Here is a 55,577-nt window from a genome sequence, read left to right as displayed (position 1 = left end):
CGCAGCGTCATAGCGTATACTGTGGCTGTCGCAAGGGAGGACAGCAAGATGATGACAGTGAACGAAGTGAGCAAGCGGACCGGAGTGAGCATCCGGACCCTGCAATATTACGATAAAATCGGTCTGCTGCGTGCGGCGGGCCGTACCGAAGCAGGCTATCGGCTGTATGACGATGCCGCGCTGGAACGTTTGCAGCAGATCTTATTGTTCCGGGAACTGGAATTTCCACTGAAGGACATCCAGAAAATCGTGGAGAATCCTGCTTTTGACCGGCAGAAAGCACTGGAACAGCAGATTACACTTCTGACATTGAAAAAGCAGCATCTTGAAGATCTGATCGGCCTTGCGCAGAAAATTCGAACCACAGGAGGAAAGGTTATGGACTTTACCGCATTTGATACGCAGAAGATCAAAAAGTATACCGAGCAGGCCAAAAAGGAATGGGGCGAAACGCCGGAATACAAAGAGTTTGAGAAAAAAACTGCCCATAAGACCGAGAAAGAAGTCAAGGACATGAGCAGTCAACTGATGGACATCGTGGCGGCATTCGGCGGGATGCAGGGCAAAGACCCAGCGGACCCTGAAGTGCAGGCACAGGTGAAGAAGCTGCAGGAGTTTATCACAGAGCACTACTACAACTGTTCCAAGGTGATCTTGAATCAGCTGGGGCAGATGTATGGGGCAGGCGGAGCATTTACGGAAAACATCAATGCTGCCGGCGGTGCCGGTGCCGCAGAATTTGCGCAGAAAGCCATTGAGATTTATTGCAAGTGAGCCCAAAAACGCTTTGCGTGATTCAGTCACAGAAATCATAAATAGGAAATGTTATCATATAGACACAAGAAACACACCGATAACATTCCGATGGAGGATTTCGATATGAAGGCAAAGTTTTACATCTGCAATCACTGCGGCAACCTCGTCACTACTATCCATAACGCAGGCGTTCCGCTGGTCTGCTGCGGGGAGAAAATGAAAGAGCTGGTTCCCAATACGGTGGAAGCCAGCGGCGAGAAGCATCTGCCGGTGGCAGAGCTTTCCGGCAGTCGTCTCACGGTCACAGTGGGCGCGGTGGAGCACCCCATGGCGGATGTTCACTATATTCAGTGGATCTTCGTGGAGACTGAGAACGGCGGGCAGATCCGCTATCTGAATCCGGGGCAGGCTCCCAGCACTGTTTTTGAACTGGGAAGTGAAAAGCCGGTGGCTGTTTACGCATACTGCAACCTGCATGGGCTCTGGATGACGAAACTCTGATACAATCAATGCAAACAGGGAGTGATTTGATGTCACTCCCTGTTTTTTGATGAGAACTTTATGCGGTTCTTTTGGTTCGGAACTGTGTATAAATGGGATGGATAAAATGAGCAGGCACACTATATGCGTTTGTTAAACGCTGACAGCGTTCAATTTTTTGCGTGGAATCGTGAAAATGAGACCTGTGAAAAACGTAGAAAAACGGACTATTTGCTGAACGGAGATGCACCGCATAACAACCATCTGAGGGAAAGACTGACGTTTCTTGCACAGGAATTAGAAAAGATTACGGCGGACCTCCCGGTATGGGGATAGGAAAAAGCAGAATCCTCTTTTTCAATGCCCAAAAGCGTGGTAGAATAGGTAAAAGATTCAGTGTCTGAAAAACGGAGCGCGCAACAATGAAGATTCTGGTCAGCGCCTGCCTGCTGGGCGAAAACTGCAAATACAGCGGCGGAAACAATTACAATCAGGTGGTTTGCGATTTTGCGCGGGGGCATCAGGTGGTTCCGGTCTGCCCGGAGGTTTTGGGCGGCTTGCCCACACCGCGGTGCCCGGCGGAAATCGTGCAGGGCGTTGTCACGAACAAAGAGGGCATCAATGTGGACCGGGAGTTCCGAGCGGGTGCAGCGAAAGCCCTTGCCATTGCAAAAGAAAATGGGGTGGAGCTCGCCATCCTGCAATCCCGCAGTCCCAGCTGCGGCGTGAAGGAAATCTACGACGGAACGTTTTCCGGGACAAAAATCTCCGGACGGGGTGTTTTTGCCAAGATGCTGATGGACGAAGGCATCCGTGTTCTGGATGCCGGGGAATTGCCTAAAATTATCTTGAAAAATGAGGACGGAAAATGTCAATCAGACTGATTTGCAGCGATATTGACGGTACGCTGCTGCAATACGGCAGGAAAGAGCTGGAAGGCGAGATCCTTGAACAGATACGGGAGCTGCATCGGCGCGGTATTTTGTTCTGCCCGGCATCCGGCCGGCAGTATACCAGCCTGCGCAAGCTCTTTGCACCGGTGGCAGACTGCTGTGTGTTTCTTTGTGAGAACGGCGGCGTGATCTATAAAGACGAACAGTGCATCGCCAAGAACCCGATGCCCCGTGCACTGGCCGAAGAAATTGCCAATGACCTGTGGACCCGCAGCGATGGGCAGGGCGAAGTGATGCTTTCCGGCCAGAATACTGCCTACCTGATGGAGCGGGGCATGGGAATGCTCCAGCGCATCCAGTTCATCGGGAACAACTATCAGATCATTCATGCCCCGTCTGAGGTGCCGGAGGAGATCACAAAAGTATCGGTGTATCTGCACGAAGGCGTAGAATCTTACACGGAACGGTTTGTCCCACGATGGAAAGAGGCGAACTGCGCTGTGGCAGGGCCGTACTGGATCGACACCACCTTTGCCAACAAGGGCATCGGTGTGCGCAGCATCTGCAGGACACTGGGCATTGACCCTGCGGATGTCATGGCTTTTGGCGACAATTATAACGATGTGTCGATGCTGGACATTGTGGGTGTGCCCTACATTATGGATGGTGCCGCCGCACCGCTGCGGGAAAAGTACCCGAACCATACACCCCGCCCAGAGGATGTGCTGCGGGAGTTCTTGAAGCAGAGCTGAATTTTGCACGCATGTGTGCAAAATTCAAAATGATACGATATAAGGAAATATTTTGACATGACGAAAGTGCTTTTTATCTGCCACGGCAACATTTGCCGCAGCCCAATGGCCGAATTTGTAATGAAAGACTTGGTGGCCAAAGCCGGGCTTTCTGATAAATTTGAAATCGCATCCGCGGCCACCAGCACCGAGGAGATCGGCAACCCGGTCTATCCGCCCGCCCGGCGGAAGCTGGCCGAGCACGGCATCTCCTGCGCGGGCAAGACGGCCCGGCAGATGACCCGGCGGGATTACGAAACCTACGATTATCTGATCGCCATGGATCACAACAACCTGCGCAATATGGCGCGCTTTGTGGGCGGCGACCCGGAGCATAAAGTGTCTCTGCTGATGGATCACACCCGCCGCCCCGGCGATGTGGCCGACCCATGGTATACCGGGGACTTTGAAGCTACCTGGCAGGATGTGCTGGAAGGCTGCACGGCTCTGCTGGAAGAACTGCGCTGACAGGAGAATTTTATGACAGAGCGTTATTGTGAGGGTGAACGGTTTGCTGACCTGTCGTTCACCGAGGAGGCTTTTGAGGATTGCGACTTTACCGACTGCGTGTTTGTGGATTGCTCCTTTACAAAATGCGGGCTGGACCATACCACGCTGAATGAGTGCAAATTCGTGCGGTGTGAGATCACCGGGCTGCGGAGCGTGTCTTCCTCGGTGCAGTCGCTGGATTTTGAGGACTGCCGCCTGAATGAAATCGAGTGGGCACCGCTGATGTCCAATGGTGTCTTCCCAGACCCCATTCACACGCTGAAAGAGTGCAGTCTGAAATATAACACCTTCACCGAAATGAACTTCAACCGCTTCAACTTTTCAGACGGAAACGAGATCGTTGGCTCTATGTTTGCCAAATGCGAGATGCAGTTGGCGAATTTCAAGGGCGTGGAACTTCACGAAACGGAATTCTACCAGTGTGACCTGCGCAAGGCGGATTTCCGGGATGCCGCCGGTTATAAGGTGGACATTCTGGGCAGCCGCCTGAAGGATGCGAAATTTTCGCTGCCGGAAGCGGTGAATCTGCTGGCAGATTTGAAGATCAAGCTGTCGTAAGAAGGAGAAAAAATGCGTCAACTCATCATTGCCCGAAAAGATCTGCAGATGTCTCCCGGTAAGCTGGCGGCGCAGTGCTGCCATGCTTCGCTGGCATTCCTCACCGACCCCATCGGTATGGGACAGGGCGTGGAACCCATCGAGAAAGACGGAGAAATTACCGGCTATCGGGCAGAAATCATGTTGGAGAAAGCAACCTATGAAGAATGGTTCGATGGCTCTTTTACCAAAACTATCTGCGGGGCAAAGAACCGCAATCAACTGCTGAAAGCAAAGACCATTGCCGAAGAACTGGGCCTTGTGGAAAACAAAGACTTCTTCCTTATCCGGGATGCCTGCCACACCGAGCTGGAGCCGGAAGAATTTGATGAAAACGGAGAAGGCATGACCCTGACCTGCATCGGTTTCCGCCCGCTGCCGGATGAAATTGCACATCAGATCAGCCATAAATTTCATTTGTATTGATTCCTGATTTACGGAATACGAAAGAAAGTCCCGGCCATTCTCCTGTGATTTGCAGGAAAATGGTCGGGATAGAACTCCTTTATTTTATAAGCATTTTCCGCAATCGCTGCAGCCGTTGCAGATCAACTTGCTGCCGCAGGTCTCGCAGTTTGCGCGGAAATGAGGCACATAGAGATCTTCCTGCGGGATGGGGTAGCCCCAGTCGTCCACGAGGTCAAAATGAATGGGCCTGCCCTGAAAATTCATGCCGGATTTATAAGCCATTCGGCTTTGCAGCTGCTTGCTGGGCAGGTGGTAGCGCCTGCCGTCTTTGATGAACACAGTGCCAGTCTCGATAAAGCAGAAGGTCACGTTGGCATCCACGCATTCCTGCCGGAGAGACTTGACCCAATCAAAATTGCAGGGGCGGGCACCATCATAGTTTTCGCCGCCGCAGATAACCTGCTCGATCTGCCCGGCGGTAAGGTACTGCCGGATACTCACCGGTCCGATGAAGGGTGCGCACATAATGCCCTTGTGCTTGAAGGGCAGGTCAAACAGAATGGGAATGCGCTCATCGGCGCGGCGCTGATTTTCACAGGTGACGTTGAAAAAGATGTTGTCCCATCCGCTGCCCCAGTCCGGCGGCAGGCACTCCCGTACCCGCTGCGGCCGTTTGGTGAGCAGAAAAAACACCACATCGCTGCGCTGGCGCATGATGTCCCACGCCTCAGCCCGCCACGGGTCGGCTTCTTCCAAGAAGAAATCCGAGGTCATGCAGACCCGGATTTGCTCACCACTCTGGATTTTGTAGTGTCCGGTGCGGTCTTTCTGGAGCGGATAGGAAAAGCCGCTTTTCGTTTTGTAGATCTCGGCTCCGTTCTGGTCCCGCATCCGGTCGAGAAAATACATGTAACAGTTCTGGCAGCCCTCGCTGCACTTGACGCAGCCGTGCCATGGATTCCAGATGTCGTGCAGGAAGCTCACCTTCTTTCTGTACCTATTATTATAATAGCTGCGCGGACAGGAAACAAGAGCACCCCTTGCGCCGCCCCATCGGATGTGATAGGATGAAGAAAACCATGTGAGGGAGGGACCACCATGCCGTTTCTGATGATCCGTAACGACATCACCAAAGTAGCGGCGGATGCCATTGTCAACCCGGCCAACCGGAACCTTTTGCAGGGCAGCGGCACCAGCCGTGCCATCTATCAGGCGGCAGGGGAGCAGGAGCTGACCGCCGCCTGCGAAGCCATCGGCCGTTGCGATTTGGGCAGAGCCGTGTGTACTCCGGCATTCGGGCTGCCCGCAAAGTATATCTTCCATGCGGTCTGCCCGGCATGGCACGGTGGATTTTTTGGCGAAGCAAAACAACTGGCTGGTGCGTACTATTCTGCACTGGAATTAGCCGCAGAATACCACTGCGAGAGCGTGGCTTTTCCGCTGCTGTCCAGCGGAAACTATGGCTACCCCAAAGAACAGGCCTTCCGCATTGCGGTGGACACCATCACGCAGTACGTTATGGAGCACGACCTGACCGTGTATCTGGTGCTCTACGACCGGCACTCGCTGGCGGTGAGCCGGAAGCTGTTCGCCTCGGTGGAGGAGTACATTGACGACCACTATGTAGCACAGAACGATGAAAGCTACGGATTTGACCGTCGGCGCAGAGAATACGTGGAACGCTGGGAAGATGCTGCGCTTGCCGACCGGGAGTATCCTGCGCAAGAGTGCGCACCGCCGGTCTTTGCGACTGTGCTGAGGCAGCAGAGTGCCCCCATGGCAGCCCGCAGTCTGGAAAGCCTGATGGACAACCTTGGCGAGAGCTTCACCACCCGGCTGCTGCGGCTCATTGACGAGCGGGGGCTGAAAGACTCCACCGTGTACAAGCAGTCCAACATCTCCCGGCAGCATTTCTCCAAAATTCAGTGCAATCGCGAGTACAACCCTAAAAAGAAAACCGTGCTGGCCTTTGCGGTGGGCCTGCACCTGTCCGAAGATGAAACCATCGACCTGCTCAAAAGCGCAGGCTATGCCTTCTCCGATGGCTCCAAGCGGGACTGGATCGTGCGGTACTGTCTGGAACACAAAATCTATAACATCAATCAGGTCAATACGCTATTGTTTGAATACGATCAGGAACAGCTGGGTGCGTGATTTGTCGCCTGCCCGTTGACCTTTTGCCCTCCGGTTTGTGGTATCCTTTTGCCAACGAAAGCGATACACCACAAAACGGAGGGCATTGTTGTGAAGAAAAATCTTACCGAGCTTGTTTTCATTCTGGACCGCAGCGGTTCCATGGGCGGGCTGGAGCAGGATACCATCGGCGCAGAGTGGAAAGAACAAATCGAAGTTGATTTCCAGAAGCGGCATCACGGGTAAGGGAGGAAACAGCCATGTTAGGAGCAATCTTGGGTGACATCGTGGGCAGTCCCTATGAATTTGACCACAACAATTACAAGCACAAGGATTTTCCGCTGCTGAGCGAGAAATCGCACTTCACCGATGATACGGTCATGACCGTTGCGGTGGCACGGGGATTGATTGCAGGTAAAGGCATCCCGGAGAGAACATTTGAAGAAACAAAGAGCGAGATGCGCATGTGGGGAGAAACATACCCTCATGCCGGTTACGGCGGGATGTTCCGCCGGTGGCTGCACGCAGAAAATCCGAATCCCTATGGCAGTTTCGGTAACGGCTCGGCTATGCGGGTGTCGGCAGCGGGCTGGCTGTTCGATACGCTGGACAAAACGCTGGAAATGGCAAAAGTGACCGCTGAAGTCACCCACAACCACCCGGAGGGCATCAAAGGCGCGCAGGCCACGGCGGCAGCGATTTTTCTGGCCCGTACCGGCCACAGCAAACCGGAAATCAAACAATATGTGGAGCAGACCTTCGGCTACGATTTGAGCCGTACCTGCGATGAAATTCGGCCGACCTATCATCATGTGGAGACCTGTCAAGAAACTGTGCCGGAAGCAATCATTGCTTTTCTGGAAAGCGTCAGTTTTGAGGATGCACTTCGCAATGCGGTCTCTCTGGGCGGCGACAGCGACACCCTTGCCTGCATCACCGGCGGCATTGCCGAAGCTTTTTACGGGATGCCGCAGGAACTGCGGGACGAGACTTTGAAACGTCTGCCGGAGGATATCCGGGAAGGATATGAGCTGTTTCGGTGGAACATCGGCCAGAGATGAGACATTCGGAGAATCAAGGAGCAGATACAACACACTCGTGATGTGAAGTATCTGCTCCTTGGTTTTTAATAAGACTCGATGAAGGGCGTCTTGCATCGGCCTGAAAAATCCGATATACTGAACCCAGAGAGTATATCGAATTTTTTGGAAAAAGGAGAGAACGGTATGGAACATCTTTATGAAAAGGCACTGGAAAGTGCGGAATATATCAAGACGCACACGAAAAAGCGCCCGAAGATCGCGGTGGTGCTGGGCTCCGGCCTTGGCAAGCTGACCGCGGACTTTACGGACACGGAAGAACTGTCCTACAAGGATATCCCCAACTTCCCGGTATCCACGGTGGCAGGACACAAAGGCGCATTGTTGGCTGGCAAGCTGGGGGACACGGAAGTCTACGCCATGGAAGGCCGCTTCCATTTCTATGAGGGCTACTCCATGAAGGAAGTCTGCTACCCGTTCTATGTGTTCAAGCTGTTGGACGTGGAAAAGGTGGTGTTGACCAACGCCTGCGGCGGCATCAACCGGGAGTTTGCGCCGGGCACCCTGATGCTCATTACCGACTTCATCAACATGATGGGTACGAACCCCCTCATTGGCCCCAACGATGAGCGCTTCGGCCCCCGCTTCCCGGATATGACCGAACCTTACAGTCTGGAACTGCGGAACCTTGCCAAGCAGACCGCCGATGAACTGGGCATTGCCTACAAGGAGGGCGTTTACATGGGCTTTATGGGCCCCTGCTATGAAACGGCGGCTGAAATTCGCGCCTTTGCGGGGATGGGAGCCGATGCCGTGGGCATGAGCACCGTGCCGGAAACCATGGTCTGCAACTACATGGGAATGAAGGTACTGGCCGTCAGCTGCATCACTAACATGGCCACCGGCATCCAGACGGTCAAGCATAGCCACGCCCGCGTGCTGGAGATCGCAAATCAGGCAGGCGATACCCTGTGCCGATGGCTGGGTGCGGTGATTCAGAGAATGGAGTAAAAAAGATGTGCTCTGTGTCAACGAGGTGGAAGCCTGCGCCCTTGCCGGAACCGAGACCTTTGAAGCGGACGCTGTTTTGACCCTGCTGCACGAAAAATACCCGCAGACCCGTCTGCTTCTGACAGCCGGGAGTGCGGGCAGCTACTATCTGGATGCAGAGCGGCGGCTGTTTGTCCCCTGCGAAAAGGTGCAGGCCGTGGATACTACAGCTGCCGGGGACACTTACAGCGGCTATTTTCTGGCGGGCCTTTGCAGCGGCAGTTCAGTAGAGGACGCCATGCGGCTTGCTACCAAAGCAGCCGGAATTGCCGTGCAGCGCAAAGGTGCAGCGGCATCCATCCCGGAAATCAAAGAGTTGAAATGAATGATACAGAAGGCCATGTGGATATTCTGGTCTGCATGGCGGGCACCGGCGGCACGGGTTTTGGCACAGCAAGTTATCTGCGCAGCCGCAACCCGAATCTGCAAGTGGTTCTGGTGCAGCCCCATCCGGACTCCCGCCTGACCCCGGAGCACCCGGATGCGCAGATCATAGATGGCGTTTTGCCGGCGTATGATGTGCCGGAAAGCGCACTTTCCGACTATCTGCGGCCAGACTGGAGCGATGCGTGCATCAATGTCCGCACCGAGGAAGCCTACGAAACGGCCCATGAGGTGCTGCGGGCGGAAGGACTGTTTCTGGGCACATCGGCAGCAGCGGCTTTGCACGCAGCGGTGCAGGTGGGCCGCAGACCGGAGAATCAGGGAAAGAACATCGTGGTCATCGTCCCGGACAACGGCATGAAATATCTGTCTACGCCGATGTACCGGCAGAAATGATAAAAACACGATGATACGACTTAATTTTAAAAAGATTGCATAGGATTTTATAAAAGTATTATTCTTTTATGAATTTTAGCACTCTTCTATTGACACTGCTAATGAACGGTGCTATAACAGTGGCGTGCTCAGGAGGAAGGGCAAAAGGAGAGCCGCTAGGCTCCCCGGAAAGCCCTTCTGAATGGACGCTTCAGATTTTTTGCCCCGACCCGAACGCCGGGATTGGAGGAATGATTTATGCTTATGCCGACTGTTTTCCATGAAAACCTGTTCGATGATTTCTTCGATCCGTTCTGGAATGACGCTGCACTGGAACGTATGATGAACCGTGAGGCTCGTGGTGCCTTTGGTAAGCGTGGTGCAAACATGATGAAGACCGATGTCAAACAGACGGACAATGGCTACGAAGTAGCTGTTGACCTGCCGGGCTGCAAGAAGGAAGACGTTCAGATGGATCTGAACGACGGCTACCTGACCATTCAGGCAGTGCGCAGCCACAGCAACGACGAAAAGGATAAGAAGGGCCGCTATCTGCGGCGCGAATCCTTCTCCGGCACCTGCGCGCGCAGTTTCTACGTGGGCGATGTGAAGAAGGAAGACATCCACGCAAAGTTCGAGGATGGCGTCCTGCACGTCGAGCTGCCTGCTCCTCAGCAGACGAAGGCTTTGCCTGAGAACCCGAATCTGATTGCAATCGAGTAAAACGCCGGTCGTGTGCGCCAAGGCACAACGCACATAAAGTGGCCCCGGAGAGCTGTAACAAGCCCTCCGGGGCCATTTTTGTTTCCCGACATCTTTTCCGCAGCGGCAAGGCGTGGTAGAATAAGGGCAGAACCAATCCACAGGTGAGAAAATCGAACTTCAGAGAGAGGAGATATTTCTATGCAGTCTGATGAGCTGAAACGCCGGATCTCGGCAGGCAGAGGAGATGCTTTGGCCGATCTGGTTTTGAAAAATGCCAGAATCGTCAATGTGTTTACCGATGAGATCGACACCGCTGACATTGCCATCAGCGGAAACCGGATCATGGGTGTGGGTGCGTATCACGGCCAGAAAGAAGTTGATCTGCACGACAAATATGTCTGCCCGGGCCTGATCGATGGGCATATCCACATCGAAAGCTCCATGCTCTGTGGTCCGGCTTTCGAGCAGGCAGTGCTGCCCCACGGTACCACTGCGGTGGTCACAGACCCACACGAGATCTCGAACGTTGCGGGGCTTGAAGGCTTGGACTTCATGCTGGAAACGACAAAAAATCTGACCCTTTCGGTTTATTTCATGCTGCCCTCCTGTGTTCCGGCCACGGATCTGGATGAATCCGGTGCGGTGCTGAACGCAGAACAGCTCCGTCCTTACTATGGCAGTCCCCGCGTGCTGGGGCTTGCGGAGCTGATGAATGCCTACGGGACGGTGCGCTGTGACCCGAAGATCCTGCAGAAGATCCGCGACTGTACCGAAGCGGGAAAGATCGTGGATGGCCATGCGCCGCTCTTGAGCGATAAGGACCTGAATGCTTATATTACGGCAGGCGTTCAGTCCGATCACGAGTGCTCCAACATTGAGGAAGCCATGGAAAAATTCCGGCTCGGACAATATATCATGATCCGGGAAGGAACGGCTGCCAAAAATATGGAGGCCCTGATGCCGCTGTTCCGGGAGCCCTATTGCAGCCGTTGTATGCTGGTGACGGATGATAAGCACCCCGGTGACCTGCTGGACAGCGGCCACATCGATTCCAACATCCGTAAAGCGATCCGGCTGGGCGCGGACCCAGCAGTGGCCGTCAAAATGGCAACGCTGGTTCCGGCACAGTATTTTGGATTAAAGCAGCACGGTGCCGTGGCACCGGGGTATGTTGCCGACCTCATTGTAGTATCGGATTTGGAATCCTTTACGGTCGAACAGGTTTACAAGAATGGCACGCTGGTGGCCGAGCACGGAAAAACGCTGAAACCCGCACCGCTTGACATCGACCATGCGCGCTTTGCACGCGTCATGAACTCGTTCGATTTGGATGAGATCACACTGGAGGATTTGGAACTTCGGGAAAGCGGAGAGCAGGAGCGTGTCATCTGCCTGAACCGGGGCGAGCTGCTTACGGAGGAAAAAATCATCCCGTTCCAACGGCATCCGGGCAAAGCTCCCGGTGTGGACCCGAAACACAACATCGTAAAACTGGCCGTTTTTGAGCGGCATCATCACTCCGGCCATGTGGGCATTGGCTTTTTAGGAAACTTCAGCCTGAAATGCGGAGCTGTTGCATCGAGCATCGCACATGATTCCCATAACCTGATCGTGGCAGGGGACAACGATGCCGACATGATGCTGGCCGGCAACATCGTGCGGAAAAACAAAGGCGGACTTGCGTTTGTGGCAGATGGACAGGTCGTGGCAGAACTTGCGCTTCCGGTGGCCGGATTGATGAGCACCGAAAGCGCAGAGAGCGTTGCGGCGAAAATGCAGGCGCTGAACGATGCCCTCAAGGCACATGGTGTAGCGGAAGATATCGGCATCTTTATGACCCTCGCCTTCGTCAGCCTTCCGGTCATTCCAAAACTCAGACTGAATACATACGGCATCATCGATGTAGCGCAGCAGAAAGTCGTTCCGGCTGTTTTTTAATAGGCGATAACAAAAATACTGCTGGAGATCGACCTGAATGGTCCGTCTCCGGCAACAGAACAGTTCGTTCCTACTCTTAGAAGCGAGCCGCATCAAGAGAAAAATTGACGGAAATTCTTATTTGATAAATCGGGATTTTGGAGGTTATTATGGCTTTTGATTTTAAAAAAGAGTATAAAGAATTCTATATGCCGAAGAACAAACCAGAGATTGTAAATGTACCTAAGGCAAATTATATTGCAGTTAGAGGAAAAGGCAATCCAAATGAAGAAGGCGGAGCATATCAACAAGCAATCAGTGTTCTATATGCTGTTGCATACACATTAAAAATGAGTTACAAGACTGATTATAAAATTGAAGGATTTTTTGAATATGTTGTTCCGCCATTGGAAGGTTTTTGGTGGCAGGATGATGTCGAGAGTGTAGATTATACAAATAAGTCTGCTTTCAGCTGGATTTCTGTTATCCGTTTGCCTGATTTCATTTCTAAAGCTGATTTTGACTGGGCGGTAGAAACAGCAACGAAAAAGAAGAAACTTGATTGTTCGTCAGCAGAGTATCTTACGATTGATGAGGGATTATGCGTTCAAATTATGCATATAGGTTCTTTTGATAATGAGCCAGCAACTGTTGCTCTTATGGATACTTATCTAGAACAAAATGGATATGTTAATGATATTAACAAAGATAGGTTGCACCACGAGATTTATATGTCTGATGCAAGAAAGGTTGCCCCAGAAAAATGGAAAACTGTAATTAGACATCCAATTAAGAAAGCGCAAAGTTCGCGTTTATCAAGGTGAACATTTAAGTATTAAAAACGGGAGTGAAAACAAATGATGACCATTGCACAGATTATGGAAAAGATGATTGCCTTTTCCGAAGGGAATATCCATGACATCACGCACCTGAGCTGCGTGTGGACCTATGCCAAAACCATTGGTGAGCTGGAGGGGCTGGACGCAGACACGCAGTTTATTCTGGAGGTGGCGGCCATCACCCACGATATCGCCTGCCCGCTCTGCCGCAAAAAGTACGGCAACACCAATGGTAAATATCAGGAGCAGGAGGGTGCCCCGCTGGTGCGGGAGTTCTTGGCGGATACCGGCATGACGGCAGAACAGATCGACCGTGTGGCCTATCTGGTAGGGCACCACCATAGCCCGGCGCAGATCGACGGCATTGACTATCAAATTCTGATTGAGGCAGATTATATCGTCAATGCGTCCGAAAGCGGGTACGGCCAGCAGGCAATCCGAACCTTTATGGAACATACGATGAAAACGGCAGCAGGTATCCGGCTGACGAAAACAGTGTTTGGAGTGTAAAAATGATTCAGAAGCATTGCTTTGAATGCGGCACGGCATTGATTGAAAAAGAACTGGAAGAAGAGGACATTGTGCCTTATTGCCCGAAATCCGTCCCAACAGCCTTGCAGCGGAATTTTTGAATGCGTATCTGGACGAAGTGGGGAATAAGCCGATGGAGATGTGATTCGTGGCTGTGCTGCGGGAATTTTGACGGAGAGTATGGAAAAAAGTTGGTTCGGCCTGTTTCGGTTGACTTTTTTATAAAGAATCGGTATATTGATACTATATAGTATCAATAAGTATCAACTGCGAGGTGGACAGAATGGATGGGGCACAGTTTGCCAAAATGCTTTCAGATAAGCATTTGTTTGAACTCAATCGGATGGAATACAAGTACTCGACTGTCAGCGTCAAAGAATTTGCCGAATTGCTGCGGCAAAACTTTGCGCAGCCTCTGCCGTTGACTGATTTTTCTGGAAATAAGCTGTTTTACCTGCCGAACCTCGCGCAAATTTCAACAAATGGTATGAAGCAGTTGCTCTCTGTCCCTGTCAGTGGACAAAACTTCGGTTTGTCGGCGATGACCGAGGAAATTTATGCGACTTTTCAAATTGAAAGTATCCGCTCGACCCGCAGCAGTATCCGTTATATCCTCGATGGTTATGCCCCTCGTGATGAACAAGAAGCCCGCATCTATGGTATGAAGCGCGGACTGGAGTTTATCGCGAATCGTCAGAATAGGATCACCGAGGAGAATCTGCATTACCTGTATCAGATCAGCACAGGGGATTATCTCCCGGATGAAGATCGATTACTGCCAAACCACTTTTATCGGCATGGCGAGGTTTTTATTGTGGGCGGTGAAGAACCCAGACCGGGACTTCCGGCAGAGCGGCTTCCCGGTGCCATGAAATGGCTTGTCGATTTTGCGAATGCCAATGACGGCATCAATGAGCTGCATAAGGCTGCCATTCTGCACTTTGCTTTTGCATACTACCACCCCTATTTTGACGGGAATGGACGCACTGCACGGCTATTCCACCTCTGGTATCTTGTTCAGCAGGGCTATCCTGCGGCACTATTCACGCCGTTTTCCCGATACATCGCTGAAAACAAGGACGCATATTACAAAGCCTACGAATGCGTGGAGAGAAATGCTCTGATTTCCGGCTATACGGATGTGACTCCCTTTCTGTTCTACTTCTGCAATGAGGTCTATAACCGCCTGCAGGTGGATGCAGTCCCGCCGAAAACTGATCTTGAGGTATATCAAACTGCTCTTGCGGAAGGAAAAATCACAGAAAAAGAACGGCTGCTCTGGGAGTATGTTCTGTCTGCTTATGGTGCAGAGGAGTTTACCACAAAGCAGCTGGAAAAGGATTTCCAAAACGCTGCGTATGCAACCATTCGGACGTTTGTGATGAAATTCCATGAGATGGGGCTGCTCACTGCAAGAAAAGCAGGAAACAGGGTGTTCTATCGTGTCGGTGGGACTTCTGACGGTCGGCCATTATAATGAATCCAAAAGGAGAGCGTTATGAAAACGATTCGTGTTGTGGCCGCTGTGATTTGCGACTCCATGCAGGAAAAGCGCAAAATCTACGCTACCGCCCGCGGTTATGGCGACTATAAAGGCCAGTGGGAGTTTCCGGGCGGCAAAATCGAGCCGGGCGAAACCCCGCAGAAGGCTCTGAAGCGGGAAATCGAAGAAGAACTGGACACGGAAATCACCGTGGAGGAGTTAATTGGGACAATCGAGTACGATTATCCGGCGTTTCATCTTTCCATGGACTGCTTCTGGTGTGAAGTGGTTTCCGGCGATCTTGTTCTGAAAGAAGCGGAAGCTGCGCGGTGGCTGACGAAGACTAACTATTAAAAGTCAAGCCCTAAAATGAAAAAATCCGCCAACCATCCGCTGCCCATGACAAACATCATTCAAATGCTGGCCTTGGAGTAGCGAGGGTGACGGAGAGAACAGCAAAGCAAGCCCAGCCAACCCTCGCAAAAACAGAATAGCATTTGAATGCTTCGGTTTGTCAAGGGTTCGCTGCGCCAGCTAAGTTGTTCTTAGGTTTAACTCAGGCTCTGGAGAAAATCAAGTGACGGCAAGATATGCTTTACCGGACTTCTGCAAAGCGTAAATCAGTCGTACGAGTTTCTTTGTGGCATGAGATAGGGCAACATTGTAGTGCTTGCCTTCAGCTTGCTTTTTGGTAAGGTATTCAGTAAAAACAGGATTCCAGTAGCAGACGTATTTGGTTGCAGTGTAAAGAGCGTATCGAAGATAACGAGAGCCACGCTTTTCCATGTGTGCATAGCAGTTTGTGAGTTTTCCTGACTGGTATGTGGAGGGAGAACATCCAGCATAAGCCAAAACTTTGTCAGGAGAGTTAAAATTCGAAAAATCCCCTACCTCTGCAAGAATCATCGCAGCAGAATGAAATCCCATTCCGGGAATCGAAAGGATCGGCGGTTTCAATTCATCCATGATTTTCCGAATGGCATCTTCAATTTCATTGATTTCGGAGGTAAGTTCTTGAATGAGCTTAATGGTGTGCTTTAATTCCAAAGACTTAGCAGGCATAACAGAACCAATGGATGTTCTGGCTGCATCTCGGATATGAGTAGCTTTATCTTTTCGGTAATGGCCTCTGGATGTTTTCACGAGAATATTAGCTAATCTGGTCAGATGAGCTTCTGAAATCTGCTTTGCACCGGGATACTCACTGAGAAGTGCGTAGATTGAAGTGCCGTGGATAGACGAAACAAGCTGTTCCAATTCCGGAAACAGGATTGTAACCAATCTGGACACCGACTGCTTTAGTTTAGCGCGTTCCTGAACTTTATCAAATCGGTATCTCGTGAGTGACTTTAGTTCTTCGTTGTGATATGCTGTATCTGTGTAGGACTTGAGGTCTACATCGGACAACAGCATAGTTGCAATCGTTTTTGCATCCACACGATCGGTTTTAGTTTTGCGAAGACTGAGGCTCTTTCGATACAGGTTGGTATGCAAGGGATTCATGACATAGACGGGCAGATCATTGTCAAGAAGAAACCCACGGATGTTGTAGCTATAATGTCCGGTAGCCTCAAGCCCTACTTTTATTTTGTCTGATTTTTGAGAACAGTCTTGGATTGTTTGTAGCAGACTTTTGAAACCATCCATGTTGTTGGGAATGGTAAAGCAATCGACAAGGGTCGTTCCTTCCGAATCGAGAATGCAACAGTCATGCTTATCTTTGGCAACATCAATTCCGACACAGACCATTTTATACCTCCGTTATATTATTCAATGCTGCTTAGGACCACAGACTTCTTTGCTCTTGTAACCTCGTTCTAAATAAACCGTCTGGCGGTATCTAACTGATTAACATTTCAACAAAGAAGCTGTGGTTGGAGCCTTCGTCAAACCGTCTTTGCGGTAGGAGGTGTTCACCAATCCACAGCATCCCATACAGTGTAGCATACCGCTGGAGAGCGGTCTATAAATACTACTCTTTTATAATACGAGGAGGAGTTTGATTCCGTTCCGTGGCTCCCGGCGGATCAGACTATTTTGGATGTTATCAGAAGTTCAATGCAGCCAGTGAAACCACTCCATACCAGCGAATATGACAACGAACCTCTGCAGAGATGCTGAGGATTCCCGGAATGAAAGATGAACTGGGCCGTCCCATGATGCTGTTGGTGAAAGCCGCTATTCCGAAAAAATCGTAAAACAGAGGCCTCCGAATCTTTTCCTAATAAGAAAGAGATTCGGAGGCCTTTATTGGTTGATTTAGCTAACAGTCGTGTCGAAAGACATCCCGTCTGAGGGCAAAGCGAAGGTTTTGCTTTTCGGGCGGGATTTTTTTGCTTTTTGGGACTGTTGTATACAATATACGGACTAAGAGGGTGGGTGACTTGGACTACGAGTCCATAAACTTTTGCTCGAAAGTACGATACACTATTGTCACGGCAGCGGCCCACCTCCGAAAGGGAGCGGGAGCCGCAGCCGGGCGGACCTTGAAAATTGAATATGCAGCTTCAGGTACTTCCAGATAATGATACTTCCGTAATTCGCGGCCCGGTCATAAAGAAGACGGGGTGGCCGAGAGGCCAATGGAGTGGTGCAAATCCAACGCCTGATTGTTTCCCTTTCTCAGGGGTGCCGGGGGTAAATTAAGAGAAACCATACAAAACCTTTTCCAAACGCCGTTCGAGGGTAACCACGGACGGCGTTTTTATATATCAGCGAAAAGGAGTACGCAAATGAATCGCAAGACCACAAAAAAGGTGGATGAATCCACCCTGACAACTTTGTGCGCCGTCTGCCGAGGGGCATTTTTGGACGCAAAGGGCGTCCGGCTTCGCAGAGCCGACCCCAGGCAGCTCGTCAAGGATGTCTGCACGTATTGCCAGACACGATATGGGTTTGACTACTACGTTCAGCCCATTGTCCGTAAATCGAAAATGACCGGAAAGGAGAACCGACGTGAAACTGAGCCAGCTTAAAATTGACCCGGAGTTCCAAAGCAAAATTCCGCCGCTGCAGTTTGAGGAAGAACAGCAGCTTGAGCAGAACATCATTGCCGAGGGTCGTCTTCTGAATCCCATCATCACATGGAATGGCTACATTCTGGATGGGCACACCCGCTACCGCATCCTGAAAACCGTAAAGGAGGAGAAATTATGATGAATTCAAATTTAAACCTCAGTGCTTTGCCTGAATGCAAGTTTGCCTATCAGATGGTGAACAGTGCGCTGCTGATCCCGTGTATTGAATATCAGCGTATGCTACGGATGGAGAAGGTTTCGCAGATCGCGGAAAACTTCTCGGAGTACATCGCGAACGAGCCGAAGGTCAGCTACCGGGATGGGCGCTTCTACATCTTTGATGGGCAGAACACGGTAGAAGCACGTCGAACCTGCAACGGTGGTATGGAATTGCCCATCCGCTGCAAAGTCTTCTGCGGCCTTACCAAAGAAGACGAAGCAACGCTGTTTGCGATTCAGACCGGCAATGCTACCTGCCTGACGGCGGGCGAACGCCTTCGTGCAAATCTGGTGGCCGAAAACCCGGATGCACTTTACTTTGTGGGGATCACGTCGAATGCCGGTGTGGAATTTGCCTACATTGATCGTTGCAACTGTTACCACTCGGACGGAAAAGAAGAAAAAACAGCCCACCCATGTGCTGGTGGATTCCAACCCGGCCTTTGAAGAACCGTCCATGATTCTTCTGGAGCAGATCTTCACGATCGATAAATCCCGCATCGAACGCTTTATGGGCTATGCCAGCAAGGCTGAAATGCTCCGCATTGATATGGCTTTGCTGGTCAGCCTGGCGTTGAACCTTCTCGCCGGGAGCCGCAGCGAATAGCGGACAACCCGTGATCCGTAAGAATGAGGTGATGGCGATGTGACCGGAGGTGAGTGAGCCATGCGAAAGAGTGCCCCCATTGAAGTGGTGGTGCATTACCCCAAAACCGAGGAAGGCTGGGAAGAGTTGGGCAAGCGTGTCGCAACCGCCCACGCCAACGATGTGATCGAAAAAATCGAGCGGCTGAACTGCCCCACATGGCAGAAGCTGGAACTGTATCAGGCGGTCATTGATACCACCAAGGGCACCTATAAGCCCAAGGAACACCAGAAACCCGGCTGGCATAAGTGGAGAAGCGCGCCCGGCGGGTGGAGTCGAAGGTGTCCACGGCTTTCATCAGGCCAATGGTGCCCAAAGAACTGCTGTATCCGGCGCCTTTGCTGCATAAAAACGATGATACGACTGATTTCCGAAAAGATTGCATGAAATCTTATCAAAGTATTATTCTTTTGTGAATTTTAGCACTCTGTACTTGACAGTGCTAAAAATATGTGCTATAACTAGGCCGTGCTCAGGGGAGAGGGGCATGAGGGAGCCGCAAGGCTCCCGGGAAGACTCCGCTCCTGATGCACATCTCATAAATTTTTTACCCGACCCGAACGCCGGGATTGGAGGAATGATTTATGTTTATGCCGACTATTTTCCATGAAAACCTGTTCGATGATTTCTTTGACCCGTTCTGGAACGATGGTGCGCTGGAGCGTGCGATGAACCGTGAAGAGCGTGAGACCTTCGGCAAGCGCGGTGCAAACATGATGAAGACCGATGTGAAGCAGACCGCCGACGGCAGCTATGACGTTGCCGTTGACCTGCCCGGCTGCAAGAAGGAAGACGTTCAGATGGAGCTGAACGACGGCTACCTGACCATTCAGGCCGTCCGCAGCCACAGCAATGACGAGAAGGATAAAGAGGGCCGCTACCTGCGCCGCGAGACCTTCTCTGGCACCTGCGCCCGCAGCTTCTATGTGGGCGACGCCGTGAAGAAGGAGGACATCCACGCAAAGTTCGAGGATGGCATCCTGCACGTCACGCTGCCCGCATCTCAGCAGCAGAAGGCTCTGCCTGTGAACCCGAACCTGATCGAAATTGAATAACTGTTATGTACCGGTGTAAAATACCGGTGCATAGGACTTGCCCCCGGAGAGCTGCCCAAAGGCTCTCCGGGGGCTTTTTGCGTTCCGGCATCTTTTCGGCAGGGAAAAGCATGGTGTGATCCGGATGGCATAGGGCAGGGGGTCAGGCCCGGCTCCTTCATCGCCCGCATTCCCCACGGTATTCTCAGATACTTCATATCAAAACCTCCATTCCATCTTTACGATCTGCATTTTCATCCCATGGTCGCCGACTTTGGCGAGAAGACGAAAGAATCCGCTGCCGCTCTTGACAAAGAGTGGTTTTGTACTATGATTGTTATACATACAACGATGCAGATACATCTTTTTGAGATAAGACCCGGAGGCTGTCTATGGATATTACCGATGAAAAATGAGAAGAACTTCCGCCCGGACCGGATATTCTCTTATTTCCGGGCCGAGTGGCTCCCGCTGGCCTTCGTGACCCTGTCGGGCCTCATCTATAACATCGGCCTGCTGGCCACCCCGTGGTTCGAGGGCCGTCTGGCCCAGTGCCTGGCGGACATCCTGAGCGGCAGCGAAACAGCGGCCCAAATGGCGCTGCTGGTTCTGGCCTATATCCTCGTCACCCTGTTGGTGCAGGCGTCGCGGTTCATCAAGCGCTTTTATGTCCGCCGCTTTGCCAACAACATCAACCGCCGGATGAAGGGCATCCTCTACGCCAATCTGGTGCGCCAGAGCCGGGCTTCGCTGGAAAAAGAGGGCGCCGGTGAGCTGATGACCAAGGCCATCTCCGATGTGGACGACTGCGTGGAAGGTATGCGCAAGTTCACCACCGAAGTCTTCGATACCGGCGTGGCGCTGGCGGGTCATGTGGTCATGCTGCTGGTGTACGACTGGCGGCTGGCTCTGCTGAGCCTGCTGTTCACGCCCTTCTCCTACGTCTGCGCGGCATGGATGAAAAAGCCGGTCCAGCAGGCCGGTGCGGCCTACAAAAAGGCGGCGGGCGCACTGAGTGCCGCCACCCTCGACCGCGCCCGGAACGCCGTGACTTACCGCATCTACGGCTGCGAAGACGCCCGTGTGGAGCGGTACGAAGAGGCACTGAATACCTACGAAAAGACGGCAGTGAAGAACAACGTGTGGCAGTCGGCCCTGCCGCCGCTCTATCTGGCGGCGTCAGAGGCAGGCGTACTGTTCATTTTGTGGTTCGGCGCAAAGAATGTCCTCGGCACCGGCTGGCGTGTGTGGGACATCGCGGCTTTTACCACCTTCCTCTCCTGCTTCACCAAGCTGGTGGTCAAATCCTCCAAGGTGGCCAAGCTCTTCAACTCGGTGCAGAAGGCCGAAGTCTCCTGGAAGCGCATCAAACCTCTGATGAAGTCGCCGGAGCAGCTGGACGCACTGGATGTCCCGGCGGCAGAAGATGTGACCCTCAGGAACCTCTCCTTCGCCTACGGCGACACCCTCATCTTTTCGGGTCTGAGTCTGACAGCCCATCCCGGCGACATCATCGGAGTCACCGGCCCGGTGGCCTGCGGCAAATCTACCTTTGGCCGGGTCTTCCTCTGCGAGGCCCCCTATGAAGGCTCGGCGCAGTTTGGCAGAAAGGAGTTCTCCGCTCTGGCTCCGCGTCAGATTTCGGCCACCGTCGGCTATCTGGGCCACGACCCGGAGCTGAGCGCCGACACGGTGCAGAACAATGTCCTCTGCGGCAGCAAGCGGGACGCCATGCCCTATCTCGCCGCTGCTGCGCTGGAAGGCGAGGTGCTGGCGATGGAGAACGGCCTCGATACCGTCATCGGCAGCAGCGGCACCCGTCTTTCCGGCGGACAGGCCCAGCGTCTGGCGCTGGCCCGGACGCTGGCCCATCCGCGCCCTGTCCTCATCCTCGACGACCCGTTCTCGGCCCTTGACCGGGACACGGAGGATACGGTCTTTGCCGACCTGCAGGAATATGCCAGGGATAAGGTCGTCTTCCTCATCTCGCACCGCCTGTACCACTTCCCGCAGATGCAGAAGATCGTCTTTATGGATGGCGGAAAGACCACTGTCGGCACCCATGAGGAGCTGATGGCATCGGCCCCGGTCTACCGCCAGCTGTACGAAAGCCAGACAGGAGGGAAACAGCATGGAGAGCAGGCGTAAAAATGGTGTGTTTGAGGCTATCCGGATGGCCGCCGTGACCCACCGCCTTCTCACAGCGGGGACCGTCCTGTGTGCGGCGGCATCGGTGGCGGCGTCTCTGGTGCCGCCGCTGCTGCTGGCCCGCATCATCGACGGGCTGACGGCCGGGCTTCCGCTGACGTTCCCTGCGGTGCTTCTTTATTTCGGCAGTCTGGCGCTGGAAGGGATGCTCTCCTCGGCGCAGGAGAGCCTGCTGGTGCTCTTCGGCCAGAAAATGACCCACGCCCTGCGCTCTGAAATGTCCCGGAAGCTGACCAAGCTTCCCGCCAGCACACTGGCAGGGCAGAACCCCGGCGAGGTGGCCGCGCGCTTCTCGGGCGATGTGGATACGGTGGAGGCGCTGTTCACCTCCGGCATCATCAGCATGGTGGCAGACGCCTGCCGCATCCTCTCCATCATGGCGGTCATCGCCGTGAAGAATCCCGGCCTTGCGCTGATTTTGCTGCTGGTGCTGCCGCTGTTCGCCGTGTTCACCCGCCATGTGCAGACGCGGATGCTGGCAGCTCAGCTGGATAACCGCCGGGCGGTCGCCGCTGTGTCCGGCCAGGTCCCGGAAACACTGCACAACATCCGCACCATCCGGGCTCTGGGTCTGGAAGACTACATGGAGCGCCGCTATGACCGGTGCATCGGCGAAAGCTATGCCGCAATGGAGCGGACGAATTTTTACGACGCGATCTATTCGCCCGTCGTGCTGGTGCTGAATGCCGCCGTGGTCGGCATCGTCATGCTCCTCTCGGCTTCCGGCAATGCGGCTGTCCTGACGTTGTTCGGGATGTCGGTCGGCACCTCGGTGGCCGTCATCAACTACATTTCCCGCATCTTTGCGCCCATCGAGAGCCTTGGCATGGAGATACAGACCATCCAGTCGGCAATGGCGGGCGTCAAGCGCATCGACGCCTTCCTTGACCAGCCGGAACGCACCATCCCCAAGGAGCGGGAGACCTCTGCCCGGGGCGATGTGGTGCTCTCTCATGTGACCTTCGGTTACGGCGAAAAGCACGTCTTGAACGATTTTTCCATGACCGTCAAGCAGGGCGAGCAGGTGACGCTGGTGGGCCGGACGGGTGCCGGAAAGAGCACAGTCTTCAAGCTGCTGCTGGGACTTTATCACCCGGAAGCCGGGTCGGTGACCATCGGCGGCGTTGACGTGGCGGACATCACGGACGCCAGACGCCGCATCTGCATCAGCTGTGTGGAACAGCATTTTGCCCGTGTGCCGGGTACGGTGCTGGAACAGATCACGCTGGGCGACCCCGGCATCACCGAAGAGATGGCAAGGAATGCCGCGAAGCTTGCCGGTCTGGATGCCGCCATCCAGACCCTGCCGAACGGCTATGATACGGTGTGTACTGACGGGATGTTTTCGCAGGGCGAGTGGCAGCTTCTGTCCATCGCCCGCGCCGCAGCGGCAGACCCTGCCGTGCTGCTGCTGGACGAGATAACGGCCAACCTCGATGCTGAGACCGAGGCCCGTGTCCTCGAAGCGCTTCGCCGCGCGTCCGAAGGACGCACGGTGCTCTCCGTCTCCCACCGCATCTATGAGAACCTCGGCGGCCGGACGGTAGAGGTCAGGACGCAAAACGCATAAGAAAAAGTGAAAAATGAAACAAGAAAAAGCTTACTATCATCTGCCCGGACTGTTCGAGTTCTACGAGCTGTACCGGGAGTTCCTGCCCCTGTTCCGGGCGCACAGAGAATACTTTTATGACTGGTGCGACATCGGCTCCATCTACGGCGCACCGGCCGACTGCGTCTGGGGCGGTGGACGGGCTGGCTTCGGGGAGCATGACCCCAAAGAAGTCCTTGCCCTGACGCGGGAATACGGCATCTCGGCGCGGCTGACCTTCAGCAACTCGCTCCTCCGGGAGGAACACCTTTCGGATAAAAAGTGCAACGCTCTCTGCGCCCTGTTTGAGCAGGAAAACCCGGTACAGAGCGGCGTCATCGTCCACTCGGAGCTGCTGCTGGACTACCTGAAAACGCACTATCCGCAGCTTTATTTCGTGTCCTCCACGACCAAGGTGCTGACAGAGTTTCAGCAGCTCCGGGCGGAGACGGCCCGGGAAGAGTTCCGCTATGTGGTGCCGGACTTCCGGCTGAACAAAGCCTTTGGAGAGCTGGACAGTCTGCCGCAGGCGCAGAAAGACAAAGTGGAATTTCTCTGCAACGAGTGCTGCTGGGTCGGATGCCGGGACAGAAAGTGCTGCTATGAGAATGTCAGCCGAAAAAATCTCGGCGAAGCCTGCCCCGAACACATCTGTACCGCACCGGGTGCGGAGGAAGGCTACCGCTTCTCGAAGGCGATGGAAAATCCGGGGTTTATCGGCATCAGGGACATTCAGGATGTCTATATGCCGATGGGATTTTCCAACTTCAAGATCGAGGGCCGGGGCCTGGGCAGTGCGCTGGTACTGGAATTTCTGCTCTACTACATGACAAAACCGGAATACCAGCTGCATGTCCGGGAAGCCATCTATCTGGACAATATGCTCGACCTGTTCTGAGGAACCGCACGACGGTTGCGTCGAGCCGGATGACACCGGGCAGAACGCCAGGAGCGGCTATCGGAAAGGCGTGGGCTGATAAATAAAACAAGGGCTGCTGTACAACACGGTACAGCAGCCCTTTGCAGTTATTTCCGGCTCGTCAGCTTATTCAAAAACATCACAGCCAGCACGATGACGCCGATGATCAGCACGATGCTCACCATCCCGATGACCATGATGGGCAGAGTCGTCATCCACGAAGTAAGATGCAGCATATCAGTCCCTCCTTTAGCTCAGCAGGGTCAGCAGCAGTCCGCCGGCGATGACAGAGGCTATCTGGCCCGAGACGTTGACACTGATGGAGTACATCAGCAGGAAATTCTGGTTGTCCTCCTCGAGGCCCAGCTTGTTGACGACACGGCCGCTCATGGGGAAGGCCGAGATGCCGGCTGCGCCGATCATGGGGTTGAGCTTTTTGCTCTCCGGGAGGAAGAGGTTCGTCAGCTTTGCGAACAGCACACCGCCGGCGGTGTCAAACACAAAGGCCACGAGGCCCAGTGCAAGGATGAGCAGAGTGTCGGGCCGCACGAACTTGTCGGCGGTCATCTGGCCGGCCACGGTCAGGCCCAGCACGATGGTGATGAGGTTTGCGAGGACGTTCTGCGCCGTTTCACTCAGGGTGTTCAGCACACCGCACTCCCGCAGCAGGTTGCCGAACATCAGAAAGCCCACCAGTGCTACGCTGGCCGGAGCCACGAGCCCGGCGATGATGGTCACGACGATGGGGAACAAGATCTTGGTCAGCTGGCTGACACTGCCCTTCTGGTAGGGCATCCGGATGCGGCGCTCCTTCTGGGTGGTCAGCAGCTTGATGACCGGCGGCTGCACGATGGGGACCAGCGCCATGTAGCTGTAGGCCGCCACCATGATGGCACCAAGGTACTGGGAGTGCAGGACGTTGGCCACGAAGATGGCCGTGGGGCCGTCTGCCGCGCCGATGACGGCGATGGAAGCGGCGTCCTTCAAATCGAAGAAGAAGCCCGCGAGGAAGAGGGTGAAGAAGATGCCGAACTGCGCCGCTGCGCCGAAGAGCATCAGCCACGGCTTCTCGAGCAGCGGGCCGAAGTCGATCATTGCACCGATGCCGATGAAGAGCAGCAGGGGGAACAGCTCGTTGGACATCCCGGCCTCAAACAGAGCCGAAATGGGGCCGACGGTGTCGCCCTGCGTGATAGCGCCCGATAAGGGCAGGTTGACGAGGATGGCTCCGAAGCCCATGGGGAGAAGCAGGCTCGGCTCCATCTTTTTTGCGATGGCGAGGTAGATGAGCAGGGCGCCGATGCCCCACATCACCACCATCTGCCAGGTCAGGTTCCCGAAATTGGAAAAGAGACTGGCGAATGCATTCCAGAAATCCATGTCATTGCCTCCTTTGAAATCTGCGGTGCAATGACGAAAAAAGAGACTTCCGCCACAGCACCAATTACTGTGACAAAAGTCTCAAGCGAACACATGACATCGGGCATTTCTGCCGTGTTGACGCTGCCATGCAGCGCTCCCATAAGGTGGAGCGCCCTCTACTCCCTTTTATCCAATTCTATTAAACCAGAATATGCGAAGCCTGTCAAGAAATGTGCGGGACTTTTAGCTGAATCTTAGGGGGAACTCTGAATATAGAGTGAAAAAAGAGGCTGAAGAGTACGAAAATGCTTTTTGCACTTTATTCTTTTACAACGGCCGCCTTCTCGATGCCATAGCGGGCAAAGAGGGGGAGGGCCTCCGGCGGAACCGTCTCGCCGCTGACCACGATGGGGATGGCAGGCGGGCAGGAGACCGCCGGTGCGGCGCAGATGCGGCCCACAGCCTCGGCGGCAGGGATCATCTCCTGCGGTGCAAGGACAGCTTCCCGGATGGTGAAACGGCGGGGCTGTGCTTCGAGCGCCCCGGCCAATGCCGCGAAAGCGGCAGGATCGTCAGCCGCAACGGAAACATCGGCAGCAGGGGCCTCATCGCAGATGGCGTGCAGGGCCGTTTGCAGGCAGGCAAACTCTGCCGCAGAACTCTCGGCGGAAGGCATCAGCACGACGTAACGGGGGTCGGCATACTCGCACTCCACACCCCGCTCCCGCAGAGCCTGCGCCAGCTGCTGGCCGGAAAGCCCCAGCGCGGCGGCGTCCAGCGTCAGCTTGAGGGGTTCACGGTGCGCCCCGGTGAGGGGGAGCGCCAGCCCGGGCCGGAGGGCATCCAGCTCCCGGCAGAGCATCCCCAGCCGCCAGCGGCAAACGTCCAGCTTCTCCCGGAAGCCGTCGGCCAGAACCGCGTTGGCGGCGTCCAGCGACTGTAAAATGAGATAAGAGGGGCTGGTGGAGCCGAAGAGAGCCAGCGCATTGCGCACCGCGGCCTCATCGGCCTGCACGGACGAACCAAGGTGCAGATAGGCACCGCCCGTGAGGACAGGCAGGGTCTTGTGGGCCGAGTCACAGCAGAGGTCCGCGCCCAGCTGGATGGGGTGGCGGCTGCCCTCCTTCAAAAAGTGGAGATAGGCGCCGTGAGCGTTGTCCACCAGAAGGGGCAGACCGTGGGCGTGGCAGACCGCCGACAGCCCCGCGACATCCTGCACGAAGCCCAGATAGTCCGGGCTGGTGAGGTAGACGCCGAAGGGCGTGCGGCCCTCGGCGGCCAGCTCGTCCAGCGCAGAAGAGAGCGCCTCCGGCTCCACAGGGCAGGTGCAGAGCGCCCCGGCGGCGTCCGGCGCAGGCCAGAGCCACTGGATGTCGAAGTCCAGCAGAGCCGCCGCGTAAAGCAGGGCCTTGTGGGCGTTCCGCGCCGCCAGCAGGACAGGCCGACCTGCCTTTGCGGGCCGCATTTGGAGCGCAAGGTGGAGCATGGCCCGGATGCACTGGCTGCTGCCCTCGGTGCTGTAATAGGTGCGGGCGGTGCCGAAGAGCTGCGTCGCGTTGGCCTCGCTCTGAGCGATGATGCCCTCGGCTTCGTACAGCTCGTCTGCGCCCGCAATTTCGGTGATGTCAAGCTCTTCACAGCCCAGCGGGCCGCGGCCCTTGTGGCCCGGCATATGCATCCGGGTGGTGCGCTGCCGGGCGTAGCGACGGACAAAATCGACGACAGGAGTGTTCATGGCTTTATTCGCAGGCTTCGCCGTCTGCGCAGGCGTTGCAGGTGCCGCCCAGCTCGATGGGAACTTCGATGCCCTGAGCTGCCAGCTCCTGGTTCTCAGCAACTTTTATCATGATGGCGCACTCGACACGCTTCTTAAACAGCTCACAGCCGTACTCGTAGACGCCGGTGATGCTGCCGGTGGCGTGGTAGGCGTTGGCTGCACAGCCGCCGGAGCAGTAGAGCTTGGCCCAGCAGTCCTTGCACTCGGGGCGGGCGTAGGCGTTGCAGTGCTTGAACTCATCCCGCACGGCGGTGTTGGTGACGCCCTTCCAGATGTCGCCCATCAGGTACTTGGGGTCGCCGACGAACTGGTGGCAGGGGTAGAGGTCGCCCCAGGGGGTGACGGCCATGTACTCGGTGCCGGAGCCGCAGCCGGAGATGCGCTTGTAGATGCAGGGGCCGCCGGTGAGGTCGATCATGTAATGGTAGAAGGTGAAGCCGCGGCCCTCGCGGTCGCGCTTTATCATCTCCTTGGCGAGGATCTCGTACTGCTCCTTCAGGATGGGCAGGTCCTCGGCGGTGAGGGCGCTGGGGTCGGTGGGCTTGGTGACGACCGGTTCCATGCTCAGCTCCGTGAAGCCGAGGTCGGCCATGTGGAAGATGTCGTTGGTGAAGTCGGTGTTGTAGTGGGTGTAGGTGCCGCGCATGTAATAGTTCTTGTCGCCGCGCTTTTTCACGAACTCCTGGAACTTCGGCACGATGGCGTCATAGCTGCCGTGGCCTGCGTAGTCCTTGCGGAAGCGGTCATGGACTTCCTTGCGGCCATCGAGGCTCAGCACGACATTGTGGCACTCCTTGTTGCAGAAGTCGATGACATCATCGTCGATGAGCATACCGTTGGTGGTCATGGTGAAGCGGAAGTTCTTGTTGTGGATCTTCTCCTGCTCGCGGCAGTAGGCGACGAGCTTTTTGACCATGTCGAAGTTCATCAGAGGCTCGCCGCCGAAGAAATCGACCTCGAGGTTGCGGCGGGTGCCGGAGTTCTCGATGAGGAAGTCCATAGCCCGCTTGCCCACCTCGAAGCTCATCAGGGCGCGGTCGCCCTGATAGCGGCCCTGCGAGGCGAAGCAGTAGGAGCAGTTGAGGTTGCAGGTGTGGGCGACGTGGAGGCAGAGCGCCTTGACCACGGTCTGGCGGTTCTTGAAGTCGAAGGCCATGTCTTTGTAGACGTCGGGAGCCCAAAGCTTGCCGGCGGCTTCCAGAGAGGCCACATCCTCGAGGCACTGGCGCAGGTCGGCCTCGGTGACGTCGGGGCGGTCGGCATACTTTGCCAGCATGGCGGCCACGATCTCGTCGGCAGAGTGCTCTTTGTACATCGCAATGACGTCGTAAGCCACGTCGTCCACGACGTGGACCGAGCCGCTGCAGCTGTCCAGCACGATGTTATATCCGTTCAGTTGATACTGATGTACCATTTCATTCTCCAATCTATAATTGCCATAAAAAAATGCCGCCCTGCAAAGGCGGCATAGGGTCTGCAATGATTACTTATTGCTGTTCTCGCACTTCTGGTTTGCGACGCCGCAGGAGGTCTTGCAGGCAGACTGGCAAGAAGTCTGGCACTCGCCGCAGCCGCCGGTCACGACGCTCTTGGTCAGGTCACGAGTAGCGATAGTCTTAATACGTTCCATAGTTGAAAACCTCTCTAAGCTCCAAAGTTTTGCATACAGCTCTCTGTATACAGTGTTATCTTTATGTATGATAACACGATGTGCGGATTCTGTCAAGATTTCGCGGGTAGGTTTTTATCCCAGCGGCTGATACTTTTTCAGGATGGTATGCAGTCCCAGCTCCCGGGCGCGGGAGAGCAGGTAGCGGTAGCGGCACAAAAGCGCCTGCCGCTCGTAGATGCGCTGCTCGATGAGGTCGGAGTCCACCTCGAGGTCGAACATCATCGCGTTCCGCTGCAGGCAGAACAGGCACTCTTTCAGCTCTTCTTCCAGCTCGGGGTGGTAGCGCTCGTGCTCGTTGTCGCGGGGGATGCGGGGCGAAAGCAGAGTCTGGGTGGTCTTGGATGGGGTTTGCAGCATAAGGCGTCCTCCTTTATTAACAAGTAGAAAATCAGGTACACCTTATTGTATGGTGCGGAACGTGCAGAAAATGCCGGTTCTGAGGTTGGCACAAAGAAAACGCCGCCTCCGGGGGCGGGAGACGGCGTATGCTGGAAGTTATCAGAAGATGCGGTTGGCGCGGTTCATGTACTCGAGCTCACGCTTTGCGCAGGCATTCACATAGAGATTGATGTCGGAAGTGGTTTGCAGGTTAGCAATGCGGGCGTTCAGCTCAGCGCCTTGCGACTGAATGCCGCTCAACTGGTCAGATATACGCTCAGAGTTGCGGATAAGCTGACCAACCTTGCAGTTGGATTCTTCGATGGCATCATAAAGATCCTGTTGGAGCTCTTTGATCTCATCCAAGCGCTGGATAACCTGATCCAATTTCGAGATGATTCTATCCAGACGGCATTCAGTGTCATATTTGTTGTATGCACCCTCATGGCCTTCCAACTGAGTGCATACGCCGGTATCGAAGTAGCCATACAGGGAACAGATAGGGACGAGACCCCAATATTTTTTATGGATAACGCCCTTGTTGTATAGCTTGTTCAAAGTATCCACAGTCTTTTTGTGTGCATCCTTCAAAGTTTTGAGCTGGCCTTGAAGAAGCAGCTTTTTAGGACGCTCTCTTTCTACACGGAGTCGATCTTGTTCGACAGACAGATTGTATGCCTTTAATGCGGCATCATAACGCTTTTTTGATTCTACATCGGCACTATGCTGAGCGTCCGAGGCGTTTAATCGACTAATGAAAAAAGCAATGATTCCGACAATGAATGCGAGAAGGGCTATTTCCCAGAAAAATCCCCTGAAATCATACAGGAGCAACCCAAGCACAAACAACAATACAGCTCCAGGTAGACATAAAAAGGCAACATTAGCTGCGGTGTCGTCGTAGTAGTGCGGAGAAGCTTGCTGATAAACCGGTTTTACGTACTGACGATAATCTGGTAATCCTGAAAGCTTGTATTCCAACGATGCAATAACTTGATTTTGAGTATAGATCTCCTTTTCCAGGTCCATTAACATACTGAGATGTTCTTTGATTGCCGCAGCATTCATTGTGACACCATCCTTTTTACCTCTGATATTGTCCACTTTCGGGCCATATTAAAATAATACTCCACATATGGATAATTGTCAATATTCGGGCAATCCTTTACCATTCTATTATAGATATAATCTAATTTGTTGGGAGTGGGACTGTCCGTGATTTCGTTTGAACCTCTTTGGAAAACAATGAAAATGCGTGGTATCTCCCAGTATAAACTGCTGAAGGATTATCACTTCAGCGCTGGACAGCTGAACCGACTGCGAAACAATCATAATGTCAACACCTATACCATTGACCAGCTCTGCAAGATTTTAGACTGCAAAATCGAAGACGTCGCCATCTATCTGGAAGAGGGAACTTCGGACATTGAAAAATAAACTTGACGGATTTTCGCGGATTTCTAAAAAAGTACAACTTTTTTCAAAAATCTGCTTGACAAAACGCGCAAAGGCGGCTATAATAGCACACGTTGACCGGCTCGCCGCCGCGAAACACAACAGGATATTGGGGATTTGCATAGTGGTAGTGCGGTAGACTCTGACTCTACTTGTGGGAGTTCGATTCTCTCATCCCCAACCAGAAAGCCATCTGATTCGTTCAGATGGCTTTTTTGTTTTATCTCTCGGTGCGTTTTTGGGCCGGTGCGACACAAAGCTCTGATTTTTTCTCGCCTGCCGGGGCTATACTGTTTCTTGATGCAACAGGGCAATACGGAAGATAGGAGCCAGGCAAATGAGCATTTGGGACGCATTCGGCAAAGGACGATATAAGGGCTTCTCCCGGGAGGCGGGGCAGCTGCTGGATAAGGCGGTGGAGCTGGCCGGAGGGCTGGGCTGCAAAAAGGCAGACACCGGCCACCTGCTGTGGGCGATGCTGCAAGCGGACGGCGGCCCGGCGGCCCGCTTTCTGGCCGGGAAGAACATCTCGGAGCTGGAAGTGCGGCGTCAGCTGTCCGCCGGGCGGGATGGTTCGGTCACCAGGCTTGCCCGGGGCGATATGGCGGCGGACCTGCGCCGGGCAATGGACTACGCCATCATCGGGGCGCAGAACGCCCACCTGAGCCGGGCCGAGCCGGAGCATCTGCTCTGCGCCATGCTGGAAGATACCGACTGCGCCGCCGGGGTCATGCTGGCATCCATGGGCGTCCAGCTCACCGAGGCGGTGCGGGAGTGCCGCCAGCTTTCAGGGCAGTTCATCCTGCCGATCCAGCCGCGCTCGGCGTCGTCGCTGCCGCGGGGGAGCCGGGCCAGCGACAAATACTGCCGCGATTTGACCCGCCGGGCGGCGGACGGCGAGCTGGACCCGGTGTTCTGCCGGGAAAAAGAGCTGGACCGGATGGTAGAGATCTTATGCCGCCGCCAGAAGAACAACCCCTGCCTTGTGGGGGAACCGGGCGTGGGCAAGACCGCGCTGGCCGAAGGGCTTGCCCAGCGCATCGCCGACAAGCAGGTACCCCGGATGCTCCAGGGGCGGCGTCTGCTGGCGCTGGACATGGCCAGCCTCGTGGCTGGTACGAAGTACCGCGGCGACTTCGAAGAGCGGTTCAAGAACCTGCTGGAAGAACTCGTCCGGGACGGCAGCGCCATCCTCTTCGTGGATGAGTTCCACACCATCGTCGGCGCCGGTGCGGCAGAGGGGGCGATCGACGCGGCCAGCATCTTAAAGCCGGTGCTGGCCCGGGGCGAACTGCAGCTCATCGGCGCGACGACGAATCAGGAGTTCCGCACCCACATCCAGAAGGACGCCGCCCTCGAGCGCCGCTTTGGCCGCGTCCAAATCGAAGAGCCCACGCCGAAGCAGGCTGTGGATATACTGGAAGGTCTGGCACCCCGCTACGAGCGGTATCACGGCGTCCGCCTGCCCAACGAAGCCCTGCGGGAGGCCGTGGAGCTCTCGGTGCGGTATCTGCCGGGGCGCTGTCTGCCGGATAAGGCCATCGACCTCGTGGACGAAGCCTGCGCGGCAGTGCGCATCCGGGCCGAGCGGGAAGGGGAGAAAGACCCCGTCCTCAGCCGGAAGGAAATTGCCCGGGTGGTGGCGCAGGCCAGCGGCGTGCCAGCTGAGCGGGTGGGCGAAAAGGAGCGGGAACGTCTGGCCCGCCTCGAAGAGCGCCTGAACGCCGAAGTCGTGGGCCAGAGCCGGGCTGTCGCCGCCGTGGCCGGGGCTATCCGGCGCAGCCGCACCGGGCTGGGGGAGCCGGGCCGGCCGATCGGTGCGATGCTCTTCCTCGGGCCTACCGGTGTCGGCAAGACCGCGCTGGCAAAGGCTCTGGCGGAGAGCTGGTTCGGCAGCGAGAAGGCCCTGCTCAAATTCGATATGTCGGAGTATCAGGAGCAGCACACCGTGGCGCGTCTGCTGGGTGCGCCTCCGGGCTATCTGGGCCACGACGAGGGCGGTCAGCTCACCGAGGCCGTCCGCCGCCGACCCTACAGCGTGGTGCTCTTTGACGAAATCGAAAAGGCGCACCCGGATATTCAGAATGTGCTCCTGCAGATGCTCGAGGATGGCCAGCTGACCGACTCCATGGGCCGCAAGGCGGATTTCCGCAATACCATCGTCCTGCTGACCTCCAACCTCGGCGCACGATTCCTTGCCGGGCAGAGCGCACCGCTGGGCTTCGGGGCGGGAAGCGAAGCCGCCTTTGAAAAGCAGTCGGAAGCCGCCGTTGCCGAGGCGAAGAAATGGTTCCGGCCGGAGCTGGTGGGCCGTCTGGATGAGCTCATCGTCTTCCGCCCGCTGGAGGAGCAGAGCCTCTGCTCCATCGCCGAAAAGCTGCTGGGCCAGCTGGAAGAGCGTGCTGCCCGCAGCGGCTATCAGTTGACCCACACGGCCCGGGTCGGCCCGGCGCTGGCGGCAAAAGCACATTCGCCCTATGGCGCGCGCGAGCTGCGCCGACAGGTAGACCGGGCCGTGGAGCAGGCTTTTGCCGACCAGATCGCCTCCGGCAGTGTGAGCCTCGGACAGCACTGGACGGCAGACTGCACCGAGGACGGCACGATCGTGGTGCAGGAGACGCAGACGGCGGGTGTCGGCTGAAAAGCTCTTGCATCTGCTCTGGTTTTCCGCTATGATAGAGGGCAGGAACCACCAGAGGAGGAAGCCGAATGCGCTATCTGTTTTTGCTCAACCCCACCGCAGGCAAGCGGGACTGCACTGCCGAGCTTGCCCCGGCCATCCGGGCCGCAGCCCAGCGGGCGGGCATCCCGCCGGAAAAACGGAAGGTCGTTGTGACCCGGTACGCAGGCCATGCCCGGGAGCTGGCCGCTGAGGCGGCGCACACCGCGCAGGCCGACGGTGAGCCGGTGCGCATCTGGACAGCGGGCGGCGACGGCACCTTCAACGAAGCGCTGACAGGGGCGCAGGGGTGCAGCCTCGCGGCAGTGGGGTGTCTGCCCTTTGGCAGCGGCAATGATTTTCTGCGCACCTACGGCACGCGGGAAGAGTTCAATGACCTCGACGCCCAGCTGGCGGGCGGCGAGGTGGACATTGATCTGATGCAGACCGACCTCGGCCTTTCGGCGACCATCTGCGCCGCCGGACTCGATGCACAGGTGGCTTACGGCATCCCGCAGTTCCGGCGCATCCCGTTCTGCGGCGGCGAGATGGCCTATGCACTCTCCATCGTCAAGCAGCTCTGCGGCCACATCGGACGGAACGTGACCTTCACCATCGACGGCGAGGAGCTGACGGTGGACTGCCTGATGTGTGCCGTCTGCAATGGCCGTACCTATGGAGGCGGCTTTTATGCGGCTCCCGAGGCGCAGCCCGACGACGGCTGGCTGGACGTTTTCATCATCCGCAGGGTGAGCCGCCTGACGATCGCCCGCCTGCTGGGAATGTACAAGAGCGGCAGGCACTTCCGGAACGGTGAGCTGACGGAACAGGCGAAGCCCTACTTCATCTACCGCCGGGCAAAGTGCGTCTCCCTGCGCCCGGCAGACGGACGCGGCCCTATCGTGGCGACTGCCGACGGCGAGTGCGCTCCCTGCGACGCCATCACCGCCCAGCTCAAGCCGCTGGCCGGGCGCGTCCTGCTGCCCAAACCGGCCTATGAGCGGTTCATGGCCCAGCGGGCCAACGTGTAAAATGAAAGGATAAGAAGCGTCCTGCACGTTTCTTTAGGGGCTCATCGGAGGATCAACAAAGGCGGCGGCTTTCCCTGTCAAGGAAAGCCGCCGCCTTTTCCGTTATCTTACAGCCTGTTTCAGCTGCTCCAGGTCATCCGCATCCGGGTGAGAAAGAGCTTTGTCAAAATTCTCGATCATGGCATCCAGATTGGGCAGATGAAGCGGCTGTTTTTTCATGTTCTCATACCGCTGGCGTACCGACATCGGCATTTTGCCCTGACACATATAGCGGCCGAAAACAGTGTTGCTCTTGTCCAGCGAATGCTCCGCCTTTTTCAAGATCTTATCAAAGTATTCTTTACTGCCGCCGAAGCCGGCAGTGCCAAAGAGAAAGATGTTTTTGCCGTGCAGCTGCTTCAAAAAGTCCGAAGTGCTTTCATCGGCATTTCCCTTGTCTGTCCAGAAGCCCACATAAAGGGTGTCCGCTTCCATAGCGGCAGGGTTCGGGCTGCCAAAATAACAGCAATCTGCCTGCGGCAGGCAGTCGTGCAGCGTATCTGCCAAGATTTTTGTGTTGCCTGTTTTGCTGCTGTATACGATCGCGTAACTCATAACTTCTCCTTTGTGAATGTCTTTTTGTTGAGTATATCGTGATTTTTTGTCGGGTAGGTTTATGCGTTTTTTGCTTCTTTTTCTCGCAAAGCATCATAAACGCAGCGAGTTCCCTGATGTGCCGTCAGCCCGCCCAGACACTTCTTGTTGCAGCGGAGACAGCGGTGGATCTGTTCCGCCTGCCCGTTTTTCAGCTTGTTCACCCAATCCGGGTCTGCCAGAAGCTGGCGGCTCATGGCGGCACACTGGATGCGTCCGCTGGCGAGCTGCTGCTCCACAAGATCCGGGTCGTTCAGACCACCGACACCACAGATGGGCAGGTCGGTGTACTGCCGCACCTCATCGCAGAATTTGAGGAAGCATCCCGGCTGGCTGAAATAGGGATGATCGGCGGGCGGGATGGTGTTTTCCAATGCAGAATGGTTTGCCAGCGTTACATGGAAGCTGGTCACACCCGCCTGCTCCAGCAGCGGAACGAACACCGGCAGTTCTTCTTCCACCACACCGGCATTGCCAAAGTGCGGGTTTTCCTGCCGGACAGCCAGCTTGTAATCAATGGGCATCCCCGGAACCGCCGCATGGACAGCCGAGACCGCTTCCACCGCAAAACGTGCTCGGTTTTCTGCGCTGCCGCCGTATTCATCGGTACGATGGTTGAAGATGGCTGAACTGAAACTGCCGCACATCCGGTCGCCATGCACCTGCACCATATCAAAGCCGGCCTGTTTTGCCAGCACCGCCGCTTTTCCAAACCCGCTGATGATGGTCCGGATCTTCCGTTTGGACATCTTTGTAATATAAGGAGCGACTTCGGCGTTCAGCTTTTCCCGCAGCTGATCCGGGGTGATTTTTTTCAGCAGCAGACCGGGAATGTATTTGAACATCGCCAGCAGATTGGAATCGCTCTGGTGCAGCTGGGCACAGACTTTGCAATCCGCATCATGGGCGATTTTCACGACCTGCTGGTAGAATGCAAAGCCTTTGGTGTCAAATAGAGATTTTTCAAATTTGCTTTTGCCCACCGGGACATCGCCCACGATGATCATGGCACAGCCGCCCTGTGCAATGGCACGGATCTTTGCAAGGTATTCTTCATCCGACAGCCCGAATGTTGTCGGCGCAAAAATGATGCGGTTTTTCAGCTGCATCCCACCATAATGGATCGGACTCAAGATCGTTTCGTACATCATTTGCACACTTTCTTTTGCACTGCTTTTTGCAGTAATGTCAGCAGCTGCTGCCGCTCCTGCGCTGTCAGTCCGCCCAGACTCTGCGCATCCCAGTCGATAAAGACCTGATGACAGACCACAAAGGCGTTTTCACCCCTCCGGGTCAGCTTCAGGTGGTAGCTGCGCCCATTCTTTTCTTTCGTCAGAAAGCCGTCTTCGGCCAGCTTGTTCAGGCTGCGCTGGGAGTGGCCCCAATCCAGATGCAGATCTTTGGTCAGTTCCGAAGGCGTACAATCCGGATGCTTTCCTACATAAATGACAAAATATATCAGCCCGAAGCTCAGACCCAGTTCCTGTAACCGCTGGGTCGTGTAAGCGGCAAACTCTCTGTGCAGGGTCAGAATGCAGGAAGATACCGTGGAGGGTCCCATTTCGTCAACTCCTTCTTTTTTGAACGGAAAGCATTATAGCACTGTTACTTGACAAAGTCAAGTGTTTTGACTGCACTGTGCTTCGGAGCGAAAATATGAAGGTGAACCGGAATTGCCCAAACAGAGAGATGATCCCCCTATAGTTTAACGCACTGGTCTTATGACGGGTGCGTTTTTTGTTATCTGAAAGGTAGATGGATCGTACATTGTTCGTACATGGCGAGGGCAAAAAGAACATGGCTCATGGAAAGGACATAAAAACTTAACAAAGAAATTTGCAAAACCCCTTGATTTTTGACTCCAAGATGAGTACAATACACTTAGCACTCAAGGAAAAAGAGTGCTAAACAACCGGAAGGGCGCAGCCCCCGGGACATAAAACAGTTTATCTTTTATATTTATAATAGGAGGGCAAGAACGATGAAGATCATTCCTCTTGCAGACCGTGTTGTTATCAAGACTGTTGAGGTCGAGGAGACCACCAAGGGCGGCCTCATCCTGACTGGCAGCGCGAAAGAGAAGCCCCAGGTGGCACAGGTCGTGGCCGTTGGCCCCGGCGGTGTCGTGGACGGCAAGGAAGTCAAGATGACTGTCAAGGTGGGCGACAAGGTGCTCACCAGCAAGTACTCCGGCACCGAGGTCAAGGTGGACGGCGAAGAATGCACCATCGTGCGTCAGGCCGACATTCTGGCCATCGTGGAGTAAGCGTCTTTCCCTCACACTGGATAATCAAGCATTTACGAAGGAGCGATAAAATATGGCTAAGCAGATCAAGCAGGGCGAGGAAGCCCGCAAGGCACTGTGTGCCGGTATCGACACTCTGGCAGATACTGTTAAGATCACCCTCGGCCCCAAGGGCCGCAACGTGGTGCTGAGCAAGAAGTTCGGCGCCCCCGTCATCACCAACGACGGTGTGACCATCGCAAAGGAGATCGAGCTGAAGGACGAGTTCGAGAACATGGGCGCACAGCTGGTGCGTGAGGTCGCTACCAAGACCAACGACGCCGCAGGCGACGGCACCACGACTGCGACCGTTCTGGCACAGGCTATGGTCACCGAGGGCATGAAGAATGTCACCGCCGGTGCAAACCCGATGGACATCCGCCGCGGCATGACCAAGGCTGTCGCTAAGGCCGTCGAGACCATCAAGGCACACAGCCAGAAGGTCAAGGATTCCAACGACATCGCCCGCGTCGGCACCATCTCTGCAGGCGACCCCGAGATCGGCCGTCTCATCGCCGAGGCGATGGAGAAGGTCACTTCCGACGGCGTCATCACCATCGAGGAGAACAAGACCACTGCCGAGACCTACAACGAGATCGTCGAAGGTATGCAGTTCGACCGCGGCTACCTGACTCCCTATATGGTCACCGATACCGACAAGATGGAGGCTGTTCTGGACAACGCCGCCATCCTCATCACCGATAAGAAGATCAGCGTCATTCAGGACCTCGTTCCTCTGCTGGAGCAGGTCATGCAGAACGGCATGAAGCTGCTCATCGTGGCCGAGGACATCGAGGGCGAGGCTCTGTCTACCCTCATCGTCAACCGCCTGCGCGGCACCCTGAACGTCGTGGCTGTCAAGGCTCCCGGCTTCGGCGACCGCCGCAAGGAGATGCTGCAGGATATTGCTACCCTGACCGGCGGCACGGTTGTCTCTGCTGACCTCGGCTACGAGCTGAAGGATGCTACCGTTGACATGCTGGGCCATGCCCGTCAGGTCAAGGTCACCAAGGAGAACACCACCATCGTGGGCGGCGCTGGCGACAAGGACGCTATCGCATCCCGCATCGGTCAGATCCGCAACCAGATCGAGGCCGCTACCAGCGACTTCGACCGCGAGAAGCTGCAGGAGCGTCTGGCAAAGCTGGCTGGCGGCGTGGCTGTCATCAAGGTCGGCGCTGCTACTGAGGTCGAGATGAAGGACAAGAAGCTCCGCATCGAGGATGCTCTGAACGCAACCAAGGCTGCTGTTCAGGAAGGCGTCGTCGCTGGCGGCGGCACTGCTCCCATCAACGCCATCCCCGCTGTCCGTGAGCTGTGCGATACGCTGGAAGGCGACGAGCGCACCGGCGCTAAGATCGTCCTGAAGGCTCTGGAAGCTCCTCTGCGCCAGATCGCCAAGAACGCCGGCCTCGAGGGCAGCGTCATCATCGACAAGATCATCTCTGCCAACAAGCCCAACTACGGCTTCGACGCTCAGAATGAAGTCTACGTCGAGGATATGATCGCCGCTGGCATCGTTGACCCGACCAAGGTCACCCGCTCCGCTCTGGAGAACGCAGCATCCGTCGCTGAGATGGTGCTGACCACCGAGAGCCTCGTGGCCGATCTGCCCGAACCCCCGGCTGCTCCTGCTGCCGCTGGCGGTGACATGGGCGGTATGGGCGGCATGTACTAAGCTGCAGCCTTTCCCAAAACGCGCATACTGTTTCAGTATCTGGGGCAGAGCTTCTTCGGAGGCTCTGCCTCTTTTGTGTACCGTCCCTCTTTTCTGCCCATACTACCGGGCAGGGAAGGGGGGCTTTTTATGTCGGGCCGGAGAGTGCTTGCGCTGTACGGGGCGCTGCTGCTGGGGTTTGCGGCGGTGGTCTGCCGGTTATACTGGCTCTGCTCGAACACGGACTACGCCGTGCGGGCGGCGGCGCAGAGCGAAGCGGTCCTCCGCCTGCCTGCGGCGCGGGGAAACTTTTACGACTGCGGCGGTCTGCCGCTGACGGGCATCTCTCAGCGCTGGCTGGCCCTCTGCTTCCCGGGTGAGAGCAGCTACGCGCGGCTCTACCCCTATGCGGACGCCGACGGGCAGGCCAGGCTTTACCGGGAGCGGAATACTTCCCGGCCCTTTCTGCTGGACGTGGTGCAGGATGTAAGCGGGCTGGGCGTGCGGTGCTATGCTGTTCCCCGGCGGTATGCCGCTGCCCCGCTGGCAGAACAGCTCATCGGCTACCTGGACAGCGAGGGCCATGGCGCAGCGGGCCTAGAGGCTGCGCTGGACGATGTCCTTTACACCGGCGAGCGGGATATACTGCACTGTGCGGTCACAGCGCAGGGGCGGCTGCGGCGGGGCAGTGAGCCGATTTTAGAAAAAGCAGACTCTGCCCCGCAGGGTGTGCGGCTGACCCTCTCCCGCAGCATCCAGAGGGCCGCAGAAGGGGTGGCGGCGGAGAGCATGGCCGCCGGGTGCATCCTTATTATAGATGTAACCAGCGGCAAGGTGCGGGCCTGTGTCAGCCTGCCGGGCTTTGATGCGGCCAATGTGGGTGAGAGCCTGACGGCTCCGGACAGCCCGCTTCTGAACCGTGCTTTTTCGGCCTATGCGGTGGGCTCGGTCTTCAAGCCGGTGCTGGCCGCAGCGGCGCTGGAAGCAGGAGAAGGGGACTTCACCCGGGAGTGTCCCGGCTACGACGCCCTGAACGGCCAGGTCTACCGCTGTGCCGGAAGCGTACCTCACGGCCTCGTGGGGCTGGACGGCGCTCTGGAAAAGAGCTGCAACGGCTACTTTATCGAGCTGGGGCGGGAATTGGGGTCGGAGCGTGTCCGGCAGATGGCGGCAGCGCTGGGCTTCGGGAAGGGACAGGACATTGCAGGCGGCCTCCGGTCGGCTTCTGGTGTTCTGCCCGAAGCAGAGACACTCAAAAACGAGGGGCAGTTTGCCAACTTCTGCTTCGGACAGGGGGAGCTTCTGGCGACGCCCTTGCAGGTGGCCGGGATGATGAACAGCATTGCGGCGGGCGGCGTCTATCACACCCCGCTTTTCGTGGGGGGTACCGGGGACGAGACGACGGGCGAAGAGCTCACGCCGCTGGCACATGGCTCGTCCCGGCGGGTGTTCGCGGAGCAGACGGCGGAAAAGCTGCAGGAGCTGCTGGCGGGCGTCGTGGCAGAGGGAACGGGCCGGCAGGCAGCCCCCTCCGAGGGGACTGCCGCCGGAAAGACCGGCACCGCCCAGACCGGCCAGTTCCGGGACGGCGAAGAGCTGAAAAACTACTGGTTCGCCGGTTTTTACCCGGCAGAAAAGCCCCGCTGGACCATCGTGGTGATGCAGGACGCCCAGACAGAGCCGGAGGTGTCCAGCGCAGCCGTCTTCGCCCGCCTGTGCGACGCACTGAGCGCCGGGGAGTGAATGGTTTTGCTTTTCTGCTTGCTTTTTTGGCCGAGGTATGTTACTATATACTTGTATTTGTATGTTTGTTATCCAAATTTAACAATAAAAGGAGCGTTTTCATCCATGGCAGTCATTGAAATCGTCGGCGGCGTCATTCTGCTCGTCGTCTCGGTGGTCATCTTTGCCCTCACCCTGATGCAGCATACCCACGGTCAGGGTCTGGCTGGTGTCATCAACGGCAGCGCTTACGGCGCAAACAACGCCCGTCTGACCCCTGCGGACCAGATGCTGGCAAAGGTGACCCGCATCGCCGGTATCATCTTCTTTGTGGTGGCCATCCTGGCCTGCGTGTTCGCAAGCCGTCTGGCCTGAGTATGCGCCCGCAGCCCCGTGATGAAAGCGGGGCTGTTTTTGTGTCTATATATTGTTATAAAAAGAGATAAGAGGGAAGAAGCCACGCCCCGGTGGAGGGCGGGCTATGGTAGTTAAGGAGAAAGAAAATTTATGTCAATGCGCGATAAAATCGAACATGCCATCCAGAACCAGCCCTGCACCGTCAAAGAGCTGAAGCAGAAGTTCGGCGGCGAGCGCGGCGCAGACCGCAAGGTGATGGAAGCTCTGGACGAACTGGTGCGAGAGGCTGTCGTCTGCCAGCGTCAGGGCGTGTTCTTTACTGTCCGCTCCGGCCGTGCCGACAAGGCTCTGCTGTGCAAGGTGGTCAAGCTGGGCAAGAACTTTGCCTTCGTCATGCTGGAGGACGGCACCAGCGACATCTTCATCCCCGGCCGCTTCACCAAGGGCGCAATGCCCGGCGACGATGTGCTGGTGGAGAAATTCGAGCATCCCCGTGTGGAGGGCAGCGACGAGGGCGCGATCCTCGCCATCCTGACCGAGAAAAACGATCTGGTCGGCACTGTGCGCCGGGTCGAGGGCCGTCTGCGCTTCGTGCCGGACGACTGCCCGGCCATCACCATGCCGCTGGCCCGCGACTGCGAGGGCGGCGCAAAGGACGGCGACAAGGTAGCCGTCGAGATCCTGAACCGCGGCAACCGTCAGGAAGACCACCGCGTGGGCGTCGCCATGCGCTTCGGCAGCTCCGACGAGGCCAAGCGCTGCGCCAAGGCTCTGCTTTACGCAAAGGACATCCGCACCCGCTTCCCGGATAAAGTGCGGGATGAGGCCAAGAAGTTCGAGGGCGCAGAGGTCTCTGAGAAGGACTGCGAGGGCCGCATGGACCTGCGCGCCCTGCCCATCTTCACCATCGACAGCGCCGAGACCAAGGACATCGACGATGCCATCAGCCTGACCCGCACCTCTGACGGCGGCTTTGAGCTGGGCGTCCACATCGCCGACGTCTCCAACTACGTCAAGCCCGGCACCGAGCTGGACAACGAGGCGTTCAGCCGCGCTACCAGCGTCTATTATGCAGATCAGGTCGTTCCGATGCTGCCCAAGGCCCTGTCCAACGGCATCTGCAGCCTGAACGAGAACGAGCTGCGTCTGGCGTTCTCCTGCCTGATGCGTCTGGACAAGGAGGGTAATCTGACGGATTACCGCTTCGTCAAGTCCATCATCCGCAGCCGCGTCAAGGGTGTCTACTCTGAGATCAACGCCCTGCTGGCCGGTACTGCCGACGCCGAGATCAAGGCAAAGTATGCCGACGTCATCGACCAGCTGCCTGCCATGAAGGAGCTGTACGGCCACCGCGCCCGCCTGCGCAAGGAGCGCGGCTGCATGGACATCGAGAGCGGCGAAGTCAAGCTCATCCTCGACGAGAATGGCCGTTGTATCGACGTCAAGAAGCGCACTTCCGGCGAGAGCGAGAGCATGATCGAGGAGTTCATGCTGCTGGCCAACCAGTGCGCCGCCCACTTTGCCCGCGTCAAGCAGATCCCCTTCGTCTACCGCGTCCATGAAGAGCCCAACGCCGAGAAGCTGGAGCGTCTGCACGCTCTGCTGCAGGCCTGCGGCATCAACGACCACTTCGCCAAGGACGTTCCCACTCCCAAGGAGCTGAGCGCCATCCTCGAGGGTGTGCGCGGCACCCCCTATGAGCAGATCATCAACACCGGCATGCTCCGCTGCATGTCCAAGGCTCTCTACGAAGAGAAGCCCAAGGGCCACTACGGTCTGGTGCTGAAGGATTACGCCCACTTCACCAGCCCCATCCGCCGTTACCCCGATCTGGCCATCCATCGCATCATGACCGATATGCTCAAGGGTACCGAGAAGGAGACCATGATCCTCCGCTACACCGATTTCGCAGAGCGCGCCTCCAAGCAGTCCAGCGAGCGTGAGGTCATCGCCATGCAGATCGAGCGGAAGGCCGAGGACTGCTATAAGGCCGAGTATGCCCGCCGCCATCTGGGCGAGTGCTACGAGGGCACCATCTCCGGCGTGACCCAGCGCGGCCTCTTCATCGAGCTGGACAACGGCGTGGAGGGCTTCGTGCCTGCTTCCAGCCTGACTCCCTCCGGCACCAGCCTGACCGAGGGCGTCCGCCTGACCGACCCCGCTTCCGGCAAGACCTGGAGCCTCGGCGACAAGATGATGATCACCATCGTCCGCGCCGACGTCAATCTGGGCAAGATCGACTTTGAGGTGGCTCCCGCCGCCAAAGCCTGAGGAGGGGAGAGTATGAGCATCCGTCATGCACTGCCCGCTGACGTGGACACACTGGCCGACATCGAAGCTGCGTCCTACCCGCCCGCTGAGGGGGCGTCCCGGCAGAGCATCGCCGGGCGTGTGGCTGTCTACCCGGACTGTTTCTGGCTGCTGGACGAGGGCGGCGAGGTGAAAGCTTTCGTCAACGGCTTCGTCACCGATATGCCCGACCTCACCGATGAGATGTACGATGACCCCCATCTCCACACGTCGAAGGGTGGGTGGCAGATGATCTTCAGCGTCGTCACCGCTCCGGCCCATCGGCATGAGGGCTGTGCTTCCCGTGTTCTGCGTCAGGTCTGCGCCGACGCGAAAGCCGCCGGGCGCAAGGGCGTCGTGCTCACCTGCAAGGAACGGCTCATCGGCTTTTATGCGCAGTTCGGCTTCGTGGATGAGGGCGTCTCCGTCTCCACCCACGGCGATGTGGTCTGGCATCAGATGCGGCTGACATTCTGAGGCATCATAAAACTTTTTATCCGTCTCCGGTACGCCGGGGGCGGATTTTTCTATGCAAACCTGCCTGTATGACAAAAATTGCGGCAGTTGGGCGGTTTTGTTTGTTGTAGGGCGGGAAGCGGCGGGGTATACTGATGCCAGAACCAAACAAGCCGGAGCCGAACGTGCTGCCGGTACAGAATAAAATGGAGGTCACGTCTATGTATTATTCCAGCGGCAATTACGAAGCCTTTGCGAGGCCCCGCAAGCCCGAAGGCGTGGATCGCAAATCGGCTTATATCATCGGCAGCGGCCTGGCGGCCCTGACGGCAGCCTGCTATCTGGTGCGGGATGGCCAGATGAAGGGGGAGAGGGTACACGTTTTTGAAAAAGACCCCCTGCCCGGCGGTGCCTGCGACGGCTACAAGTACGACATCGGCTATGTGATGCGGGGCGGCCGTGAGATGGACAACCACTTCGAGGTCATGTGGGACCTGCTCCGCTCCATCCCTTCGCTGGAAACGGAGGGAGCCAGTGTGCTGGATGAGTATTACTGGCTGAACAAGGCCGACCCCAACTACTCCCTCTGCCGCGCTACCGTGAACCGGGGCGAGGACGCCCACACGGATGGCAAGTTCGGCCTGTCGGATAAGGGAGCCATGGAGATCATGAAGCTCTTCTTCACCCCCGACGAGCAGCTTGAGGACAAAAAGATCACCGACTTTTTTGACGATGAGGTGCTCAACTCCAACTTCTGGCTCTACTGGCGCACCATGTTCGCTTTCGAGAACTGGCACAGCGCCCTCGAGATGAAGCTCTACCTCAAGCGGTATATCCACCACATCGGCGGTCTGCCCGACTTCACGGCCCTCCGCTTCACCCGGTATAACCAGTATGAGTCCATCATCCTGCCCATGGTCACCTACCTGAAAGACCACGGCGTCCAGTTCTACTACGACACAAAGGTCGTAGACGTCCAGTTCAGCCTCGAGCCGGGCAAAAAGCAGGCGGCGGGCATCACGGTAGACCACAAGGGCGCGGTGGAGACCATCGACCTCACCGAGGACGACCTGCTCTTTATCACCAACGGCGGCTGCGTGGAGAGCTGCACCGTCGGCGCACAGAACAAGGCCGCGGGCTTCGACCCCACCATCAAGCCGGGCAACGGCTGGGACCTCTGGAAGCGCATCGCCGCGCTGGACGACTCCTTCGGCCACCCGGAAAAGTTCTGCAGCCAGCCGGAGCTGACCAACTGGGAAAGCGCCACCATCACGACGCTGGATGAGAAGATCCCCCAGTATATCCAGAAGATCTGCAAGCGGGACCCCTTCAGCGGCCGCACCGTCACCGGCGGCATCGTCACCGTGAAGGACTCTAAGTGGCTCATGAGCTGGACCCTGAACCGGCAGCAGCAGTTCCGGGCACAGCCCAAAGACCAGCTCTGCGTCTGGGTGTACGGCCTGTTCAGCGATAAGCCCGGCGATTACGTCAAAAAGCCCATGCGGGACTGCACGGGCCGGGAGATCTGCATGGAGTGGCTCTACCATCTGGGCGTGCCGGTGGAGGACATCGCAGAGCTTGCCGAGCACAGCGCCAACACCGTGCCGGTCATGATGCCCTATATCGACGCCTTCTTCATGCCCCGCGCGAAGGGCGACCGCCCCGACATCGTGCCGAAGGATGCGGTGAATTTTGCCTTCCTCGGCCAGTTCGCCGAGACCGGCCGGGACACCATCTTCACCACCGAATACTCCATGCGCACCGGCATGGAGGCGGTGTACCGGCTGCTGAACATTGACCGGGGCGTGCCGGAGGTCTGGGGCAGCACCTATGACGTCCGGGCGCTGGTGGATGCCTCGGTGAAGCTGCGGGATGGCCGGAAGCTCACGGACATGGAGCTGCCCCTTATGGGCCGCATCGCCCTGAAGGAGGCGCTGAAGAAGATCGAAGGCACCGACCTCGAGAAGTTCCTGCGCCAGTATCACGCTATCTGACAATAACACTCCATTTTTGATCCCTCCATAACCGGAAGACCGGGTCGCTGCAAGCCTGAGGCAGGAAGCAGCGGCCCGGTCTTTTGTGCTGATTTGCGCGAGATTTCATAAAAAGTCGTACTCATAAAGAAAACTATTATGCAGAATGACCATCTTTGTGCTTGCTCTTTCGGCGGTTCTGTGGTAAGCTTAAAACAAAGAATGCGGCACAGCGGAAGAGAGGCTGTGCCGCAAAAACAGGTCTGGAACATAAAGGAGGTTCTTTTTCGTGAAACACTTTATTTCTCGCCGCAATTTCCTGAAGGCTGCCGGTGTCACCGCCGCTGCCTCCGCCATGGCTGCTGCCGTTCCTCAGGCTTCGGCCGGTTTCCTGACGGGCAAGGATGCCGCTGTCACCATCCTGTACACCAACGATGTCCACACCTACATCGACAACAAGTCTCCCAAACTGACCTATGCCGCTATCGCTGCCATGAAGCAGGGCTATGTGGATGAGGGCAAGCCCGTCCTGCTGGTGGACGCAGGCGACCATATTCAGGGTACTGCCTACGGCTCCATGGACGACGGCGCTACCATCATCGAGCTGATGAACGAGGCTGGCTACGACATCGCTACTCCGGGCAACCACGAGTTCGACTACGGCATGGCCCGCGCGAAGGCCATCATCAAGGAAGCGGACTTCCCCTATGTCTCCTGCAACTGGGTGGACCTGCGCACCGGACTGCGCGTCCTGCCCGCTGTCAAGCTGTTCCCCGCAGGCGGCAAGTGGATCGCATTCGTGGGCATCACGACCCCCGAGTCCTTCACCAAGTCCACTCCTGCTTACTTCATGAACGCCAAGCAGACCAAGTACATCTACGACATTCTGGGCGGTGACGACGGCAGGAAGCTGTACGACGCCGTCCAGAAGGCCATCGACAAGGCCAAGGCTCTGGGCGCAGACATCATCATCGGTCTGGGCCATCTGGGCGTTGACCCGTCCTCTTCTCCCTGGACCAGTGAGGAAGTCATTGCCAACACCACCGGCTTTGACGCCTTCATCGACGGCCACTCTCACACCGTCATGGAGAACAAGCAGGTCTACGATGCAGCCGGCAAGGCTGTCACCCTGACCCAGACCGGCTCTTATCTGGCAAACGTCGGTAAGATGACCATCGCCGAAGACGGCGCGATCACCACCGAGCTCATCTCCACCGCTGATGTCTCCGACGCTGCTGTGGCCGCTACCGCAGAAGCCTGGATCAACGACGTGGACGCTATGCTGGGCGAGCAGATCGCCACCACGGACATCAAATTCTACATCAACGACCCCGCTACCAGCAAGCGCCGCATCCGTATGGGCGAGACCAACCTCGGCGACTTCGTGGCCGACGGCATCTATACTTACTTCAATGAGGTCGAGCAGCTGGACTGCGACATCGCTATGATGAACGGCGGCGGCATCCGCACCGATGTGGACGCCGGCAAGTGGACCTTCAAGACCTGCAAGCAGGTCAGCCCCTTCGGCAATGTGGCCTGCCTGATGTCTGTTACCGGCAAGCAGATCCAGGATGCTCTGGAGTTCGGCGCCCGCTTCGTCGGCCCGGAGGGCAAGGAGAACGGCGGTTTCCTGCATGTTGCCGGTGCGACCTACGAGATCCACACCGACATCCCCAACACCGTCCTCACCGACGACAAGAATGTCTGGATGGGCAGCGCCACCGGCACGCCCCGCGTCCAGAACGTGCGCATCTACAACAAGAAGACCGGCACTTACGAGCCGCTGGACCTGAACCGCACCTATGCGCTGGCCGGCATGAACTACACCCTGCGCAATCTGGGCGATGGCTTCGCCATGTTCGACGGCGCAGAGCTCATCAAGGACTATGTCTCTGAGGACTACCTCGTCATGTCCACCTACGCCATGATCTTCGACGCTGTGAACGATGTGCCTGTCCTGAGCAGCGCCAACAGCCCGCTGGCAAGCTATCCGGGCTACCTGCTGAACTACGAGAATCCGTATGGCGCAGGCCGCATTCAGGTGGTCTGAGTTTTAGAGCGTAGCCCTCTCCGTCATTGCTTCGCAATGCCACCTCTCCCATAGGGAGAGGCACTGGCGTGCCGGTCAGGCCCACGCAGGACAAGCAAAGTTTGATTTTATCGTAAACAGTAGTGCCCTGCTATAGAGGGCAGCAGCTTTGGAACAATATCCCTTGTCAAGCTGCTGTGGATCTCTGTAGCAGGGCACTATCTTTTACGTTATATTGAGCTTCCAGCGGTCAGCGGAAAGTGGCCCGGTCTGCCAATGGCTCCCCCTTTGGGGGAGCTGGCGCGAAGCGCCTGAGAGGGCAAGGCTGCTACGAGAAAACAAAAACACAGCGATAGCATCGCTCTGACAAAAGCCGGTGCGTATCGCTGTGTGGATGCTCTTGGGAGACGAGCTTGCCCTCTCCGTCACCTTCGGTGACACCTCTCCCAAAGGGAGAGGCTTTCGCTCAAGGTTTAACCTTTTGCAAACAGCCCCTTCAGCGCCAGCGGCGTCACGATAGAGGACACGACGATGAGCAGGATGACGGCAGTGAAGTAAACAGGGTCCACCACACCGACCCCGAGGCCCTTCTGGGCCACGATGAGGGCCACCTCGCCGCGGGTCATCATGCCGATGCCCACTTTGAGGGAGTCGCCCCAGTTGAACCGGCAGAGCTTCGCAGCCAGACCGCAGCCGATGATCTTGGTGAGCAGGGCGACGGCCACGAAGCAGGCACTGAACAGCAGGATGGTGGGTGTCAGGCCGCTGATGTCGGTCTTCAGGCCGATACTGGCGAAGAAGACAGGGGCGAAGAGGGTGTAGCTGCTGATGTCCACCCGGCGCTCGATGTAGGGCGCATCTTCGAGGGTGCAGAGCACGATGCCCGCGATGTAAGCGCCCGTGATGTCGGCGATGCCGAAATACTGCTCCGCGATGTAGGCCATCGCAAAGCAGAAGGCGAGGCTGACGATGGTGATGCGCTGGGTGTGGGGGTTGCGATGGTCCAGCCAGAGCATGGCCTTGTGGATGATGAGGCCGATGACGATGGCTGCGATGAAGAAGAGGACGGTGTCCATCAGCACATCGACGAGGCTGGTGTCTGTGCCGCCGCTGGCACCCAGCACACAGGTGAGCACCACGATGCCGATGACATCATCAATGACGGCTGCACTGACGATGGTGGTGCCGAGGAAGCTCTTGAGCTTGCCCAGCTCCTGCAGGGTGGCGACGGTGATGGAGACGCTGGTGGCCGTCATGATGGTGCCGATGAAGAGCGCCCGATAAAACTCCGGGCTGCCCAGCGCCGAAAAGCCGTAGAACAGGCTGTAGAGCAGGGTGCCGCCTGCCAGAGGCACGGCCACGCCCACGCAGGCGATGAGGGTGGCGATGGGGCCGGCCCGCATCAGCTCCTGAAGGTTGGTGCCGAGGCCGGTGGTGAACATCAGCAGCACGACGCCGATCTCAGCAAAAATGGCGATGGAGTCGCTGGGCTGCACGAGATTCAGCAGACAGGGACCGATGACAAGACCTGCGATGATCTCACCCACCACCTGCGGCGCCCGGCATTTGCGGGCGAGCAGCGCGAAGAACTTGGCGCTGATGAGGATGAGGGCGAGATTCCGAAAGATGGAATACATAGGCGATCCTTCCTTTAACGTTAGCAATCGTCCTGCTCCCCCGTAAGCCCTGCCATGCGCCGCGCACGAAGACAGAAGGGGAGAAGGACATCTTCTATTATAGTCCATCTTTCGGCGAAATGCAAAGGAAAACTGGCTTGGAAATGACGAAGGATGCCATATAAAAGAGATATGACGGGTATACTGAAAAAGCATAAAAAGAATGATGAGGGGGATTTTGCTGTCATGCGCTCAAAAATACGAAAAAAATCCTGCGGGAGGGCTTGACATTTTTGGCGGGGCTTGCTATAATAAATTGCTGTCTGAACAGACACGCCGCACAGCCCGCGCGACGCCGCGCTGGCTGTGTACCCTTGGCCTCATATTCTTGAGGCCCTTAAGTCCAAAAGGAGGTGCTACAAAATGGCAAAGTACGAAACCATGCTGATTACCAGCGCTGCTCTCGACGAGGAGGCTTCTTCCGCTCTCATCGGTAAGTTCAAGTCCCTGATCGAGGCTAACGGTACCATCGATTCCATCGATGAGTGGGGCAAGCGCCGTCTGGCCTACCCCATCAACGATGAGGAGGAAGGCGTCTACACCGTGATCAACTTCACTGCTGACCCCAGCTTCCCCGCTGAGCTCGACCGTGTGTACAAGATCACTGAGGGCGTTATGCGCAGCCTGATCGTTGCCCACGAGGAGTAATCTTTTCGTGACGAAAAAGGAGTCCGTATTATGTTGAATGTTGTAGCGATCATGGGCCGTCTCGTGGCGGATCCCGAGCTTCGCACCACCCAGAGCGGCACCAATGTGTGCAGCTTCCGCATTGCGTGTGACCGCAACTTTGCCCGTCAGGGCGAGCAGCGTCAGGCCGATTTCATCGACATCGTCGCATGGCGCCAGCAGGCAGAGTTCGTCTCCAAGTATTTCCAGAAGGGCAGTCTGATCGCCATCGAAGGCAGCCTCCAGACCCGCCAGTATCAGGACAAGAACGGAAACAACCGCACCGCTGTGGAGGTCGTGGCAAACAACGTCAACTTTGCTGGCTCCAAATCGAATGGCAGCAATCAGGGCAGCGGCAGCTATCAGAATGCTGCTCCGTCCTACCAGAACGCAGCCCCTGCCCGTCCGGCTGCTGTGGAGGCAGCTCCCAGCTATTCCGCCGGCAATGCAGATGACTTCGCCGTCATCGACGACAGCGACGACCTGCCGTTCTGATTCCCGAACCGGTGTTTTAACCGTAAAAATCCAACAGGAGGTAATAAGCAATGGCTTTTGAAAGAACCGAAGGCTCTCGTCCCGCACGCCCCATGCGTCGCGGCCGCAAGAAGGTTTGCAGCTTCTGTGTCGATCGCATCGACACCATCGATTACAAGGACGTTCCCCGTCTGCGTAAGTACGTCTCTGAGCGTGCAAAGATCATTCCCCGCCGTGTTACCGGCACCTGCGCTTTCCATCAGCGCGCACTGACCGTGGCTATCAAGCGTGCTCGTCACGTTGCTCTGATGCCCTACGTCAGCGACTAATCTGAGATAATCAACCCAATCAAAATAATCAGCGATCAGCAAAGCGCCCTCACCGATGACAAGGTGAGGGCGCTTTTTGGTTTGCTTTAGAGAGTTGACCTCTTCGCCAGAGGCTCCCCTACTAGGGGAGCTGGCGAGGAGCTTGCGACGAGACTGAGAGGTTGTACGAAGGACAGCCTGACCGTGAGCCGCTGCCCCAACAACTCCTCCCTGTTTCCGCCGCTGGCGGCGGTCGTCGCCGTTGCTCCTAACGAGGGGAGGCCTTGGCATTCCGCAAGGTTATCATCTCCAAATAGCAAAAAGCGCCCGACACCTCAATGAGATGCAGGGCGTTGCTTTTTATGCGGTTATTTACAGCGTCTTGCAGAACTCTTTCAGGTAGGCGCGGAATGCCTCGCCGATCTCGGGGTGCTGCAGGGCCAGCTCCACCTGTGCCTCAGCGACCTTGAGCTTGTTGCCCATGTCGTAGTGCTTGCCGGTGAACTCCACAGCCGTCATGCCGCCGTAGCTGCGGGCATACTCGGCCATGGCGTCGGTCAGCTGGATCTCGCCGCCGGCACCGGGCTTGGTCCTGGCGAGGATGTCATAGATCTCCGGGGTCAGCAGCACACGGCCCAGAATGGAGTAGTTGCTGAACTCCTGACCCTTCTTGGGCTTCTCGATCATATCGTCCACAAAGAAGTAATTGTCATGGATGGGGGTGGTCTTGAGGCTGCAATAACGGCTCACGTCGGCCCAAGGCACGGCGGACACGCCGGCAACCGGACGGCCGAACTCCTCGTAGGCACGGATGAGCTGGGCGCAGACCGGGTCCTCGCCCCAGATGACGTCGTCACCGTAGATGACCACGAAGGGGTCGTCGCCGGTGAAGGGCTTGGCCATGCTGACAGCGTGGCCGAGGCCGAGGGTCTGCTGCTGGCGGACGAAGAAGATGTTGGCCAGATTGGAGATGCCGAGGCACTCTTCCAGCATCTTCTCCTTGCCGGGAGCGGCAAGTTTTGCTTCCAGCTCAGGGCTGCGGTCAAAGTGGTCCTGGATGATGTCCTGATTGCGGCTCACGATGATAAGGATGTCGGTGATGCCGGAACGGACAGCCTCCTCCACCAGATACTGGATGGCGGGTTTGTCCACGATGGGGAGCATTCCTTTGGGCATCGCCTTGGTGGCAGGCAGCACCCGGGTGCCCAGACCTGCTGCCGGAATGACCGCCTTGGTGATCTTTTTCATGATTCAGACTCCTTTGGTTTATAGTCTCGGCTGAGGGTGCCTCAGCCGGCAAGAGCAGTAAGCAGAGCCTGCAGATCCGGGCCCAGCAGCAGGGTAAAGGCGCTGCCCCCCACCATCAGCAGCAGCATACACAGCAGCACGGCCCCAAGGCTGACGCCGCCCTGAGCGCGGAGCACGGCCTGACGCTGCTGGGCGTCGGGAAACTCGGACTGGATGCGGCGGATGTGGTCGGCGGCGCTCTTGCGGTAGAGCCACTTGCCGTACATACCGCGCACCAGCATCAGCACGAAGCTGAGGACAGAGCAGACCCGGGCAAATACCGTCAGAGCCGAAGCGCTCATGGCGGGGGCGAGAGCGCTGCCGGAGAGCTGCAGCATCTCGATAAAGGTGGGCGCTGCCAGCAGAAGTTCAGCGGCCAGAAAGCCGAAGGCCGGCTTCCACGCCTTGCGGTAGAAGAAGTAGAAGGGGCCGAACAGCAGAGCCGAAAAGCTCATGGATACTTTGCTCTTCTGGAGCTGCATCCGGCTGTAAGCGGCGAGGTAAGCGGGGGCGGCGGGGCCGATATAGTCCAGCCAGTCCTGACGGGCGATGCCGTCCATCTTGGCCTCCTTGCCGAAGGCGTCCTCAAAAAACTCCTTCTCCGGGTCGGCGGAAGTGCCGAACTGACGGTACATCTGGGAGTAGTCGAAAGTCTCTTCGCCGCTGTCGCGGGAAGAAGGAGGCTCCTGCCCCTCGGGGGGCAGTACAGCACCGCAGCAGCGGCAGGTTTCCTCATCCCGCAAGGTGCGCTCGCCGCAGGACGGACAGGTGCGGAGCTGGCTCTCCTCGTAGGGGAACTTCCACTCGTAGCCGGCGGCGTGGGCGGGGCGGTGGATGCACTGGCCCAGCTTCTCGTAGCAGACGCGGTGATAAGGCGCGCCGCAGTCGGGGCAGACCACGATGTCATCCTGAAGTGTGAGGGGCTTGCCGCAGCCTTCACACGGACAGCCATAGTATTTTGGCATAACATCCTCCAATGAATAGGGTAGTTTATCAGTATTATACACTTAAAATGCGGAAAAGAAAAGGCGGAAATCTTCAAATTTCCAGCACAATGGTATTTTTTCCTCTTTACTTTATCATGGATTCTGGGTATACTAATGAAGTATCTGTGTATAAACTGTATCTTTTGCAGCTCCCTATAGAGCGATGCCCCGGCAGGACCTCTCAGTCGCTGACGCGACAGCTCCCCTTGAAAGGGGAGCCATTGGCAGGCCGGGTAGGCCCATGCAGGACGAGCAAAGTTTGCGCTGACCTGAAACAGTAGTGCCCTGCTACAGAGATCCACAGCAGCTTGACAAGGTGTGCTTGTCCAGAAGCCGCTGCCCTCGTAAGCGAGGCCCGCTCTTTTGCGCCCTGTCGGGCCATGGGCGTCCAGCGCAGAGCTGCCCGACACGCCAGTGGCTCTCCCTTTGGGAGAGCTGGCGAGCGAAGCGAGACTGAGAGGGCAAGGACGCTGCTAAAAGATGTATCCGTTGACTGAGACGAGAGGAATAAAACGATGATCACCACTGATGAACTGAAAGTACAGCTGGCTGAATACCACACCGCTGTAAAGGACTTGGAGGAGGCGCTGGCCATCGACGCTTCCCGCAAGCGCGTGCAGGAGCTGGAGCACACCATGTCCCGCCCCGGCTTCTACGACGACGCTGAGCTGAGCAAGAAGGTCTTCGACGAGGTGGGCGACCTGAAGGGCAAGCTGACCCGCTTCGAGAAGCTGCAGGGCCTGTACGATGACGCAGAGACCATGCTGGTCATGCTGGACGAGGAGTACGACCCCGAGATGGTGCCGGAGGCCGAAGAGGCCGTCAACGCCGTGGGCAAGGCTGTGGACGAGCTGCAGCTGATGACCATGCTGAACGGTGAGTACGACCACAGCAACGCCATCCTGACCTTCCACGCAGGCACCGGCGGCACCGAGGCACAGGACTGGGCCGAGATGCTCTACCGTATGTACAACAAGTGGGCGCAGGCTCACGGCATGACCGTCGAGGTCCTGGACTATCAGGACGGCGACGAGGCCGGCATGAAGAGCGCTTCCATGATGGTCAAGGGTGCCAACGCCTACGGCCTGCTCAAGAGTGAGAACGGCGTCCACCGTCTGGTGCGCGTCTCTCCCTTTGACGCCAACGCCCGCCGTCAGACCAGCTTTGCTTCGCTGGAAGTCATGCCCGAGCTGGACAACACCATCCAGGTGGACATCCGCCCCGAGGACATCGAGATGCAGGTCTACCGCTCCTCCGGTGCCGGCGGCCAGCACATCAACAAGACTTCTTCCGCTGTCCGACTCATCCATAAGCCCACCGGCATCGTGGTCAGCTGCCAGACTCAGCGCAGCCAGTTCCAGAACCGCGACTACGCGATGGAAATGCTGAAGGCAAAGCTGTACCAGATCGCCAAGCAGCAGCACATGGATAAGATCGACGACATCAAGGGCGTCCAGAACGAGATCGCATGGGGCCACCAGATCCGCTCCTACGTCTTTATGCCCTACACGATGGTCAAGGACCACCGCACCAACTACGAGACCGGCAACGTGGACGCTGTCATGGACGGCGACCTCGACGGCTTCATCTTCGCTTACCTCAAGGCCGCAAGCCGTGGTGAGCTGCAGGATACCTGAGCCGGAGCACGACCCTGAAAAAATCAGCACCCGCTTTTCTGCCCGATGGGGGAGAGAGGCGGGTGCTTTTTTGTCCGGGGAAAAAACGGCCCATGGACAAATCGCTCGCGCCCCCGCCCGGGAGGGGGGGGGCCCCTCTCTTTTTCACAACTCCCCGCCCCCCAGACAAAAGGCAACATCCTATTCCCGCCTCTTCTTTTCAAAAAAAAAAAACACCACACCGTGTACTGCATACTCTCATCGACACCAGTTCACCTCAGCCACATCCGCCTATCTACGATAACCA

General features: G+C 56.7%; 57 protein-coding genes and 1 tRNA gene. 43 read left to right on the top strand and 15 right to left on the bottom strand.

Features of this window, described 5'->3' with window-relative positions:
- Positions 1-48: 48 nt before the first annotated feature.
- The 7 genes from F3G95_RS02990 to F3G95_RS02960 all read left to right on the top strand — a co-directional run bounded on the left by F3G95_RS02990 (position 49) and on the right by F3G95_RS02960 (position 4,453).
- Positions 49-774 carry a MerR family transcriptional regulator gene (locus tag F3G95_RS02990; protein WP_149793755.1) on the top strand — a complete coding sequence of 242 codons (726 nt, stop codon included), beginning with the start codon at positions 49-51 and terminating at the stop codon, positions 772-774.
- Between the two features lie 105 nt (positions 775-879).
- Entirely contained in the window at positions 880-1,257 is a 378-nt protein-coding gene (locus F3G95_RS02985) for a desulfoferrodoxin family protein (RefSeq protein WP_149793754.1), read from the top strand.
- Positions 1,258-1,658: 401 nt separating this feature from the next.
- Positions 1,659-2,120: a DUF523 domain-containing protein gene (locus tag F3G95_RS02980; protein ID WP_149793753.1), complete on the top strand. Its 462-nt coding sequence runs from the start codon at positions 1,659-1,661 to the stop codon at positions 2,118-2,120.
- Positions 2,105-2,881: an HAD family hydrolase gene (locus tag F3G95_RS02975; protein ID WP_149793752.1), complete on the top strand. Its 777-nt coding sequence runs from the start codon at positions 2,105-2,107 to the stop codon at positions 2,879-2,881. Before F3G95_RS02980 ends, F3G95_RS02975 begins: the two co-directional genes overlap by 16 nt.
- Before the next feature lie 57 nt (positions 2,882-2,938).
- Complete coding sequence (locus F3G95_RS02970; protein ID WP_149793751.1) at positions 2,939-3,388, top strand: low molecular weight protein-tyrosine-phosphatase; 450 nt, start codon at positions 2,939-2,941, stop codon at positions 3,386-3,388.
- 12 nt (positions 3,389-3,400) lie between these two features.
- A complete protein-coding gene (locus F3G95_RS02965; RefSeq protein ID WP_149793750.1) occupies positions 3,401-3,988 on the top strand; it encodes a pentapeptide repeat-containing protein in 588 nt (195 codons plus the stop codon).
- A gap of 12 nt (positions 3,989-4,000) precedes the next feature.
- Positions 4,001-4,453, top strand: a complete 453-nt coding sequence (locus F3G95_RS02960) for an aminoacyl-tRNA hydrolase (RefSeq protein WP_005946299.1) — start codon at positions 4,001-4,003, stop codon at positions 4,451-4,453.
- A gap of 84 nt (positions 4,454-4,537) precedes the next feature.
- Here F3G95_RS02960 and F3G95_RS02955 read toward each other — a convergent pair whose 3' ends face one another.
- On the bottom strand, positions 4,538-5,419 hold the full coding sequence (locus F3G95_RS02955; RefSeq protein ID WP_347562900.1) for a DUF5131 family protein: 882 nt from the start codon (positions 5,417-5,419) through the stop codon (positions 4,538-4,540).
- Between the two features lie 114 nt (positions 5,420-5,533).
- Between F3G95_RS02955 and F3G95_RS02950 the strand changes: the two genes are divergently transcribed.
- The 12 genes from F3G95_RS02950 to F3G95_RS02895 all read left to right on the top strand — a co-directional run bounded on the left by F3G95_RS02950 (position 5,534) and on the right by F3G95_RS02895 (position 15,246).
- Complete coding sequence (locus F3G95_RS02950) at positions 5,534-6,589, top strand: macro domain-containing protein (protein WP_149793749.1); 1,056 nt, start codon at positions 5,534-5,536, stop codon at positions 6,587-6,589.
- A gap of 90 nt (positions 6,590-6,679) precedes the next feature.
- The gene (locus F3G95_RS14030; protein ID WP_279240231.1) at positions 6,680-6,814 is read left to right on the top strand and encodes a hypothetical protein; all 135 of its coding nucleotides are present in this window, start codon (positions 6,680-6,682) and stop codon (positions 6,812-6,814) included.
- A 14-nt stretch (positions 6,815-6,828) separates the two neighbouring features.
- Positions 6,829-7,629, top strand: a complete 801-nt coding sequence (locus F3G95_RS02945; RefSeq protein WP_149793748.1) for an ADP-ribosylglycohydrolase family protein — start codon at positions 6,829-6,831, stop codon at positions 7,627-7,629.
- A 165-nt stretch (positions 7,630-7,794) separates the two neighbouring features.
- The gene (locus F3G95_RS02940) at positions 7,795-8,619 is read left to right on the top strand and encodes a purine-nucleoside phosphorylase (RefSeq protein ID WP_015563802.1); all 825 of its coding nucleotides are present in this window, start codon (positions 7,795-7,797) and stop codon (positions 8,617-8,619) included.
- Positions 8,620-8,626: 7 nt separating this feature from the next.
- Positions 8,627-8,983 (top strand): PfkB family carbohydrate kinase, encoded by a 357-nt coding sequence (locus F3G95_RS02935; RefSeq protein WP_149793747.1) that lies wholly within the window; start codon positions 8,627-8,629, stop codon positions 8,981-8,983.
- Positions 8,980-9,438: a pyridoxal-phosphate dependent enzyme gene (locus F3G95_RS02930; protein WP_015563803.1), complete on the top strand. Its 459-nt coding sequence runs from the start codon at positions 8,980-8,982 to the stop codon at positions 9,436-9,438. Before F3G95_RS02935 ends, F3G95_RS02930 begins: the two co-directional genes overlap by 4 nt.
- 237 nt (positions 9,439-9,675) lie before the next feature.
- On the top strand, positions 9,676-10,140 hold the full coding sequence (locus F3G95_RS02925; RefSeq protein WP_149793746.1) for an Hsp20/alpha crystallin family protein: 465 nt from the start codon (positions 9,676-9,678) through the stop codon (positions 10,138-10,140).
- 180 nt (positions 10,141-10,320) lie between these two features.
- Positions 10,321-12,060 (top strand): adenine deaminase, encoded by a 1,740-nt coding sequence (gene ade, locus F3G95_RS02920; protein WP_149793745.1) that lies wholly within the window; start codon positions 10,321-10,323, stop codon positions 12,058-12,060.
- Positions 12,061-12,209: 149 nt separating this feature from the next.
- Positions 12,210-12,863: a GyrI-like domain-containing protein gene (locus tag F3G95_RS02915; RefSeq protein ID WP_149793744.1), complete on the top strand. Its 654-nt coding sequence runs from the start codon at positions 12,210-12,212 to the stop codon at positions 12,861-12,863.
- A 33-nt stretch (positions 12,864-12,896) separates the two neighbouring features.
- The gene (locus tag F3G95_RS02910; protein ID WP_097778870.1) at positions 12,897-13,388 is read left to right on the top strand and encodes an HD domain-containing protein; all 492 of its coding nucleotides are present in this window, start codon (positions 12,897-12,899) and stop codon (positions 13,386-13,388) included.
- 304 nt (positions 13,389-13,692) lie between these two features.
- Complete coding sequence (locus F3G95_RS02900) at positions 13,693-14,886, top strand: Fic family protein (RefSeq protein WP_149793743.1); 1,194 nt, start codon at positions 13,693-13,695, stop codon at positions 14,884-14,886.
- A gap of 21 nt (positions 14,887-14,907) precedes the next feature.
- Positions 14,908-15,246 carry a (deoxy)nucleoside triphosphate pyrophosphohydrolase gene (locus F3G95_RS02895; protein ID WP_149793742.1) on the top strand — a complete coding sequence of 113 codons (339 nt, stop codon included), beginning with the start codon at positions 14,908-14,910 and terminating at the stop codon, positions 15,244-15,246.
- A 219-nt stretch (positions 15,247-15,465) separates the two neighbouring features.
- On the opposite strand, the gene F3G95_RS02890 is transcribed toward F3G95_RS02895, so the two are convergent.
- A complete protein-coding gene (locus F3G95_RS02890) occupies positions 15,466-16,641 on the bottom strand; it encodes an IS110 family transposase (RefSeq protein ID WP_117527650.1) in 1,176 nt (391 codons plus the stop codon).
- 1,206 nt (positions 16,642-17,847) lie between these two features.
- On the opposite strand from F3G95_RS02890, the gene F3G95_RS02870 reads away from it, so the two are divergent.
- From F3G95_RS02870 to F3G95_RS02835, 8 genes are all read left to right on the top strand, one after another.
- A complete protein-coding gene (locus F3G95_RS02870; protein WP_149793741.1) occupies positions 17,848-18,048 on the top strand; it encodes a hypothetical protein in 201 nt (66 codons plus the stop codon).
- Positions 18,045-18,575 (top strand): DUF6551 family protein, encoded by a 531-nt coding sequence (locus F3G95_RS02865; RefSeq protein WP_243130254.1) that lies wholly within the window; start codon positions 18,045-18,047, stop codon positions 18,573-18,575. Before F3G95_RS02870 ends, F3G95_RS02865 begins: the two co-directional genes overlap by 4 nt.
- Positions 18,466-18,735 (top strand): type II toxin-antitoxin system PemK/MazF family toxin, encoded by a 270-nt coding sequence (locus tag F3G95_RS02860; RefSeq protein WP_243130253.1) that lies wholly within the window; start codon positions 18,466-18,468, stop codon positions 18,733-18,735. The genes F3G95_RS02865 and F3G95_RS02860 overlap by 110 nt, the downstream gene beginning before the upstream one ends.
- Before the next feature lie 60 nt (positions 18,736-18,795).
- Positions 18,796-19,161, top strand: a complete 366-nt coding sequence (locus F3G95_RS13935) for a hypothetical protein (protein ID WP_243130252.1) — start codon at positions 18,796-18,798, stop codon at positions 19,159-19,161.
- Between the two features lie 197 nt (positions 19,162-19,358).
- Positions 19,359-19,829: an Hsp20/alpha crystallin family protein gene (locus F3G95_RS02850; RefSeq protein WP_149793740.1), complete on the top strand. Its 471-nt coding sequence runs from the start codon at positions 19,359-19,361 to the stop codon at positions 19,827-19,829.
- 384 nt (positions 19,830-20,213) lie between these two features.
- A complete protein-coding gene (locus tag F3G95_RS02845) occupies positions 20,214-21,956 on the top strand; it encodes an ABC transporter ATP-binding protein (RefSeq protein ID WP_149793739.1) in 1,743 nt (580 codons plus the stop codon).
- Complete coding sequence (locus F3G95_RS02840) at positions 21,940-23,586, top strand: ABC transporter ATP-binding protein (protein WP_149793738.1); 1,647 nt, start codon at positions 21,940-21,942, stop codon at positions 23,584-23,586. The genes F3G95_RS02845 and F3G95_RS02840 overlap by 17 nt, the downstream gene beginning before the upstream one ends.
- 13 nt (positions 23,587-23,599) lie before the next feature.
- Positions 23,600-24,502 (top strand): hypothetical protein, encoded by a 903-nt coding sequence (locus F3G95_RS02835; protein WP_149793737.1) that lies wholly within the window; start codon positions 23,600-23,602, stop codon positions 24,500-24,502.
- A 128-nt stretch (positions 24,503-24,630) separates the two neighbouring features.
- Here F3G95_RS02835 and F3G95_RS02830 read toward each other — a convergent pair whose 3' ends face one another.
- From F3G95_RS02830 to F3G95_RS02800, 7 genes are all read right to left on the bottom strand, one after another.
- Positions 24,631-24,759: an oxaloacetate decarboxylase gene (locus F3G95_RS02830; RefSeq protein ID WP_149793736.1), complete on the bottom strand. Its 129-nt coding sequence runs from the start codon at positions 24,757-24,759 to the stop codon at positions 24,631-24,633.
- A gap of 13 nt (positions 24,760-24,772) precedes the next feature.
- Positions 24,773-25,903: a sodium ion-translocating decarboxylase subunit beta gene (locus F3G95_RS02825; protein WP_149793735.1), complete on the bottom strand. Its 1,131-nt coding sequence runs from the start codon at positions 25,901-25,903 to the stop codon at positions 24,773-24,775.
- A gap of 301 nt (positions 25,904-26,204) precedes the next feature.
- A complete protein-coding gene (locus F3G95_RS02820) occupies positions 26,205-27,620 on the bottom strand; it encodes an amino acid decarboxylase (RefSeq protein ID WP_149793734.1) in 1,416 nt (471 codons plus the stop codon).
- A gap of 4 nt (positions 27,621-27,624) precedes the next feature.
- Positions 27,625-29,076, bottom strand: a complete 1,452-nt coding sequence (gene scfB / locus F3G95_RS02815; RefSeq protein WP_149793733.1) for a thioether cross-link-forming SCIFF peptide maturase — start codon at positions 29,074-29,076, stop codon at positions 27,625-27,627.
- A 69-nt stretch (positions 29,077-29,145) separates the two neighbouring features.
- Positions 29,146-29,292 (bottom strand): six-cysteine ranthipeptide SCIFF, encoded by a 147-nt coding sequence (gene scfA / locus F3G95_RS02810; protein ID WP_015563834.1) that lies wholly within the window; start codon positions 29,290-29,292, stop codon positions 29,146-29,148.
- A 114-nt stretch (positions 29,293-29,406) separates the two neighbouring features.
- Positions 29,407-29,691 carry a DUF2508 domain-containing protein gene (locus F3G95_RS02805; RefSeq protein WP_149793732.1) on the bottom strand — a complete coding sequence of 95 codons (285 nt, stop codon included), beginning with the start codon at positions 29,689-29,691 and terminating at the stop codon, positions 29,407-29,409.
- Positions 29,692-29,832: 141 nt separating this feature from the next.
- Positions 29,833-30,780 carry a hypothetical protein gene (locus F3G95_RS02800; protein WP_149793731.1) on the bottom strand — a complete coding sequence of 316 codons (948 nt, stop codon included), beginning with the start codon at positions 30,778-30,780 and terminating at the stop codon, positions 29,833-29,835.
- 177 nt (positions 30,781-30,957) lie between these two features.
- On the opposite strand from F3G95_RS02800, the gene F3G95_RS02795 reads away from it, so the two are divergent.
- From F3G95_RS02795 to F3G95_RS02780, 4 genes are all read left to right on the top strand, one after another.
- Positions 30,958-31,149, top strand: a complete 192-nt coding sequence (locus tag F3G95_RS02795) for a helix-turn-helix transcriptional regulator (RefSeq protein WP_279240230.1) — start codon at positions 30,958-30,960, stop codon at positions 31,147-31,149.
- Positions 31,150-31,277: 128 nt separating this feature from the next.
- Positions 31,278-31,351: transfer RNA gene (locus F3G95_RS02790), tRNA-Gln, on the top strand.
- A gap of 153 nt (positions 31,352-31,504) precedes the next feature.
- Positions 31,505-33,808 (top strand): ATP-dependent Clp protease ATP-binding subunit, encoded by a 2,304-nt coding sequence (locus F3G95_RS02785; protein ID WP_149793729.1) that lies wholly within the window; start codon positions 31,505-31,507, stop codon positions 33,806-33,808.
- Between the two features lie 68 nt (positions 33,809-33,876).
- The gene (locus F3G95_RS02780; protein ID WP_149793728.1) at positions 33,877-34,857 is read left to right on the top strand and encodes a diacylglycerol kinase family protein; all 981 of its coding nucleotides are present in this window, start codon (positions 33,877-33,879) and stop codon (positions 34,855-34,857) included.
- Between the two features lie 102 nt (positions 34,858-34,959).
- On the opposite strand, the gene bilS is transcribed toward F3G95_RS02780, so the two are convergent.
- The 3 genes from bilS to bilQ are packed head-to-tail and all read right to left on the bottom strand — an operon-like array spanning position 34,960 to position 37,051.
- On the bottom strand, positions 34,960-35,451 hold the full coding sequence (gene bilS / locus F3G95_RS02775) for a flavodoxin family protein BilS (RefSeq protein ID WP_149793727.1): 492 nt from the start codon (positions 35,449-35,451) through the stop codon (positions 34,960-34,962).
- A gap of 59 nt (positions 35,452-35,510) precedes the next feature.
- Entirely contained in the window at positions 35,511-36,638 is a 1,128-nt protein-coding gene (gene bilR, locus F3G95_RS02770) for a bilirubin reductase (RefSeq protein ID WP_149793885.1), read from the bottom strand.
- Positions 36,638-37,051, bottom strand: a complete 414-nt coding sequence (gene bilQ / locus F3G95_RS02765) for a bilirubin utilization transcriptional regulator BilQ (RefSeq protein ID WP_149793726.1) — start codon at positions 37,049-37,051, stop codon at positions 36,638-36,640. Before bilQ ends, bilR begins: the two co-directional genes overlap by 1 nt.
- Before the next feature lie 420 nt (positions 37,052-37,471).
- Here bilQ and F3G95_RS02760 point away from each other — a divergent pair, with 420 nt between their 5' ends.
- From F3G95_RS02760 to F3G95_RS02725, 8 genes are all read left to right on the top strand, one after another.
- Positions 37,472-37,756 carry a co-chaperone GroES gene (locus F3G95_RS02760; protein ID WP_015563875.1) on the top strand — a complete coding sequence of 95 codons (285 nt, stop codon included), beginning with the start codon at positions 37,472-37,474 and terminating at the stop codon, positions 37,754-37,756.
- A 52-nt stretch (positions 37,757-37,808) separates the two neighbouring features.
- Positions 37,809-39,452, top strand: coding sequence for a chaperonin GroEL (groL, locus tag F3G95_RS02755; protein ID WP_149793725.1), 1,644 nt, complete (start codon positions 37,809-37,811; stop codon positions 39,450-39,452).
- Between the two features lie 129 nt (positions 39,453-39,581).
- On the top strand, positions 39,582-41,174 hold the full coding sequence (locus tag F3G95_RS02750) for a penicillin-binding transpeptidase domain-containing protein (RefSeq protein ID WP_149793724.1): 1,593 nt from the start codon (positions 39,582-39,584) through the stop codon (positions 41,172-41,174).
- Between the two features lie 105 nt (positions 41,175-41,279).
- Positions 41,280-41,528, top strand: a complete 249-nt coding sequence (gene secG / locus F3G95_RS02745; protein ID WP_149793723.1) for a preprotein translocase subunit SecG — start codon at positions 41,280-41,282, stop codon at positions 41,526-41,528.
- A 132-nt stretch (positions 41,529-41,660) separates the two neighbouring features.
- Positions 41,661-43,781 (top strand): ribonuclease R, encoded by a 2,121-nt coding sequence (rnr, locus tag F3G95_RS02740; RefSeq protein WP_149793722.1) that lies wholly within the window; start codon positions 41,661-41,663, stop codon positions 43,779-43,781.
- Between the two features lie 12 nt (positions 43,782-43,793).
- Complete coding sequence (locus F3G95_RS02735; RefSeq protein WP_149793721.1) at positions 43,794-44,276, top strand: GNAT family N-acetyltransferase; 483 nt, start codon at positions 43,794-43,796, stop codon at positions 44,274-44,276.
- 200 nt (positions 44,277-44,476) lie between these two features.
- The gene (locus F3G95_RS02730; RefSeq protein WP_149793720.1) at positions 44,477-46,249 is read left to right on the top strand and encodes an oleate hydratase; all 1,773 of its coding nucleotides are present in this window, start codon (positions 44,477-44,479) and stop codon (positions 46,247-46,249) included.
- Positions 46,250-46,517: 268 nt separating this feature from the next.
- On the top strand, positions 46,518-48,278 hold the full coding sequence (locus tag F3G95_RS02725) for a bifunctional UDP-sugar hydrolase/5'-nucleotidase (protein ID WP_149793719.1): 1,761 nt from the start codon (positions 46,518-46,520) through the stop codon (positions 48,276-48,278).
- Between the two features lie 452 nt (positions 48,279-48,730).
- Here the strand turns inward: F3G95_RS02725 and F3G95_RS02720 are convergent, their stop codons facing one another.
- Positions 48,731-49,894, bottom strand: coding sequence for a cation:proton antiporter (locus tag F3G95_RS02720; RefSeq protein WP_149793718.1), 1,164 nt, complete (start codon positions 49,892-49,894; stop codon positions 48,731-48,733).
- A 402-nt stretch (positions 49,895-50,296) separates the two neighbouring features.
- On the opposite strand from F3G95_RS02720, the gene rpsF reads away from it, so the two are divergent.
- The 3 genes from rpsF to rpsR are packed head-to-tail and all read left to right on the top strand — an operon-like array spanning position 50,297 to position 51,402.
- Positions 50,297-50,581: a 30S ribosomal protein S6 gene (gene rpsF, locus F3G95_RS02715; protein WP_015563883.1), complete on the top strand. Its 285-nt coding sequence runs from the start codon at positions 50,297-50,299 to the stop codon at positions 50,579-50,581.
- A gap of 30 nt (positions 50,582-50,611) precedes the next feature.
- A complete protein-coding gene (gene ssb, locus F3G95_RS02710; RefSeq protein WP_149793717.1) occupies positions 50,612-51,094 on the top strand; it encodes a single-stranded DNA-binding protein in 483 nt (160 codons plus the stop codon).
- A gap of 50 nt (positions 51,095-51,144) precedes the next feature.
- Complete coding sequence (rpsR, locus tag F3G95_RS02705) at positions 51,145-51,402, top strand: 30S ribosomal protein S18 (RefSeq protein ID WP_015563885.1); 258 nt, start codon at positions 51,145-51,147, stop codon at positions 51,400-51,402.
- Between the two features lie 351 nt (positions 51,403-51,753).
- On the opposite strand, the gene F3G95_RS02700 is transcribed toward rpsR, so the two are convergent.
- Positions 51,754-52,629, bottom strand: a complete 876-nt coding sequence (locus F3G95_RS02700; RefSeq protein WP_149793716.1) for a UTP--glucose-1-phosphate uridylyltransferase — start codon at positions 52,627-52,629, stop codon at positions 51,754-51,756.
- A 41-nt stretch (positions 52,630-52,670) separates the two neighbouring features.
- Entirely contained in the window at positions 52,671-53,633 is a 963-nt protein-coding gene (locus F3G95_RS02695; RefSeq protein WP_149793715.1) for an RING finger protein, read from the bottom strand.
- A 536-nt stretch (positions 53,634-54,169) separates the two neighbouring features.
- Here F3G95_RS02695 and prfB point away from each other — a divergent pair.
- The gene (gene prfB / locus F3G95_RS02690) at positions 54,170-55,291 is read left to right on the top strand and encodes a peptide chain release factor 2 (RefSeq protein WP_149793714.1); all 1,122 of its coding nucleotides are present in this window, start codon (positions 54,170-54,172) and stop codon (positions 55,289-55,291) included.
- Positions 55,292-55,577 lie beyond the last annotated feature (286 nt).

Origin of the sequence: Faecalibacterium sp. Marseille-P9312 (genome assembly GCF_902497445.1) — a bacterium.
GTDB lineage: Bacteria > Bacillota > Clostridia > Oscillospirales > Ruminococcaceae > Faecalibacterium > Faecalibacterium longum.
The sequence above is the reverse complement of the archived record's forward strand: the minus strand, read 5'-3'. Positions and strand labels throughout refer to the sequence as shown.

What these genes read in the sequence shown, in the direction of transcription:
- F3G95_RS02700 (WP_149793716.1), bottom strand. Translation starts at nt 52,629, where the DNA reads ATGAAAAAGATCACCAAGGCGGTCATTCCGGCAGCAGGTCTGGGCACC.
- ssb (WP_149793717.1), top strand. Translation starts at nt 50,612, where the DNA reads ATGTTGAATGTTGTAGCGATCATGGGCCGTCTCGTGGCGGATCCCGAG.
- F3G95_RS02945 (WP_149793748.1), top strand. Translation starts at nt 6,829, where the DNA reads ATGTTAGGAGCAATCTTGGGTGACATCGTGGGCAGTCCCTATGAATTT.
- F3G95_RS02760 (WP_015563875.1), top strand. Translation starts at nt 37,472, where the DNA reads ATGAAGATCATTCCTCTTGCAGACCGTGTTGTTATCAAGACTGTTGAG.
- rpsR (WP_015563885.1), top strand. Translation starts at nt 51,145, where the DNA reads ATGGCTTTTGAAAGAACCGAAGGCTCTCGTCCCGCACGCCCCATGCGT.
- F3G95_RS02720 (WP_149793718.1), bottom strand. Translation starts at nt 49,894, where the DNA reads ATGTATTCCATCTTTCGGAATCTCGCCCTCATCCTCATCAGCGCCAAG.
- groL (WP_149793725.1), top strand. Translation starts at nt 37,809, where the DNA reads ATGGCTAAGCAGATCAAGCAGGGCGAGGAAGCCCGCAAGGCACTGTGT.
- F3G95_RS02975 (WP_149793752.1), top strand. Translation starts at nt 2,105, where the DNA reads ATGTCAATCAGACTGATTTGCAGCGATATTGACGGTACGCTGCTGCAA.
- secG (WP_149793723.1), top strand. Translation starts at nt 41,280, where the DNA reads ATGGCAGTCATTGAAATCGTCGGCGGCGTCATTCTGCTCGTCGTCTCG.
- F3G95_RS02805 (WP_149793732.1), bottom strand. Translation starts at nt 29,691, where the DNA reads ATGCTGCAAACCCCATCCAAGACCACCCAGACTCTGCTTTCGCCCCGC.
- F3G95_RS02780 (WP_149793728.1), top strand. Translation starts at nt 33,877, where the DNA reads ATGCGCTATCTGTTTTTGCTCAACCCCACCGCAGGCAAGCGGGACTGC.
- F3G95_RS02800 (WP_149793731.1), bottom strand. Translation starts at nt 30,780, where the DNA reads ATGAATGCTGCGGCAATCAAAGAACATCTCAGTATGTTAATGGACCTG.
- F3G95_RS02750 (WP_149793724.1), top strand. Translation starts at nt 39,582, where the DNA reads ATGTCGGGCCGGAGAGTGCTTGCGCTGTACGGGGCGCTGCTGCTGGGG.
- F3G95_RS02820 (WP_149793734.1), bottom strand. Translation starts at nt 27,620, where the DNA reads ATGAACACTCCTGTCGTCGATTTTGTCCGTCGCTACGCCCGGCAGCGC.
- F3G95_RS02695 (WP_149793715.1), bottom strand. Translation starts at nt 53,633, where the DNA reads ATGCCAAAATACTATGGCTGTCCGTGTGAAGGCTGCGGCAAGCCCCTC.
- F3G95_RS02730 (WP_149793720.1), top strand. Translation starts at nt 44,477, where the DNA reads ATGTATTATTCCAGCGGCAATTACGAAGCCTTTGCGAGGCCCCGCAAG.
- F3G95_RS02960 (WP_005946299.1), top strand. Translation starts at nt 4,001, where the DNA reads ATGCGTCAACTCATCATTGCCCGAAAAGATCTGCAGATGTCTCCCGGT.
- F3G95_RS02990 (WP_149793755.1), top strand. Translation starts at nt 49, where the DNA reads ATGATGACAGTGAACGAAGTGAGCAAGCGGACCGGAGTGAGCATCCGG.
- F3G95_RS02915 (WP_149793744.1), top strand. Translation starts at nt 12,210, where the DNA reads ATGGCTTTTGATTTTAAAAAAGAGTATAAAGAATTCTATATGCCGAAG.
- F3G95_RS02930 (WP_015563803.1), top strand. Translation starts at nt 8,980, where the DNA reads ATGAATGATACAGAAGGCCATGTGGATATTCTGGTCTGCATGGCGGGC.
- bilR (WP_149793885.1), bottom strand. Translation starts at nt 36,638, where the DNA reads ATGTACGAAACGATCTTGAGTCCGATCCATTATGGTGGGATGCAGCTG.
- scfA (WP_015563834.1), bottom strand. Translation starts at nt 29,292, where the DNA reads ATGGAACGTATTAAGACTATCGCTACTCGTGACCTGACCAAGAGCGTC.
- F3G95_RS02850 (WP_149793740.1), top strand. Translation starts at nt 19,359, where the DNA reads ATGTTTATGCCGACTATTTTCCATGAAAACCTGTTCGATGATTTCTTT.
- F3G95_RS02735 (WP_149793721.1), top strand. Translation starts at nt 43,794, where the DNA reads ATGAGCATCCGTCATGCACTGCCCGCTGACGTGGACACACTGGCCGAC.
- F3G95_RS02795 (WP_279240230.1), top strand. Translation starts at nt 30,958, where the DNA reads ATGAAAATGCGTGGTATCTCCCAGTATAAACTGCTGAAGGATTATCAC.
- F3G95_RS02860 (WP_243130253.1), top strand. Translation starts at nt 18,466, where the DNA reads ATGCCGGTGTGGAATTTGCCTACATTGATCGTTGCAACTGTTACCACT.
- F3G95_RS02980 (WP_149793753.1), top strand. Translation starts at nt 1,659, where the DNA reads ATGAAGATTCTGGTCAGCGCCTGCCTGCTGGGCGAAAACTGCAAATAC.
- rnr (WP_149793722.1), top strand. Translation starts at nt 41,661, where the DNA reads ATGTCAATGCGCGATAAAATCGAACATGCCATCCAGAACCAGCCCTGC.
- F3G95_RS02950 (WP_149793749.1), top strand. Translation starts at nt 5,534, where the DNA reads ATGCCGTTTCTGATGATCCGTAACGACATCACCAAAGTAGCGGCGGAT.
- F3G95_RS02910 (WP_097778870.1), top strand. Translation starts at nt 12,897, where the DNA reads ATGATGACCATTGCACAGATTATGGAAAAGATGATTGCCTTTTCCGAA.
- F3G95_RS02940 (WP_015563802.1), top strand. Translation starts at nt 7,795, where the DNA reads ATGGAACATCTTTATGAAAAGGCACTGGAAAGTGCGGAATATATCAAG.
- scfB (WP_149793733.1), bottom strand. Translation starts at nt 29,076, where the DNA reads ATGGTACATCAGTATCAACTGAACGGATATAACATCGTGCTGGACAGC.
- F3G95_RS02785 (WP_149793729.1), top strand. Translation starts at nt 31,505, where the DNA reads ATGAGCATTTGGGACGCATTCGGCAAAGGACGATATAAGGGCTTCTCC.
- F3G95_RS02835 (WP_149793737.1), top strand. Translation starts at nt 23,600, where the DNA reads ATGAAACAAGAAAAAGCTTACTATCATCTGCCCGGACTGTTCGAGTTC.
- F3G95_RS02840 (WP_149793738.1), top strand. Translation starts at nt 21,940, where the DNA reads ATGGAGAGCAGGCGTAAAAATGGTGTGTTTGAGGCTATCCGGATGGCC.
- F3G95_RS02895 (WP_149793742.1), top strand. Translation starts at nt 14,908, where the DNA reads ATGAAAACGATTCGTGTTGTGGCCGCTGTGATTTGCGACTCCATGCAG.
- bilS (WP_149793727.1), bottom strand. Translation starts at nt 35,451, where the DNA reads ATGAGTTACGCGATCGTATACAGCAGCAAAACAGGCAACACAAAAATC.
- ade (WP_149793745.1), top strand. Translation starts at nt 10,321, where the DNA reads ATGCAGTCTGATGAGCTGAAACGCCGGATCTCGGCAGGCAGAGGAGAT.
- F3G95_RS02865 (WP_243130254.1), top strand. Translation starts at nt 18,045, where the DNA reads ATGATGAATTCAAATTTAAACCTCAGTGCTTTGCCTGAATGCAAGTTT.
- F3G95_RS02830 (WP_149793736.1), bottom strand. Translation starts at nt 24,759, where the DNA reads ATGCTGCATCTTACTTCGTGGATGACGACTCTGCCCATCATGGTCATC.
- F3G95_RS02890 (WP_117527650.1), bottom strand. Translation starts at nt 16,641, where the DNA reads ATGGTCTGTGTCGGAATTGATGTTGCCAAAGATAAGCATGACTGTTGC.
- F3G95_RS02965 (WP_149793750.1), top strand. Translation starts at nt 3,401, where the DNA reads ATGACAGAGCGTTATTGTGAGGGTGAACGGTTTGCTGACCTGTCGTTC.
- F3G95_RS13935 (WP_243130252.1), top strand. Translation starts at nt 18,796, where the DNA reads ATGCGAAAGAGTGCCCCCATTGAAGTGGTGGTGCATTACCCCAAAACC.
- prfB (WP_149793714.1), top strand. Translation starts at nt 54,170, where the DNA reads ATGATCACCACTGATGAACTGAAAGTACAGCTGGCTGAATACCACACC.
- F3G95_RS02845 (WP_149793739.1), top strand. Translation starts at nt 20,214, where the DNA reads ATGAAAAATGAGAAGAACTTCCGCCCGGACCGGATATTCTCTTATTTC.
- rpsF (WP_015563883.1), top strand. Translation starts at nt 50,297, where the DNA reads ATGGCAAAGTACGAAACCATGCTGATTACCAGCGCTGCTCTCGACGAG.
- F3G95_RS02925 (WP_149793746.1), top strand. Translation starts at nt 9,676, where the DNA reads ATGCTTATGCCGACTGTTTTCCATGAAAACCTGTTCGATGATTTCTTC.
- F3G95_RS02985 (WP_149793754.1), top strand. Translation starts at nt 880, where the DNA reads ATGAAGGCAAAGTTTTACATCTGCAATCACTGCGGCAACCTCGTCACT.
- F3G95_RS02900 (WP_149793743.1), top strand. Translation starts at nt 13,693, where the DNA reads ATGGATGGGGCACAGTTTGCCAAAATGCTTTCAGATAAGCATTTGTTT.
- bilQ (WP_149793726.1), bottom strand. Translation starts at nt 37,051, where the DNA reads ATGGGACCCTCCACGGTATCTTCCTGCATTCTGACCCTGCACAGAGAG.
- F3G95_RS02970 (WP_149793751.1), top strand. Translation starts at nt 2,939, where the DNA reads ATGACGAAAGTGCTTTTTATCTGCCACGGCAACATTTGCCGCAGCCCA.
- F3G95_RS02825 (WP_149793735.1), bottom strand. Translation starts at nt 25,903, where the DNA reads ATGGATTTCTGGAATGCATTCGCCAGTCTCTTTTCCAATTTCGGGAAC.